Genomic DNA, 57,671 nt, shown 5'->3' on the forward strand with positions numbered 1-57,671 from the left:
CGCCCGCACCCGCAGCGCCTGGGTGCGCTGATCAGCACTGATAGCCGACGGACTCCTACGCGGCCTGGTGGAGCCAGGCTCAAGAGCCGCGGCCTCGCCCTCGGTACGAGCGCGGGCGCGGATCGCATAGAAGGTCTTACGGGAGATGGACTGCTCGGCGCAGAAGGTGGTCACCGCCCCGCGCGGGGCGTCATCCGGCCACCGGACGATCGCCAGACGCACACGCGGATCAACACGACGGTTCGTTGAGCTCATGCCCCAATCCGACCCGAAGTGTCACCACCAAACACCCCAGAACTGTCACCGATGTCCTGAGGCAGAACTGTCACCGATGTCCTGAGACATAACAGTGCGGCGTGGGCGGTCCAAAGCGACGTAAGGGGTCCGAACCGGCGCAAGGGGTCCAAGCCGGTGCAAGGGGGTCCGAACTCGTGTCGGTTCAGCGTCGATGCACGGTCGGCGTACACCTGGGAGCCCTCCTGAGCGGGCGGGGCGGGAGCGGGCGGACCGGCACCGGGCGGCGTGGCGGCCGGTGCCCGGCAGGCGGTGCGCTGGCACCGCTGGGTGCCTGCGACGTGGTGCGGCTGGACTTCTTCATCGGGGTCTGGCGGAGCGGGCAGAGCCCTTGCCCGCGGGGACCGTGTGGCCACGGCCAGTACATCTGCCCGCGGATGCCAGGCACCGTCCCGGATCAACCCCCCAGAGCACAATCACGCCGATAACCCTCAGGGTCTTGGGGAGCCCCCTGTCGCGGCCTGAGCGAGTATGAGTGCGTACACAGCACCGTGAAGGCGGTGCTGCGTACGCACTCTTGCTCAGGGCGGAGAGTCTCTTGCTACTGGCCCTGTTGTATGTGCCTCCACCTAATTGCGGTTGCGTCTAGGACTCCCACAATGGGTGCGGCGAGGAGGATCAGCGGGATGTTGTCGCCGTGTCCGAGGGCCGCGGAGATCCCGCAGACACCTGCGGCGACTATGACCGTCGCCAGGACGTGCCGTGCAAAATGGGACTTGGAACGAATCGAGCTGTCCATAAGGTCACTTCTTCCTGCGAGGAGCGTTGTAGTCCGGAAACAGGCTCAGCGCAATACCTCGACGAGACTCATTACAGGTGCCCGCGAAAGTGGTTCGGTGCCTCATCCAGGTACTGCCCGCGAGAGTCGCGGATCGTGGTGGGCATGCGGTGGTGGGTTGTCAGTGCGGGCCAGGGCGGAGATCACCAGGAAGTACGCGGGGGCGTATGCCAAGGCGTCCAAGAAGGACAAGGGGAGGATGCCGGGGCGAGGTGTGCGCGGTGACCGGCTGGAGCCGGGAGGGTGCCAGGCGGCGCCTGAGGGCGGTGGCCAAGCGTCCTGGCGGAGCTGGCAGGCCCGAGCCCAGGACCAGGGCGCGCAGAGCACTCGGTGCGACGCGTTGAAGGTCTTACAGCGAGTGTGGGCGGCCAGCGGCGGGGGAGTTGCGGCAAGTACCGACGAGTATCAATGCCTCTGCTACCGGGGCCTGCTGGAGGCCGCGGGCGAGCTCGCGGAAGGTACTGACCGCTACAGCCAGGACGTGCGGCGTGAGCCGGGTGTCGATGAGCGCGACAGGCCATCGACCGCTATCCCACCACCGGCCAAGGGGCCGGCTGCGAGGCAAGAGCGCCACCAATGGTCGGCCCGCCGGTTGCGCAGCGCCCGTCAGGATCCGCAAGGCCGGCGGGCGAGGCCCGTGCAGTCCCCGGGGTTCTTCGAGGCCCGTTACCGTCGCTCACTGTGGCCCGGTGCCCGCAGGGGCGAGTTCGCCCGGACCGGGAACATGACCAACCGTGTTCACCGGCCGGGGCCTTCACCCGGTCCATGCGTGGGCGGCGCCGAGAAGCACGCCCGGGGCAGTCCTGGACCAGGCCGTGGACGACATCCCCTTCCCCATCACGGGCATGGACTACCGAACAACGGCAGCGAGTTCACCCAGCCACGCAGGTGGCCGGGTGGGCAGCGGACCCGGCACGTCTACTCCCGCCCGGGGCCGGCCGTACGCGAAGAACGACCAGGCCACCACCCGTGTCCAAGAACAACCACCAGGTAACGGCGCTACGCCCTCGCTGCTACCGCCACCGGCACCGACGCCGAGCGGCAGGGGTTCTCAAGCCGGTTGTGGGTACTGGTGGACGCGCAGGCCAACTCCCCTAGACTCCCACCAGCAAGCCCATCGGGTGGGGGACCGACAAGGAGGGCAAGCGAGGGGCGCCTGTACGACGCTCCTCGTATCCCACCCGGCCGGCTGCCCGGCACCGACGTGTTGACCGACAGGCACAAGGCATGAGCTGATCGCCTACCGCAACCAGCTAAACCCTGCCGCCATCACCCGCCGCACCGCACGGGCTCCAGGACGTGCTCATAGCTCTGGCCAAGGACACCACCGACCAGCACCTGCCTCGCCCAGTTCCCCAGCGTCCTGCCCGACGCCCCGCAAGGGCATCCGCATCAAGAAAGCCGCCTCCTAGATCCTCACGGCTTCGCGGGCAGTCCCAAATGAGTCACCAACGAGTTTTCGCGGGCACCTTGACATGAGGCACGCCGGAACACTCCCTCGCAGATGGCGCCGGGAACCCCTCCGGCAACGGTGAACGCGCCGCAAGTCATCGCATTAGCCGCAAAACACGCCCAGGCTGCTTCCCGGCCCTTGGCGCACGTTGGTATCGCCTGAGGCGTCAAGGTCGGCGCCCGTTGCGCGAGTGCTTCCGGGTCTGTGGTCACGACTTGCACGGTTGCCCCCTCGGGAAGCGCTTGACTCAAGTCGTCCGTGTTCGTGTCGGCATGCGCTGGAGTCATGGAGAACCCAAGGCTGGGCGCAGAGACGGCGGTGGCAACGAGAGCTTTTATTCGGGACATGGCGGGACATCCTTTTACCGGGAGATTCGTGCCGATGCATTCGCAACACTGCGCAAGATATGATATCTCGCACTTTAATATGACATATGTCACTGAAATTCGTTGCTGTGTGTGATTCCCTCTGGTTCACTGGAAGCCGGGTGCAGTGCGTGTCGCGGGGTGGCCAGCGGGCTGTGGTCCGCGTTCTTGCCTGGAGGGAGGTTGCTCCAGGGGCGGTTGTGGGGTGGAGATGATGTGGGATGTGCTGCGCAACGTCATAACTCGCCCAGGACGCGGGCGCGCAGGGCCAGGGTGGCGGCGCCGCACGCCCAGTCGGCCCGGTCGTGCTCGCGCACGACGATGTCGAGCGGGGCGGCGCTAGCGCGGCGCACGGCGGCGATGCCCTCGCGCACCTCGTCCTCGAACAGGGCGGCAATGGTGGCGCGCTCTCCCGCCACCACCACAGTTTCAGGCAGTGCGAAGGCCGCTGCCATGCCTAGCAGGTGCCCCAATCTGCGGGCGAAGGAGGCGCACACGGTTACGGCGTCGGCGCTGCCCGCCTCGGCTCGGGCGACGATATCCGCGGCGGTCAGCCAGTCGTGATGGTGATCGGTCCAGAGCTGCTCCAGGGACTCGTTGGTCAGGCAGGCCATCGCCGGGGAGACGCCGGCCGGGCGGCCGCCGTCGGGCACGGGCACCATTCCCAACAGTCCCAACTCGGCGTCCGGGTTCGTCACCACCTTGCCGTCCACCACCAGCCCGTATCCGACGCCTGCCCCCACGGTGAGGACGTTGAAGCGGCTGCATTCCCGGCCGACTCCGAACCAGGCCTCCCGCAGCGTCAAGGCGGTCAGGTCGTTGCCGATGATGGTAGGCACGCCCAGACGGGCCTCGATGAAATCGGCCAGGGGTACTCGATGCCAGCCGTAGAACACCGCTTCGTCGACCGTGTGCCCATCGCGCGCCGTGCCTCCCAGGCTGACCCCCAGGCAGGAGGGCGGCGGGGACTCGGGTGCGGCGGCGGCGAGTTCGGTGAGGGCGGCGGCCAGCTCGCTGATGATGTCTGCGGGAGTGTGACCCGGGAGCGGGCGGCGTGCCGTGGCGAGGACTCCCAGGCGCAGGTCGGTCAGGACCGCTGTCAGCAGGCCCGTTGACAGGCCGACCCCCACCACCGACTCGGCGTCGGCGCGTACCTCCAACGGCGACTGGGGGCGGCCGGTGTCGGCGACCTGCTGAGTGTGCACGGTGAGCAGGCCCGCCTCCACCAGGGGAGTGGTCAACCGGGTCACGGAGCCGGGGGAGATGCCGACGATACGCATGATGTCAGGGCGCAGGAGTCGGCCGTGGCGCAGCAGGGCCAGCACGATTTCGCGCTGTGTGTCGCTGAGGTCGGCCCACGGCGAATCGGGCGAATCGACGCCGGGCGCGGCGGTTGAGACGACCATGTCCCCATCATGCCCGATCCGGGGCGGTGGGCGGCGTATGCGGGCATCCGCTCCCCGCTGGGCGTGCTGCTCGCGGGAGGCGGTTTGCCGAGGCTGTCACGGGCGCGGCGGCGGAAGAAGTTGCGGACATGTTTGTTTTGATTCAGAATATTCTCATTCGTCCGCCGACCCGGCGGCGCCCCACCCACCCCAGCAAGGACGCATGGAGGTCCCTATGAGAGCATGGAGCAGGCGCTCCTTCCTCGCCACAGCGGCGACGACGGCGGCGCTCGCGGCCACGAGCAGTACGCTCGCCGGCTGCTCATCCGGAGACGGCAAGGTCCATCTCGAACTGTTCCAGTTCAAGAGTGAGGCCATCACCCTGTTCGATCAGATCTGCGCCGACTTCAACGCCGCCAACCCGGACATCGTCGTCACCCAGAACTTCCAGGCCGACAACATCACCTCGTTGCGCGCCCGGCTGGTCAAGGGCGATACTCCGGACCTGATCACCATCAACGGTGACTACAACTACGGTGCCCTGGCGAGCACCGGCATCTTCTACGACTTCAACCAGACCAGCCTGCTGGACGGCGTGAATCCGTCGATCGCCTCCATCCTCAACACGCTCGGCACCGGCGGCGAGGGGCAGACCAACGGCGTCGCCTTCGCCGACAACGGCTCGGGCATCATCTACAACCAGGACGTCTTTGCGGATGCCGGCGTCGAGCCGCCGACCACCTGGGACGAGCTCATCGAGGTCTGCGACGAGCTCACCGCCCAGGGCATCGACCCCTTCTACTGGGCCATCAAGGACAACTGGACCGGGGCTCCCGCCTTCAACTCCCTGTCCGGCTCCTTCCTCGCCGACGGCGTCGCCGCCTGGTACGACAGGCGCCGCGACCTGAACTCCGGCACCTCCTTCGCGGAGCTGACGCCCGTGTTCGAGAAGATGCTCCAGGCGGTCAAATACGGCAACGCCGACAAGGCCGCCCTGGGCTACAACGACGGCAACCAGGGCTTCGCACAGGGCAAGGCCGCCATGTACTGGCACGGCACCTACGCCATCCCTGCCATCCGCTCCTACAACCCGGACATCAACCTGGGCACCTTCGCCGCCCCGGCGGACGATGCCGCCGACACCAAGGTCGTCTCCGGCGTCGACGTGGCCCTGACCATGGGGGAGAGCCCGGCCCACCCGGAGGAGAACCTGCGCTTCTTCCAATACCTGATGGACGAGGCGAATATGACCGCCTACTGCGACGAGCAGGTCGCCTATCCGACGCTGACGACGCTGTCCGCAAAGGACCCCGCCCTGGAGGGACTGCAGCCCTACTTCGACGCCGGGAGGGTCGCCACCTACTCCGACCACAACTTCCCGCCGGCGATCACCTTGAACGCATATGTGCAGAAGTACCTGTTCGACGGCGATCTGGACCAGCTCATCTCCACGCTGGACACCCAGTGGGACAAGGTCGTACGCCGCATCAATGAGACGGCCTGAGGCAGGAGGACCGGAGAAACATGAGTACTCGAACTGTTAAGACCGCTGCGGCTCCGGCAGACAGGGCCCGGGAGATCCGCGCCAACCAGGCCAAGAAGGTGGACCCCGCCTTCATCTGGATGGTGCTTCCGGCCGCGCTCGTCTTCACCGTGCTACTGACGATCCCGCTGCTGACGGGCGTCTTCTACACCTTCACCAATTTCAAGGGCTACGGAGACTGGCACTTCGTCGGGCTGACCAACTACAAGAACCTGTTCACCGACGACATCATCTGGGGCTCGTACCTGTTCACCTTCAAGTACGCGATCGTCGCCTCAGTACTGACCAACATCATCGCCCTGGGGCTGGCGCTCGTGCTCAACTCCAAGATGAGGGCACGTGCCCTCTTCCGCGGGGTGTTCTTCGTGCCGTACATCCTTCCGGTGCTGGTGGTGTCCTACATCTTCAGCTACCTGTTCACCAACAACCTGCCGCAGATCGGGCAGGCCCTGGGGTGGGAGTGGCTGAGCACCTCGCTGCTGGCCAATGAGGACCTGGCCTGGCTCGCGATCGTCGTCGTCGGTGTGTGGCAGTCGGTCGCCTACAACACGATCATCTACCTGGCCGGCCTGCAGACCGTGCCCGAGGAGATCTACGAGGCCTCCGCCATCGACGGCGCCGGTCCGGTGCGGCGGCTGTGGTCCATGACCCTGCCGCTGATCATCCCCTACCTGGGCATCAACATGGTGCTGTCCTTCAAGGGCTTCCTGGGAGTCTTCGACCAGATCGTGGCCCTGACCTCCGGCGGTCCCGGCACCGCCACTCAGTCCATCTCCTACCTTATTTTCAAGAACGGCTTCCAGGGCGGCGAGTACGCCTACCAGACGGCGAATGGCGTCATCTACTTCCTCATCGTGGTGCTGCTGTCCTTCGCCCAGCTGCGCTTCACCCAGAGCCAGGAAAGGGTCTGATCCGCCATGACCGCCACCACCACCAACGTCTCCAACCCCGCGGAGTCCAGCAGCGCCGTCGAGCCGAGCCGCCTGGGCGCCGGTGCGCCAGAGGTCTACCAAATCCGGCGCAGTTCCAGGGGCACCTTCGGGCGCACCAACTGGTGGACCACGCTGCTGGCAATCGTGCTCAGCCTGACCGTGCTGGTGCCGCTGTACTTCACGGTCGTCACCGCCTTCAAGACCCCCGAGGAACTGGCGACCTCCGGCTGGGCGCTGCCGCGCTCCTGGAGCCTGGACAACTTCGCCACCGCCTGGGAGATGACCTCCTACCCGCGGCGGGTGCTGACCTCCGCAATCATCACCGTCGGTGCGACCGTGTTCACCCTGCTGTCCAACTCCATGGTCGCCTACGCACTCGGCCGCAACATGCACCGCCCGTGGTTCCGCCGCCTGTACTACTACTTCGTGGCAGCGCTGTTCGTACCCTTCCCGATCATCATGCTGCCGGTGGTCAAGGAGACCGCCCTGCTGCACCTGGACAACGAGGCCGGATTGATCCTGCTGTACGTGGTCTACGGCCTGGCCTTCAACATCCTGATGTACACCTCCTTCATCAAGTCCATCCCGGAGGAGCTGGAGGAGGCGGCCGCCATGGACGGCGCCAGCCGCTGGACGATCTTCTGGCGGATCATCTTCCCGCTGCTGTCGCCCATGAACGCCACCGTCGGGATCCTGACCTGTCTGTGGGCGTGGAATGACTTCCTGCTTCCGCTGGTCATCCTCACCGACCAGACCAAGGCCACGCTGCCGCTGGCCCAGTACGTCTTCCAGGGCCAGTTCAACACCAACTACCCGGTCTCCTTCGCCTCCTACCTGATGGCTATCGCCCCAATGTTCCTGGTCTACGTGATCGCCCAGCGCTGGGTCATCTCCGGGGTCATGCGTGGCAGCCAGAAGTAAGCCATAGTCCGGCCGGGGCATATGCCCCGGCCGGACGGTTTATCGCTCCACCAGATTGGCGTACGCTTGGCGTGATGCTGTCAGGCCGGTATCAACAACCTGCCTGGTACCGGCACAAGTGACCTTTGTCCGGTGGCTCTTGGCGGGGTATGGACGTCGTCGTCTACGCCTTGCCCGGTAGCCATGTTCGCGCTCCACTCCCACCCCGGAAGGCCTCCGCCATGTACCCGCCGCTGATCGTCAGCTCCCACCACGTCGGCCAGGACGCCGACTGGTGGCGGCGCGCCGTCGTCTACCAGATCTACCCGCGCTCCTTTCAGGACACCAACGCGGACGGCTACGGCGATATCCCGGGCATCACCGCCCGCCTGGACCACCTGGACGCCCTCGGCGTCGACGTCGTCTGGCTCAGCCCCGTCTACCGCTCCCCGCAGGACGACAACGGCTACGACATCTCCGACTACGAGGACATCGATCCGCTGTTCGGCTCCCTGGCGGACATCGACGCCCTGATCGAGGGCCTGCACGCGCGCGGCATGCGCCTGGTCATGGACCTGGTGGTCAACCACACCTCCGACGAGCACCCCTGGTTCACGGCCTCCCGCAGCTCGAAGGACGGCCCCAAGCGGGACTGGTACATCTGGCGGCCCGCCCGCGAGGTTCCCGGCCTGGCGCCCGGCGCGCCCGGCACCGAGCCCACCAACTGGGGGTCCTTCTTCTCCGGGCCCGCCTGGCAGTGGGACCCGGCCACCCAGGAGTTCTACCTGCACCTGTTCTCCGTCAAGCAGCCCGACCTGAACTGGGAGAATCTGCAGGTTCGGCGCGCCGTCTACGACATGATGGGCCGCTGGCTCGACCGCGGGGTGGACGGGTTCCGCATGGACGTCATCAACCTGATCTCCAAGACCTACCCGCTCGCCGACGGCCCCCGCCCGGAAGGCGCCCTGTACGGCAACGCCGAGCGCATGGTCGCCAACGGGCCGCGCGTGCACGAGTTCCTGCACGAGATGAACCAGGAGGTCTTCGCGCCGCGGCAGCGTCACATCATCACCGTTGGCGAGACTCCCGGCGTCACCACCGCCGAGGCGACGCGCTACACCGACCCCGCCCGCAGTGAGGTGGACATGGTCTTCCAGTTCGAGCATGTGGGCCTGACCGACGGCCCCGGCGGCAAGTTCGATCCCCGGCCGCTGGACCGCGTCGCCCTCAAGCGCAATCTGGCCGGCTGGCAGGCGGCCCTCGCCCCCGCCGTCGACGCCGCCGGCCGCATCACCGGTGAGCGGGGCTGGAACTCCAACTACTGGGACAACCACGACCAGCCGCGCGCCGTCTCCCGCTTCGGCGACGACGATCCTGACTGGCGGGAGATCAGTGCCAAGACCATCGCCTCCATCCTCCACCTGCACCGGGGCACGCCCTACGTCTACCAGGGGGAGGAGCTCGGCCAGACCAACACCGTCTTCAGCGGCATCGACTCCTACCGGGACCTGGAGTCCATCAACTACTTCCGCGAGCGCACCGGCGTCGGCGACGACCCTGCCGCGCTACTGGCCGGCATGGCCGTCAACTCCCGCGACAACGCCCGCACCCCGGTGCAGTGGGACGCGACCGCGGGCGCCGGCTTCACCACCGGCACCCCGTGGATCGACGTCACCCCCAACTACGGGGAGATCAACGCCGCCGCCCAGGTGGGCGTGCCCGGCAGCGTCTTCGAGCACTACCGGGCGCTGATTGCCCTGCGGCACGATGACGACGCCGTGGCCCTGGGTACCTTCCGCCTCTTGGACGCCGATGCCGCCGACTCCTGGACGCTGCTGCGCGAATACGTGGACGCCGACGGCGCCCGTGAACAGGTCCTGCTGCTCGCCTCGTGCACGCGCGAGGGGCTGGAGACCGGGAACGGCTCCGCGCTGCGCGGCCGACTGGCCGCCGAGGGGCTCGACCTGGGGGATTGGGAGGATGCCGAGCGCGTGCTCATGGTCTCCCTGCCGGCCGATGCGGCCCTGGGCACGGGCGTGCCCGACCTGGACGGCTGGGACTCGGTGATCCTGCGCCGTCGGCTGTGAGAAGTGTCCGGATTCGGGACAAACGGGTGATTCCCGCTGATTCTCGATTTCACGATCGTTGGAATTATGCGGTTTGTGGACCGGTCCTTGGAGCCGCCGACGGCGTTTGTCCCGAATCCGGACAGTAAACCCGCCTACGGAGCGTTCTCCAGGGCGGGGCTCGGCGTCCGACTCAGCCACCATACGAGCAGCGCGCTCGCGGCCAGCTGGGCGGTGGTGATGAGCACGGTGGGCGCATCGGGCACCGCCCAGGACTGCTCCCGCGGCGCGAGCGCGTCGAGAGACACCCCGATCGCGTTCGACCCCATGTGCATGCCCAGGGCGAAGAACAGGGACCGCAGTCGTACCACCGACCAGCCGGCCACCAGACCGAAGACCAACTTGTCAGGAATCTCGACCGCGTATACCGATCCGGGAATGCCCGACTCCAACCAGGTGGGCAGGTGCCAGGCCACGAAGGCCAGGGCGGTGGCGGATACCGCCAACGGCGCGCCCCAGCGCTGGAGCAGCGGATCCAGAAGGGCGCGGCGCAGGGCCACCTCCTCGGGAATCGCGTTCAGACAGCAGCCGACGAGCACCGCCATGCCGACGGCACTCAGTAGTAGGGCGGGTGTGGCAGCGGTGACGGTTTTGACATATTCGGGGTCCTCCTGGGCGCGCAGGAGGACCCCGCCAATGGCCGGTGCGGCGGCGCCGACAGCGAGCAGCGCCCACGCTCTGCCGTCCGAGTACACGAGATCGCGCCATGGTCGGTGCTCCGCCAGACGCCAGTAGCACAGCACGCACACGTAGAAGGCCAGGAGCAGCAGCCGCCACGGGCCGCCGCTCAGCGCCAGGAGGATGGCAGTCATGGGGGCGGCGACCAGCAGGGTCAGTAGAAGGACAGTGGCTTGCGGACGAGTGGACATGGCGAGGACTCTCGGTTCAGGAGCTTGCTGGGCCTCCCCGGAGCAGAGGGCGGACGCGTCCGCCCCGGCCCAGAGATGACGTCAGCCACCAGCAGGCGGCTGAGACGACTGCCATCAGTGCCAGCACCCACAGCGGGCCGCGGGCCAGCTCCCACACGAACACCGTGCCGAACACCGGGGCCCGCTGCGTGATCGACAGCACCGCGCCGCCGCCCACGAGCGCCAACGCCGGAATGCTCACCTGCCAGCCGGCCAGGTTGGCGGCCACGGCGATGGCCGCGCCCGCGCTGCCTCCCAGGGCGAAGGAGGGCGCCAGCAGCCCGCCGGTGGCCCCCGCGCCCAGGGTCAGCCCGGTAAGCAGCGGCTTGAGCACTACGACGCCGACCAGTGCCAACAGCGCGGCGGCGCTGGTGGGAGACAGCAGCGCCGCCTCCAGGGCGTCGCGGCCGTTGCCCGGCAGCACCGGCAGCCACAGGGACGCCGAACCCGTGAGCAGACCGGCCGCTCCGATTCCCAGCGGCAGTGCCCAGGTGTCCGGCAGCCGGTGGTCCCGGAGCCTCGCCCACAGTGACCGGGCACCTGCGCCCAGCAGCGCCGCTACCGGCAGCACCAGCGTGGCGCCAACCAGGGTGGCGGGGGCGGGATCATCGATGCTCACCGTGAAAGTCGGCCTCCCGTCCGAGTGCAGCCAGGAGACGACCGTGGCCAGCAGGCTCACCGGCAGGGCCAGCCACACGCCCCGCCGGCGCATGCCGCTCAGCATGGTGATCTCGACGGCGAAGGCGGCCCCGCCCAGGGGCGCGTTGTACATGGCCGCCAGGCCCGCCCCGGCCGCCGCGGCCACCAGTATCCGGGTCGTCTTCGCCTCCAGGCCGAGACGGGATGCGAGCCCGGCGGCGACGGCTCCGGCCATGAGCCGGGGCGCGCCCTCGCGGCCCACCGAGTTGCCGGCACCCACCGTCAATACCTGCAGCACGCCGTCGCCGAAGGGACGCAGCAGGCCCATGCGGCGCGAGGCGTGAGCGGAGACATCCCCGACGGCCGCCTCCACGCCCACCACGCCACCGGTGGCCCGCTCCCACCACCACAGGGCGCCCGCGAGCAGCCCGCCGACGGCCGGCGCGAGCACCCGCCGCCACGGCGCGGCCGCCTGGACCCGCTGTGGCAGGGTGCCCTCACTCACGCCGTAGAAGAGCCACTCGAAGCCCTCCAGCAGAATGGCCATGGCAATACCGATCAGGCCCGCAGCCATCCCGGACAGCACCACGGCAGCGCCGAGCCGTAGACGGGCGCGGATGCGCGCAGCGGGCAGGGAGGGCGCGGGAGAACTGGTCACCCCGCGACCCTATCGGCCACAGGGCGTCCAGCAACCGGGCCGCCCTGGGCACGGCTCAGCCCTGTTCGCGCCTTCAGTCCCTGTCTCCGCCCGAGGCGGCCTGGGAGACGGTCTGACCGAAGTCGGGGACCTCCGCGGCGGACATGACCCCCAGGTCCTTGTTGACCAGGCCGATGGCATCGCGCAGCCCCATCCACCACTGGTGCAGTGGGCGCCGCGCCGCCAATTCGAGTTCCTCATCCATGTGCTCCAGGCGGTGGTGCGTGATCCGGCCCTCAACGAGCCCCACATAGCTGGAGTGGTGGGTGCCGGCGTCCAGCTGGTCGGACAGCAGGTCCAGCGCGTGCGCCACGAGCTTGGTGGCCATGATGCGGTCGAATGCGGTCGGGTCCCCGCCCTGCTGCAGGTGTCCGATCTGAGCCTGACGCACGTCGTACAGACCCTGGCTCTCCTCGGAGAAGATCTTCGCCAGCACGTCCAAGGTGTAGTTCTCACTGGCCCGCTCATTGCGGATGACCAGGTAGAGCTTGCGCCCGGACCGGAAGGACTCCACCATGCGGGCCGAGTCCTGCGCCAGCTTGCCCAGGGTCAGCCCCTCCTCGTTGAGGTATACGCGCTCGGCCCCCGTGGCGATGCCGCTCATGAGCGTGAGATACCCGCAGCGACGGCCCATCGCCTCTGCCACGAAGCAGCGGCGCGAGGCCGCCGCGGACTGCTTGATCGCGTCCAGCGCCGCCACCGCGCTGTTCAGGGCCGTGTCCGCGCCGATGGACAGCTCGGAGCCGGGCAGGTTGTTGTCAATGGACGCGGGCACGCAGATCAGTGGGATCTTGAAGGCGGGGTAGCGGCCGCGCTCGGTGACCAGCTTGTGCGCCGCCAGGTAGGCGTTGAAACCGCCGATGATGAGCATGGCGTCGATCTCGTGGGACTCGATGGCCCGGCCCAGCGAGTACAGCTGCTCGATGGTGGGGATGTCCCGGCGGGTACCCAGCTCGGCGCCGCCGTCACCGACCCAGCCCTCGACGTCGTCCCAGGACAGCTCGCGCACGTTGCCGTCCAGCAGGCCCGGGAAGCCGCCGTACACGCCGAGCATGGTGAAGCCGTGGTCCAGGCCCAGCCGCACCGCCGCCCGCGCCGCGGTGTTCATGCCTGGCGCCAGGCCGCCCGCGTGCACGATTGCCACCCGCCGGGAGCGGCCCGCGCCAGCGCTCAGCGCGTCCTCCGCCGCCGGGTCCAGCTCGGGCGGAGTGGACATGGTCTCGAAGATGCCGAGCATCTGCTCGAAGCTCGCCCCGCGCGCCGCCACCGCGCCCCGGTAATCGCCGGAGGCCACCAGGTCCTTGACGGCGCGGGTGGCGCGGATCTGCTCCATCATGGGCAGACGCTTGATGCGGTTCTGCCTTTCGGCAATGATCACCGGTTCGCTCTCGGGAGTGGCCAGCACGACCTCGCGGGCCGCGGTGCAGCCCAGCAGCGTGGACATCCAGCGGTCGTAGGCGCTCGGCTTGCCACCGCGCTGGACGTGTCCGAGGATCGTCACGCGGGCATCCTCCCCGAGTCGCTCGGCCATGACCCGCTTGACGTCGTCGGCGGTGATGGGGTTGCCGGAGCGGTCGGTGGCGCCCTCGGCCACGATCACCATGGACTCGCGGCGCCCGGCCTCACGGCCCTTGGCTAGCTTGCGGCACATGTCCTCCTCCCAACCGTCGGCGGGCGGCAGCTCGGGCACCAGCACGTAGTCGCAGCCCCCGGCCACCGCGGCCATCAGCGCCAGATAGCCGCAGTGCCGGCCCATGACCTCCACGATGAAGGTGCGCTGGTGGGAGGCGGCGGTGGAGGAGATGTCATCGATCGCCTCAAGAATGCGGTGCAGGGCGGAGTCGGCGCCGATGGTCATGTCCGCGCCCACCAGGTCGTTGTCAATCGAGCCGACGATCCCAGTGGTCATGAGCACCGGGTGGGCGGCGGCGGTCTCAGCGGAGATCTCGCCGCGCTCGGCCAGCTCGGCCACCAGGCCGGGCCAGTTCTTGCGGAACTCGTTGGTGCCGGTCAGAGACCCGTCGCCGCCGATGACCACCAGGCGGTCGATGCCGTGCTCGAGCAGATTGCGGCAGGCCGCCAGCTGGCCCTCGCGCTCGCGGAACTCCTTGGAACGGGCGGTACCGATAATGGTGCCGCCCCGGTGCAGGACCGAGCCGACCGAGTCCCACTCCAGCTTGCGCACGCCGTCGCCCCCGGCCACGGCGCCGGCCCAGCCCTCCATCACCGCATACGGCTGCGCACCCATGCGCAGCGCGGTGCGCACCACGGCGCGTACCGCCGCGTTCATGCCCTGCGCGTCACCGCCGGAGGTGAGCACCCCGATGCGCACGGGCTCATCGGCGAGGGAGGCGCCAGCCGCTGCGCCGACCGCCGGGTCGGCCGTGGTGTCACATTGCGCGTCGCTAGACATGGTGGGTCCTTCCGTGGGCGTCCGCTGTTCTGGTGCTGGACCTGATTCTAGTGTGGTCCTCGCCGCATGCGGTGGCCGAGGTCCGACTCGTTCACGCGCTGTTCATCGGGCGGCGGCACGTCCGCCCGCCTCGGGACCCGGGCACGTCGGCACTCCGCGGCGTAAGGGTGCATGCAGACTCCCGTGCACGCCCGTGTCCCACCGCGGCCCGTCCACCGGCCCGCGTTAGGGTCGGCGGTGGTCACCCGACGCCGTCGGGACCGACACCCCGGGACGTCCCCCGAGAGGATGGAGATGCGGGCATGAACCTTAGGGAACGGTTGCGCCGACAGCCCCCGCCGGGGCCGGGCGCCGCCTCGGCCGGGCGCGCCCTGCCGGCCGACTGGCCACTGGCCGTGCGCGCCGGGGCGGAGTCCGTGGTGCTCGGCTGGGGGCTGGTGGTGCTGCCGATCCTCGCCCTGTACTTGGCCTCGTCCTCCCGGGACGCCGCCGCGGCGCTCTCCCTGGGCGGTGTGCTGCGCACCGGTACCGGAATCTGGAGCCTCGGCTTCGGCGGTGCCATGGGCGCCGGCACCGGGGAGTACGGCACGCTGAGCCTGCCGCTGCTGGGGCTGACACTGCTGCAGGTGTGGCTGACTCGCGCATCGGTACGCCGCGCCCGGCTCAGTGGGCCCGCGGCAGGGGCGATCACCGTCGGCGCCGCCGCCGTCACGTCTCTGGTGATCGTGGCTGCGACGCATCCGGCCGCTTCACGTACCTGGACCGCCGGCATGGGCGTGACGGTCCTCACCGCGGCGGTCACGGCCTGGTCACTGCAGCGTTCAGGGCGGGGCTGGCAGGCGGCGGCCGAATGGCAGGAGCGGCGGCCGGAGTGGCTCGGGGTGGCGCTGCGCGTGACCCGGGAACTCGCCGTGGTGCTGGTCGTCCTCGCCGGGGCGACGGCGCTGCTGGGGCTGATCGTGGGGGCGGGCCGGGTCTCCCGGCTGCACGACGTCCTCGCCGGCGGTGGGCTCGCGGCGACGGCGGGCCTGACGCTGCTGCAACTCGGCTGGCTGCCCACGGCAGTGGTGTGGGCGCTGTCCTGGCTGGCGGGGCCGGGCTTCGTAATGGGCACGGGCTCGGTGTTCTCACCCACCCGCGTGCTTGCCGGGGCGGTGCCCGGGCTGCCGCTCCTGGGGGGACTGCCCACCGCGGCGCTGGGCGCGGAGGGCGCATTCCTGCCCTTCCTCATCGCGCTCGCGGCCGCAGCGGTCGCCTGGCGGTGGCGGACGGCGCTGCGTGGCCTCCCGCTGCGGCAGACCGCGGCGGTGACGGTCACGGTGGCGCTGGCCCTGGCCGGCGGGGTGCTGCTGGCATGCCTGGCCGCGTCCGGGCAGGTCGGACCGGGGCGCATGGCCGACGTCGGCCCGCGCAGCGGCTTCGTGGCGGCGATCGTAGCGCTGATGGTGCTGGTGGGTGTCGGCCTGGTCGCGGTGCTGCCCCACCCGCGCACCCGCGCGCTCACCAGTCGCGGGGTGCAGGCGACCACAGCCGCCACCAGCGCCGCCGCCGACAGCGCCCGTGAGCGCCTGAAGACGCGCACGGGAAAGCGGTAGGCTGAACCCGGCCGCGACTGGCGAGGGTGGTGCACCACCGGGGAGCGGCCGACCGGACACCGGTACCCCTCCACGGGGCGTCGCCCGCCTGGGCGTCCCGCAGACACCGGCACAAGGAGCATTCGTGACCGCCCAGACCCCGTCCTCGTCCACCAGCCCCGCCGCGCAGCCGGACGCCGGCCGGATCCCGATCCGGCGGGCCCTGGTCTCCGTCTACGACAAGACCGGACTGCCCGAGCTGGCCGCCGCTCTGGCCGCCCACGGCGTCGAGATCATCTCCACCGGCTCCACCGCCGCCGTCATCGCCGACGCCGGCCTGCCGGTGACCGCCGTCGAGGACGTCACCGGCTTCCCCGAGTGTCTGGACGGGCGTGTCAAGACCCTGCACCCGCGCATCCACGCCGGCATCCTCGCCGACCGGCGCAAGGCCGAGCACCTGACCCAGCTGGATGCGCTCGGCGTGGCCCCCATCGACCTGGTGATCGTCAACCTGTACCCCTTCACCCAGACGGTCGCCTCCGGGGCGGGCTTCGACGCCTGCGTGGAGCAGATCGACATCGGCGGCCCGGCCATGGTGCGCGCCGCCGCGAAGAATCACCCGTCGGTGGCCGTGGTGGTCGACCCGTCCCGCTACGGGGAGGTGGCCGAGGCGGTGGCGGCCGGCGGCTTCAGCGGCGCCCAGCGCCGCGCCCTGGCGGCGGCCGCCTACGCCCACACCGCCGCCTACGACGCCGCCGTAGCCACCTGGTTCGCCCGGCAGCCCGAGGCCGATGCCGGCGCCGAGGCCGACGCGGCCGCTCCTGCCATGCCCGCCTACGTCGGGGATGCCTACACGCGCCTGAGCCAGTTGCGCTACGGGGAGAACCCCCACCAGCGGGCGGCCGTCTACACCACCGTCGGCGCCGTGCCGGGGCAGGGCGTGGCCGGGGCCCGGCAGCTGTCCGGCAAGGCCATGAGCTACAACAACTACACCGACACCGACGCCGCCGTCCGCGCGGCCCACGACCACGGTACGGAAACCTGCGTGGCGATCATCAAGCACGCCAACCCCTGCGGCGTGGCCGTCTCCGCCGCGGGCGACGTGGCCGAGGCCCACCGCAAGGCCCACGCCTGCGATCCCGTGTCCGCATACGGCGGCGTCATCGCCACCAACGCCCCCGTCACCGCCGCCATGGCCCGCCAGATCAAGCCGATCTTCACCGAGGTCATCGCCGCCCCGGCTTATGATGACGAGGCCCTGGAGATCCTGACCACCAAGAAGAACCTGCGCATCCTTGTGGTAGCCCCGCCCGAGCGCGGCGGCTTGGAGGTCAAGCAGATCTCCGGCGGCGCCGTGATCCAGGAGCGCGACGCCATCGACGCCCCCGGCGACGCACCCGCCGGCTGGGAACTGGTGGCCGGCGAGGCCGCCGACCCCGAAACCCTTGCCGACCTCGCCTTCGCCTGGCGCACCGTCCGCGCCGTGCGCTCCAACGCCATCCTGCTGGCCCGGGACGGCGCCACCGTCGGCGTCGGCATGGGACAGGTCAACCGAGTGGACTCCTGCAAGCTGGCGGTCGAACGCGCCAACACCCTGGGCACGCGCGCCACCGGGGACGCCGCCGCCGACGCCGACGGCACCGCGAGCGCCGCGGCATCCGCCCCCGAGCGCGCCCGCGGTTCCGTGGCCGCCTCCGACGCCTTCTTCCCCTTCGCCGACGGGCTTCAGGTACTCATCGACGCCGGCGTGCGCGCCGTAGTCCAGCCGGGAGGCTCCATCCGCGATGAGGAAGTCATAGCCGCCGCGCGGGACGCCGGGATCACCATGTACCTGACCGGCACCCGCCACTTCGCGCACTAGTGCCGGATGGAGCTCCCGCACCGCCCTGGCCGCCTGTGAGGCAGGCGGCCAGGGGAGGGGCTAAGGTAGCGGCCGTGACCGACCAGAACGGGGCGGCCGACGGGACGTCGTCGGCCGGTGAGCAGGCAGACGCGCCCGGTGGCCAGGGTGCGGGCGGCGCCGTAGACGGATGCCCCAGGCGACAGCAGCCCTACCGCACTCTCGCTGTAGTCGCCGTCGCGGCCTGGCTGGCGGCCGTGCCGGCGCTCTCCCTGCTGGGGTACCGCCGCACTGCTGTCTTCTGGCTCGGCCTGGAGGTGCTGGTCCTGGCGGTCATCCGCATGCAGCGTCCCGACGGCACCTGGATCGCAGCGCGCGGGCGCCTGTTCGACGTCCTCTTCGGGCTGCTGCTCGCCGTCGGCCTGTTCGCCCTGTCCTACTACGCGAACCTCCCGCGCGTGCGCTGACGCCCCGGGCAGTGTCACGGGCTGGGTGCCACCCACTCCGCGGCGCAGGGCCACTGTGTGGTCCCGCGGCGCGCAGTCGGCGGCGAGTGTGGCATCCTGCCGCCCGATAAACGGTCCCCGGACCGCCCGCATCCAGCCGGAAGGCAGTACATGAGCAACCCATCCCCGCATCCCGAACGTTTCGCCGGGCAGGCGTCCCCGGGACCCGTACGCAGGTTCCTGGCCCGAGGCGGCATCCTGGTGTGGGTGCTCGCCGCCATCATCCTCGCCCTGGTGCTCGGCTCCATCCAGATCGGCGGCAGCCACCTGGTGCCGGTGCCGATCGGCCGGATCTTCGCCACCTTCTCCGACCTGTTCAGCCAGTTCCTGTCCTTCTCGATTCCGCTGATCATCATCGGTCTGGTCACGCCGGCGATCGCCGACCTGGGGCGCGGCGCCGGCCGCTGGCTCGCCATCACCGCCGCGATCGCCTACAGCTCCACCCTGTTTGCCGGCTTCGTCACCTACCTGGTGTGCGCGGCCACCCTCCCGCGCGTTCTGGGCGGGACCACGCTCAGCGACGTGGAGGAGCCCGGCAGCGCACTGGAAACCTACTTCAGCGTGGAGATGCCGGCCGCCGTCAGCGTGATGACGGCGCTGCTGCTCAGCTTCGTGGTCGGCATCGGCCTGTCCATGGTGCCGCGCGGGGTGATGCGCAAGGGCTTCATCGAGTTCCGCGCCATCATCACCGCCCTGATCGAGCGAATCATCATCCCGCTGCTGCCCCTGCACATCTTCGGCATCTTCCTGAACCTCACCTACACCGGTGAGGCCTGGGCGATCATGCGCACCCTGCTGCGCGTGGTGGTGGTCGTGCTGCTGCTGGAGGTCCTCATCCTCGGTGTCCAGTACCTCGTCGCCGGGGCCGTCGGCCGGAGGAACCCCTTCAAGGCGCTGGTGACCATGCTGCCCGCGTACCTGACCGCCCTGGGCACCTCCTCCTCGGCGGCCACCATCCCGGTGACGCTGCGGCAGACCCGCAAGAACGGCGTGGCCGACGCCGTCGCCTCCTTCACCGTGCCGCTGTGCGCAACCATCCACCTGGCCGGCTCGACCTCGAAGATCTTCGCTTTCGCCTTCGCCATCGCCCTCACCCAGGGCATCACGGTCTCCGGCGCCCAGTGGGTCGGCTTCATCTTCATGCTCGGCATCACCATGGTTGCCGCCCCGGGCGTGCCCGGCGGCGCCATCATGGCCGCCACCGGCCTGCTGTCCAGCATGCTTGGCTTCAACGACGCCCAGGTGGCCCTCATGATCGCCACCTATATCGCGCTGGACGCCTTCGGCACCGCCACCAACGTCACCGGCGACGGCGCCATTGCGATCGTCGTGGACCGGCTCGCCCACGGCCGCATCGGCTCGGAAGGCGACCCGGAGAACACCCGTGAGCTCGCCTTCGACGGCATGAAGTACCTGGACCGGGTCAGCGTCGACGGCGTCGTCAGTGCCGAGGCGCTTCAGGCCTCCGCCGCCGCGGCCGGCCCCAACGCCGTCAGCCGCTGACGCCTGAGCCCGCCGCACTCGCCCCGCGATGTAGCCCAGATCTCCCCGGCTGGTGGCGGCCGCTCCGGCTATCGTCCCAGCCGTTGGTGCGCGTTACAGCATAGGCTTGGCGGCACCGGCCCCCAGCGGCCCCAACTGACCGTCTCGAAGGAGTCCTTCATGGCCAACGCCCCCGTCAACATCACCGTTACCGGCGCCGCCGGCAACATCGGTTACGCGCTGCTGTTCCGCATCGCCTCCGGTGCTCTGCTCGGCCCCGAACAGCGCGTCAACCTGCGTCTGCTCGAGATCCCGCAGGCCGTCAAGGCTGCTGAGGGCACGGCCATGGAGCTGTTCGACTCGGCCTTCTCCACGCTCGGTTCCGTCGACATCTTCGACGACCCCAAGCAGGCCTTCGAGGGTGCCAACATCGCCTTCCTGGTCGGCTCGATGCCCCGTAAGGCCGGCATGGAGCGCTCCGACCTGCTGTCCGCCAACGGTGGCATCTTCGGCCCCCAGGGTGAGGCCCTCGGTGCCGGCGCCGCCGACGACATCAAGGTGCTCGTGGTCGGCAACCCCGCCAACACCAATGCGCTCATCGCTGCATCCCACGCTGGTGACATCCCCGCCTCCCGCTTCACCGCGATGACCCGACTGGACCACAACCGGGCCCTGGCTCAGCTCGCCGCCAAGGCCGGCTGCCACGTCTCCGAGATCGACAAGGTCACCATCTGGGGCAACCACTCCACCACCCAGTACCCTGACCTGACCCACGCCACCATCAAGGGCGAGCCGATCACCGACATCCTGGCCGACCGCGCGTGGGTGGAGGACGACTTCATCCCCACCGTTGCCAAGCGCGGTGCCGCCATCATCGAGGCCCGCGGCGCATCCTCCGCCGCCTCCGCAGCCTCTGCGGCCATCGATCACGTCCGCGACTGGTGCCTGGGCACCACCTCGGCCTGGACCTCGGCCGCGGTCATGTCCGACGGCTCCTACGGCGTGCCCGAGGGCGTCATCTCCTCCTTCCCCTGCACCGCCGAGAACGGGGAGTGGAAGATCGTCCAGGGCCTGGAGATCGACGACTTCTCCCGCGCCAAGATCGACGCCTCCGCGGCGGAGCTCGCCGAGGAGAAGAATGCCGTCGCCGCCATGGGGCTGATCTGAGTCCGGCCTTCACTAACCGAGCGACCCCGGCGCCCTCACGGCGTCGGGGTCGCTCTTTACCGGGATGCAAGCTACTATTGACTGCTTCTGCCAGGGGATTGACATACACTTTTATGGCTTCGCGCACACTGGTCGGGGCTGACGATGATGTCAGCAGGGCATCGACGCCGCCCCCGATCTTCCGATAGAAACAGCGTCGTTTCGAGGAGAACACCATGCGTAATCCCATCCTATCCCGCCGGCAGGTCCTGGTCGGCCTGTCCACCACCGCCGTCCTGGCCACGCTCGCCGCCTGCGGCACCACCGGCACCGAGGACTCGGGCGCCACCTCGGGCGGCAGCGCCGTCGCCGTCGGCGAGGGTGATGACAGCCAGGTCGACGTGGTCACCTGGTGGTCCGCCGGATCCGAGAAAGAGGGCCTGGCCGCCCTCGTGGAGGTATTCGAGAAGCAGTTCCCGCAAACCAAGTTCGAGAACAAGGCCGTCTCCGGTGGCGGCGGCTCCCAGGCGAAGCAGAAGCTCGCCGCGGACCTGGCCGCCGGCAACCCGCCCGACACGTACCAGGCGCACGCCGGTGCCGAGATCCAGGCCGATATCGAGGCCGGATACCTGCTGGACATCTCCTCCCTGTACGACGAGTTCGGCCTCAATGACGCCTTCCCGGAGACCCTCATCGACCGGCTGAAGGACTCCGAGGGGGCCATCTACTCCATCCCCTCCAACGTGCACCGCAACAACGTGGTGTGGGCCTCCATTGAGGTGCTGAAGGCGGCGGGACTGGACCCGGACAGCCCGGCCACCGACATCGACGGCTGGATCGCCGACATGGAGAAGATCAAGGCCGCCGGCTACACGCCCATCACCATGGGCATGGCCTGGACCCAGCTCGGTCTGCTGGAGACCGTGCTCATCGCCGACCTCGGCGCCGATGCCTACTCAGGCCTGTTCGACGGGAGCACCGACTGGGCGGGTGACGAGGTCGCGGCCGCGCTCAAGCACTATGAGACCATCATCGGCTTCACCGACAAGTCCCTGTACACCGAGGACTGGGAGCCGGCGATGCGGCCGATCTTCGAGAACCAGGCCGCCTACAACGTCATGGGCGACTGGGCAGTCGCCGGATTCGACGCGGCGGGTCTGACCGCGGGCACCGACTACACCTACTTCCCGGTGCCCGGGACCGACGGGGTCTTCGACTTCCTCGCCGACGCCTTCGCCCTCACCGACGGCGGTCCGCACCCCGGCGGCGGCAAGAACTGGCTCCAGTGCATCTCCACCAAGGAGGGGCAGATCGCCTTCAACAAGGTCAAGGGATCGATTCCCTCCCGCTCCGACCTGACTGACGAGGAGAAGGCCCAGTTCTCCGAGTACCAGCAGTCGGCCATGGAGTCATTCGGCCAGGACACGATCGTCTCCTCCATCGCCCACGGCGCCGCCCTGCCTACCAAGGCCTCCGACGCGATGAATGACGCCCTGACCAAGTTCTCGCAGGGGGCCTCGGACGTGGCCACCCTCCAGTCCGAACTCGCCGCGGCCTACGCCTCGGTGGCGTGATGCGCACCCCGGGGCGGGCGGGATACCGAATCCCGTCGCGCCCCGGGTAGCCGCAGCAATCGAACTGCCTCAGCGCTGCGTCCGCGCGTCTGCCGACGACGTCGATGGCGTCACCCGCCCCGCGCGCTCCCAGCCAAAGCACCAGAAGGAGCATCGTGAGCACCAAGACGACGCCGCGCCCTCGACGCAGGAAGAACTGGCGGAAGTGGGGGCCGGGACTGCTGCTGATCTCGCCGTCCCTCATCCTCGTGGGAGTTTTCGTCTACGGCATGATCGGCGTAAACATCAACACCTCCCTGCTGGACACTCACACCGCGGCGCAGGTCTCGGGCAGGAAGTCCTCGCACGCCGTCGGTCTGGCCAACTTCGTCAACCTCTTCAAGAACCCGAACTTCCAGCACTCCTTCCTCAACCTGATCCTCTTCACGATTGCCTTCCTGGCCGGGACCCTCGTCATCGGCTTCCTGTGGGCTTGGCTGCTGGACAAGCCGATCAAGGGCGAGGGCCTGTTCCGCTCCGTGTTCCTGTTCCCCATGGCCGTGTCCTTCGTGGCCTCCGGCGTGGTGTGGCGGTGGCTGCTGAACTCGGCCCAGGGGGCACGGGCCTCCGGCCTCAACCGCCTGTTCGAGATGCTGGGCCTGAGGTTTCTGGAGAACAGCTGGACCCAGAACACGACCTTCGGCATCCTCGCCATCGCCATCCCGGCGGTCTGGCAGCTGGCCGGCTACGTGATGGCCCTGTTCCTCGCGGGCTTCCGAGGGATCAACGAAGACCTGCGCGAGGCCGCGCGCGTCGACGGCGCCAATGAGTGGCAGCTGTACAAGTCGATCATCTTCCCCCAGCTGACGCCGATCGCCCTGAGCGCGGTCATCATCATCGGCCACATGTCCTTGAAGTCCTTCGACCTGATCATGTCCATCACGGACCAGCGCACCTACTCCACGAAGGTGCCCGCCATCGACATGTTCAACTTCATGACGGACAACGACTACTCCAACGCGGCGGCAGTGGGCACCATCCTCCTGGTCATCGTCGCCATCGCGGTCATCCCGTACCTCATCCACGACGCGAAGGGCAGGTCCTGACATGGCCGCCGACACCTCCGCCCTGACCGCCAAGCGCACCGTAGCTCGGACCACGGGCATCGCCTGGGGCAGGGTGGTGCGCTACATCCTGCTGCTGCTGTCCCTCGTGTTCGTGCTGATTCCCGTGTACGTCCTGTTCGTCACGTCCTTCAAGAACGGTGCCGAGGCCTCGCCGGCCACCACCTGGTACCTGCCGGACAGCTGGGACCCCACCAACTGGATCAACGCGTGGAATGAGCTCAAGGGCGGCCTGGTCCGCTCCCTGATGCTGGTGATCCCCTCCTCGCTCATCTCCGCGATGCTGGGCTCCGCCAACGGGTTCGTGCTGTCCAAGTGGCGCTTCCCGGGAGCGAACCTGGTCTTCACACTCGTCCTGTTCGGCATGTTCATCCCCTACCAGGCGGTCATGATCCCGTTGATGCGCATGGTCACCAGGGCCGGCCTGGGCTTCGGCATCTCGACCCTGATCCTCATGCACGTGGTCTACGGCATCCCGATCTGCACGCTGATCTTCCGCAACTACTACGAGACGATTCCCGATGAGCTCATCGAGGCCGCGGAGGTGGACGGTGCCGGGATGCTGCGCACCTACTTCTCCGTGGTGCTGCCCATCTCGGTCCCCAGTTTCGTCGTCGTCATAATCTGGCAGTTCACCGCCGCCTGGAACGACTTCCTGTTCGCCCTGTTCTTCGGCGGCGGGGCGCAGTCCGGCCCGGTGACACTGGCGCTGAACAACCTGGCGCACGGCTCGATCATGGCCGACTACGGGGCCTCGATGTCCGGTGCCCTCATCGCCTCCGTGCCGACGCTGCTGGTGTACATCTTCCTCGGCAAGTACTTCGTCGGTGGTCTCATGGCCGGCTCCGTGAAGGGCTGAACGTCCGCGCCCCACCCCCGCCCCACCGAGATCGGTAGAAGTTTCGTGCCGAGATCGGTAGCCGTGACGGCCGCGCTACAGTCTGCCCATGGCACCTCGAGGATCCCGCAGCTCCAAGCGTCCCTATGGGGCGGGGCACAGGCCACTCGATATGGGCCGCCTGGCCTCGTTGCCGCGCACCCAGACCGGCCCCGGGGGAGCGGAGTTCACGGTGCGGCGCGTACGCGGCGGGGACAAGACCTACATCTGTCCCGGCTGCAACCAGAAGATTCCCGCCGGTACGCCGCACATCGTGGCCTGGAGCAACGAGTCCCTGTTCGGTCCGGAGCGTGGTCTGGAGGAGCGCCGTCACTGGCACACCTCCTGCTGGGAGCGGCACCTGTGGTGAGTGGTCAGGCCAGGGGCTCGGGGGACCGGGCCTCCCAGCCGGGCAGCAGCCGATCCAGGGCGGTGCGCAGCGGCACGATGTCGCCGTCTCGGCCGCCCTCACCGATAGTCATGGGCACGGGCTCGTCCGTGGGCGTCACCCCGAACAGGCGATCGCGTAGGCCGAGCGGCCGGGTGAGGATGTAGAAGCGGCCCGCGGTGTCGATGGCCACCGACTGGTCGTGGCGCAGGTACCAGCCGGTCAGCGGGGTGCGCGCCGATCCGCCGCCATAGCCCTTGACCCGCAGGGGTGTCGCCTTCAGGCCCTCGGCACCGGCCACGGCGATGAACAGGGAGACGATCCGGGCGGCCCGTTGGTGCTCCGCCTGCTGCCGGGCCCGCAGCATGCGTGCCCGCTCCGCCGCGGCATCGCGACGGCGTTGCGCCCAGTCCGAGTCCTGCGGCCCCGGGGCCGCGCCCTCGGGGCCCGAGGCGCGCGGGCCGTCGGCGTCGGCGGATACGGGCAGGGCGGGGGAGGAGTCGGGGTCCGCGGTAGACATGCACGTAGCCTATGAGGTGCCGGCGCCCCTGTGGTGTCTGCCGCCCGGTTGCCGCACACTAGAGGCATGCACACGCCCATCCCGCCTCCGCAAAGCCCTCCGGAACCGGCCGTGCCGCCCCCCGCCAAACGCACCGCGCGGCTCGACATCCACCTGGACCCGACTTCCACAGAGCCTGTTTTCGCGCAGATATGCGCGGCGGTGAGCGGTGACATCGCCGCCGGCCGACTGCCCGCAGGAACGCGCCTGCCTCCCACGCGCACGCTCGCCACACAACTGAACATTGCCGTCAACACGGTGGCGAAGGCGTACCGAGAACTAGAGATGCAGGGCTACATCGAGGGCCGCGGTCGCCGCGGCACCTTCGTCCGCGACCAGTCCGGGGCGGCACGCGAGCGCGAGGTGATGCGCTTCGTCACCACCATGCACTCCCTGGGTATCCCGCTGGAGGAGACCCTCGACCTGGTGCGTCGCGCCTGGCCCTGACCGAGCGCCGCATTCACAGCCGGCAAAGACGCCGTCCGCGTGAGGAGCCCGCGCATTACTCACAGGCCAACGAGCGCGTCGCCATCTCAGGCGTCGTCGTCCTCCGCATCCGCCTTCCCAGATGCTTCGTCCTCCGGCGAGACCTCGGCCCGCGGCTCACTCTCCTCGTCTGCAGCGCCGTCCTCGTCATCGCTCAGCGCCTCGGTGATCACGTCCGAGAACACCGGGGCCGGGGGCAAGGCGTTGCCAAGCACTCCCCGCATCTCCTCCAGGTAGCTGGCCACGGAGTCGCGCTGACGCTCCAGTTCCTCAACGTCGCGGGCGGCTGCGGACTTCTCGGCGTCGGCGTCGGCACGGGCATCCTCAATCAGCTGCTTGGCCTCCTCGCGGGCCTGCCGCAGGATCTCCTCCGCCTGGCGGGCGGACTCCTCACGGCGAGCCTGGGCGGCCTGATCGGTCTGGGTGCGCACCGCTTCCGCGCGCTCGAGTGCCTCCTGCAAGCGGGCCTCGGCGTCCGCCGCCTGTGCCTGCGCCTGCTCATGCATCTCGGCGATGCGGGCGCGCGTCGACTCGTGGGCGGCGGCGTCTTCCTGGGCCGCGGCCTCGTGGGCGGCGGCGATGTCGAGAGTCGCCTGCTGGCGCAGCTCGGCGGCCTGCGCGTGCGCGGCCTCTGCATCGGCCTGAGCCGACCTACGTAGTTCCTCGGATTCACGGCGTGCCGTGCTGAGCAGCTCCTCCGCCTCGGCACGGGCCTTTTCGACGGCGAGCTTGGCCTCCTCCCGGGCGGAGGTGAGGGCGGCCTCGGCCTGCTCGGCGGTGTTACGACGCAGCTCCTCCGCCTCCTGGGTGGCGGCCTCACGCCGCGCAGTGGCCTCGCGCTCGGAGGAGACCGCCAGCTCAGCGGCGGACTTCTGCGCCTCGGCACGCACAACCTGCGCCTCCCGCTCCGCCGAGGCGCGCAGTTCGGTGGCGGCGGATTCGGCGTCGGCGGCGATCTGGGCGGCCCGTCGCTCGGCCGACCCGACGAGTTCATCCGCTCGTGCCTGGGCGTTGGCCAGGGTGGTCTCCGCCTCGCTCTCGCTGCGTGCGCGCAGCTCGGCGGCCTCGCGGCGTGCGTCCGACAGCAGCGTGGCCGCCTCGGAGGAACTGCGCTCAGACAGGTTTGCGGCGTTCGCGCGGGTGCGGGTAAGCAGCGCATTGGCCTCGGCATTGGCCTTGGAAAGGACGGAGGCACTCTGCTCCTCGGCGCTGCGCAGCAGCTGCTCGATGCGTGACCCCAGGCCCGCATAGGTCGGCTTGTCGGTTTCACGCAGGCGGCGCTGGGCCTCCGCGAGCTCGCCGGCCAGAGTCATGGCCCGCTGGTCGAGACTGGCGACCTCGCGGCGCGCGTCTCGCAACTGGCGATTGAGCGCTTCCAGTCGGTGGTCAACCTGCGCGCGATCGTATCCGCGCATGGTTACCGCAAACTCTTCGGTGTCCTCGGCCACGTCAATTCTCCTCCTGGGCCGGGTCGGGACGGCCCCACCGTCCCAGCGTAGTCCCTGCTCAATCCGCCCGGAATCGGCAAATTCTCAGGGCTCTGAGGTAATCCCTATGAATCCGCCCAGAGCGTGGTGGATCCGTCTCGTTCTGACTCGGAAGGGCGGGAAGAATCGGCGCGTCTCGGCGCTACGATCAGCGCGGCGAGGGACTTTGACCTAGGCTTCAGCTTATGGCGCAGCAACCTGTGATCTTCGCCGTGATCGGTGCAAGTCGGCGGCACTCATGGGATTCTGGCGTCCGGCCGCGTCTGGCGTTGTCATCACGACGCCGATGCGACTCACGCACGCCCGCCTGCCGTATCGGCGGGTCCATGTCCACGAATCCGAGGAGAACCGCGTCGTGAATCGACGGATCCTGAGCGTGATCATTGCCGTTCTCGGCCTGGTCGCCATTGTCCTGGCAGTCTGTTCCGCCACGGTGTGGCGTCCCAGCTCAACCGCGCAGGCGAGCCTCGCCCAGAACCCCGAGCAGCACTACGTCGTCACCGAACCAGGCGTGCTAAGCCTCGTCGAGTCCGACGTCAAGGTGACAGCCACCGCGGCGGAGGCCGACCAGCAGGTGCTCATCGCCGTCGGCCATGCGCAGGACGTCGACGCCTGGCTCGACTCGGACCCCTACATCTCCGTGACCGGCCTGGACGATTGGAACACTCTCACCTCCGTCGCGGTGACCACTTCCTGCCCCGAGGAGGCGACGGACGACGCCACCGCCACCGCTGTGGCCTCCGACACCGAGACCACCGCTGCGGCCTCAGCCGAGGCTACGGCGGAGGCGAGTGGGGACGGCTGCGTCGCCCTGGAGAACAGCGACGCCAATCCCGCCGACTCCGACCTGTGGATCACCACCGAGACCGGGACCGGCTCGGCCACCCTTGAACTTGACACGGCCGGCTCCGACCTGGTCGTTCTCGTGGCCACCGACGGCGCCTCGAACGCGCCCCAGCTGTCCCTGTCCTGGCCGCGGCACGTATCCACCCCCTGGCTCATCCCCGGCCTGGTCCTGGGAGGCCTACTGCTACTGGTGGGCATCTTCCTGTTCCTGATCGACATTCAGATGCGCCGGGCCGACGAGCAGCGGCGGGCACGCGCCGCTGAGCGCGCGGCCCGCATGGCGCAGGCGGACTCGGTCGCCACCGTGGGCATTCCCCAGATCGGTGATCCGAACCGCCCGCTCACTCGCCGTGAGCAGCGGGACAAGGAACGCGCCGAGCAGGCCGGCGAGGAGTGGGTCGACCCGCGTACCGGTGCCGTCTATCTCGGTGGTGTCCAGGCCCCCGCCGTCCCCCAGGCGCCGGCGTCCGAGACCGAGGAACTGCCAGCCGAGACCGACGCCCTTGAGGTCTCCGGGGCCGCCCGCGGCAGCGCCGTCGTGCCCGGCCTCGATGCCGAGACGACAGCCGCCCACCGGGCCGACCGTGAACTGGAGGACGACACTCCGCTTGCCATCGTTGAGGAGACGGAGGCTGCCGGTGTTGATGCTTCAGCCGTTCCCAGCGCCGATGAGAGCGCCGACAAGTCCAGCAATGATGAGTCCGACGAGGAGCACCACGCATGATCACCAGCCGCCGCGCCTTCTTCACCGGAGCAACCGCGACCGCGCTTGCCGCTGCGCTTGCCGCCTGCTCTCAGGACCTGCCCAAGAATCAGACCGGGACGGTCGCCCCCACCCCGCAGCCGGTGCTGGATTCTGAGCGTCTGACCACCATTTTGAAGCGCATTCAGACCGGCCTGGATGCGGCGGACGCGGATAAGAACGCGGACGCGCTCACGGGCTACCTCACCGGCCCGGCGGCCCGCATTCGCGGCGAGGAGTACACGCTGGCGTCGGCTGCCTCGGACGATTCCGTGGTACACACCTTCACCACCGACAGCCAGGCTGGGACGGTGGCACTGGCTGCCGATTTCCCGCGCACGGTGCTGACCATCACCGACTTCGCCGAGGACGAGCAGGGGTATCTGCTCGCGCTCACCCAGGACTCCGCCCGCGAGAACTACCAACTGTGGGGCTGGACTCAGCTGTTCGCCGGCGTTGAGATCCCCTCCACCTACGCGCCTGCCATCGGCACCGAGCAGATCGCGGCCGACGACGCCACCGACCTGAAGGCCAGTCCGCAAGAGGTGCTCGACGCCTACGTGGACGCCCTGAATAATCCCGACGGCGATAATGGCAAGCTCTTCGCCGACGACATCCTGCGCCAGCGCATCGCCGCCGAGCGCGGCGCAGACCTGTCCGAGATGGGCGAGGTTAGCGTGAGCGCCAAGGCCGGCGCGGACGGCTTCAAGAGCCTGCGCACGGCCGACGGCGGCGTCATCACCATGACCACGCTGAGCTTCGCGACCGAGTACAAGAAGACGGTCGCAGGCTCGACCCTGTCGCTGGACGGCAACGTGGGCGCCCTGATGGGGGAGGACCGGGAGGTGGCGGGCACTGCCACTGCGAATTACGACGTCATGATCGCCTTCCTCATCCCAGCTGCCGACGCCGAGGCCAACGCCTCTGCCCTGGGCATGGACCTGGTGCTCGCCTCCGTGTCCCGCGACGACTCCCAGGCGCCCGCCGAGGACGACGCGGACTGAAGCCCGGGGCGAACGCGTAGCAATCGGTACTCGCGGTGGGACTACGCTCCCTGGCGTAATAGAACAAGCTGCAAAGACGGACTGCGGGCTACACCCGGGAAAGGCACACCATGAGCATGTTCGGTGCCGTCGACCTGTCCTCCCTCGCCCCCAAGCAGGGGGCCTCACCCGCCGCCGGGCCGACCAATGCGGCGTCGGCCCCCGGCGGTGCGGGCAGGCTGGTGGTTGATGTGGACGCGTCGAATCTGCGCGACGTCGTCGAGGGCTCCGCCCGCGTGCCGGTGGTGGTGCTGCTGCACACCCCCCGCTCCCAGGCGTCCACCGACCTGGCAGTGCTGCTCGAGCGCCTGGCCGCGGAGTACGGGGGTCGCTTTCAGCTGGCCAGGGTTGATGTGGACGCCGCTCCCGAGGTGGCGCAGGCGCTGCAGGCCACGGCCGTGCCCACCGTCATCGCGCTGCTGGCGGGGCAGCCGGTGCCCATGTTCCAGGGCAGCGCCCCCGAGGAGCAGCTGCGTCCGCTGCTGGATCAGCTGTTGGAGGTGGCCGCACGCAACGGCGTGAACGGTCGCATCGATGTCGACGCAGCGGCGCAGGCCGACGAGCCCGCCGAGCCGGAGGAGACTGAGGTGGAGCGGGAGGCCCGCGAGGCCATCGAGCGCGGGGACTGGGCCGCCGCCGAGGCGGTCTACGACCACGCGATCGCCAACTCTCCCGCCGACGACGAGCTGAAGGCAGCTCGAGGCCAGGTGCGCATGCTCGCCCGCCTGGACGGTCAGGACCCGGCCGCCCTGCTGGCCGCGGCCGACGCTCCCGGCGCGGATCTGGACGCCCAGCTCGCCGGCGCGGACGCAGCGCTTGCCCTGGGGGACGTCAACGCCTGCCTGGGCCGCGCCCTGGAGGCCGTGCGCTCCCACTCCGGAGACGAGCGCGAGCAGGCACGGGTGCGCCTGCTGGAGCTGTTCGAGGTCATCGGCGCCACCGCCCCCGAGGTCTCCCGCGCCCGCCGCCAGCTGGCCACCATCCTGTACTGAGCGGTACTGAACTGGAGCTGTGCCTGCGCTGGTGCTGAGCGCGGGAGGCATTGCCACGGGCGGAGGCGGTTGTGTGCTGGCTGACACCGCTCACGATGGCAGAGCGTCGGCGCCCGCCCCCTGTGCCGGGGACGGGCGCCGTCGTCGTGTGCTGCGGTGCGCGGGCCGTCAGGCGACCGGCTGGGGCTCGATGCCCCACACCTTGGCGTAGTCGCTGATGGTGCGGTCGGAGGAGAAGCGGCCGGAGCGGGTGATGTTCACCCACGCCTTGCGCTGCCAGGCGCGCTGGTCGGCGTAGTCGGCGGCCATGGCGTCCTTGGCCTCCCGGTAGGCGGCGAAGTCGCCGAGCACGTAGTAGACGTCGGCGTGCTCGCCGCCCTCCAGCAGGCTGCGGCGCAGGTCCGCGAACCAGCCCGAGCCGTTGTCGTCCAGGGTGCCGTCGGTGAAGGCGTCCAGCACCCGCTTGAGCCCGGGGACGGTCTCGTAGGTGGTGCGCGGGTTGTAGGACTCGCGCAGGGCGGGCAGCTCGTCCTCGGTGGCGCCGAAGATGTAGGCGTTGTCGTCGCCGACGGCGTCCAGGATCTCTACGTTGGCGCCGTCGAGGGTGCCCAGGGTCAGCGCGCCGTTCATCATGAACTTCATGTTGGAGGTGCCGGAGGCCTCCTTACCGGCCATGGAGATCTGCTCGGAGACGTCGGCGGCCGGGATGATGTGCTCGGCGGGGGAGACGTTGTAGTTGTGGATGAACACGACCTTCAGGGTCTTAGAGACCACCGGGTCGTTGTTAACCAGGTCCGCGATGGCGTTGATGAGCTTGATGATGCCCTTGGCCCGGATGTAGCCGGGGGCGGCCTTCGCGCCGAAGATGAATACGCGCGGCGGCACCTGCAGCGACGGATTCTCCTTCATACGGAAGTACAGGTCCAGGATGTAGATCGCGTTGAGCAGCTGGCGCTTGTACTCGTGCAGGCGCTTGATCTGCACGTCGAAGATCGCGTCGGGGTCGATCTCGACGCCCTCGCGCTCGGCCACCCAGGCGGCGAAGTCCACCTTGTTGGCGTGCTTGATCTCGGCCAGGCGGTCCAGCAGCGCGTCATCGGCGGCTTCGGTGTGGGCGGCGAGTAGGGACAGGTCCTTGACCCAGGCGTCGGAGCCGGCGACCTCGTCCAGCAGCGCGGACAGGCGCGGGTTGCACTGGCGCAGCCAGCGGCGCGGGGTCACGCCGTTGGTCTTGTTGTTGAAGCGCTCGGGCCAGATGTCGTGCCACTCCTTGAGCGTGTCCCGCTTGATGATGTCGGTGTGCAGGGCGGCCACGCCGTTGATGGAGTAGGAGGCGTAGCAGGCGATCCAGGCCATGCGGACCTTGTCGCCGGCCAGGGGCGCCATGTAGTCGATCCGCGCCTGGTCCAGGCCGCGCTCGGCCATGTCCTGGCGGAAGCGGCGGTCGATCTCGCGGACGATCTCGGTGATGCGCGGGAACAGCCGCTCGAAGATGGACATCTCCCAGGTCTCCAGGGCCTCGGCCAGCACCGTGTGGTTGGTGTAGGCGAAGGTCTTGGTGACGACCTCCCAGGCCTGGTCCCAGCCCAGGTGGTGCTCGTCCATGAGCAGGCGCATCAGTTCGGGGATGGCCAGCACCGGGTGGGTGTCGTTGAGCTGGACGGAGTTGAACTCGGCGAAGCGGCTCAGGTCCTCACCGTGGTGGGTGACGTAGTTGTCGACGATCTCCTGCAGCGAGGCGGAGCAGAAGAAGTACTGCTGGCGCACCCGCAGGACCTTGCCCTCGTAGGTGGTGTCGTTGGGGTAGAGCACGCGGGAGATGTCAGCGGTGCGCTCGCGCTCGACGATGGCGTCGGTGAAGCGCTGGGAGTTGAAGGCGTCGTAGTCGAACTCCTCCATGGGCTCGGCCCGCCACAGCCTCAGCGTGACCACGTTCTTGGTGCCGTAGCCGGTGATCGGCATGTCGTAGGGGACGGCGCGCACGGTCAGGTCGTTGTAGCGGACGATGCGCTGCGCCTCCTCGCGGCGCACCACGAAGGGGTAGCCCTCCTCCATCCACGGGTCCGGGTGCTCGGTCTGGAAGCCGTCCTCGAACAGCTGCTTGAACAGCCCGTAGCGGTACAGAATGCCGTAGCCGGCCACGGGCAGGTCCAGGGTGGCGCAGGAGTCGAGGAAGCAGGCGGCCAGACGGCCGAGTCCGCCGTTGCCCAGGGCGGCGTCGGGCTCCTGCTCGAGGATGTCGGTGAGGTTCTGCCCGAAGGCGTTGACGGCCTGGGCGGCCTCCTCGACCAGCCCGAGGTTGGTCAGGTTGTTCAGTAGGGCGCGTCCCTCGAGGAACTCGGCGGAGAAGTAGTGCTCCATCCTGCCGGCGCGGTACTTCTGCTCGGTGGCGTACCAGTCGTCCGCGATGGCGTCGACGACGGCGGCGGACAGTCCCTGCCACACCTCCATCTGCGTGGAGGCGCCGGCGGGACGGCCCGAGGCGGACCGGACCTGGGATGGCACGGTCTGGGCCAGGTTCTGCGTCATTCTTCTTCCCTTGTCAGACTACGGAGACCACCGCTGCAAGAGAACCTGCAACGGCTGAAAAAGTGTACATGGGGTTGGTTCGCTACCTAGGGCGGGGACCGCACGCATGCACGCACCGGGACCATACCCGTCTCTGCAATGTTACTGGACCGCTTTGTTGCTCACAGCGGTGTGGTTGCGGCCGCGTCTGGAGCGCGGAACCCACTGAACTGCGGAAACAGGGCCGAAAGTCCGCACCTGACGGCGGTGTGAGACGCGCCGGACCGGAGAAAAACGCGCCGGGGCCGCCGCACGTGGCGACGGCCCCGGCGCGCCGGAGGGGGACAGCCGAGCGGCTATCGCCTCGGCGGCTCAGTCCCGCGACGGGCGCAGGAAGATCGCGCCCATCGGGGGGACCCGCAGCCGCACGGAGGCGGGCCGGCCGTTCCAGGGCAGTTCCTCGGCCTCCACGTGGCCGAGGTTGCCCACGCCGGAGCCGCCGTACTCGGGGGCGTCGGTGTTGATGACCTCGTCCCAGCCGCCCGCGAAGGGCAGCCCCACCCGGTAGCCCTCGTGCGGGGTGCCGGCGAAGTTGACGACCACCGCCACCAGGTCCGAGCGGCCGTCCGGCCCGGTGCCCTTGCGCAGGTAGGACAGTACGTTGTGGTCGCCGTCGCCCGCCTCGATCCACTCGAAGCCGCGGTGGGAGAAGTCATCCGACCACAGGGCGGGGGAGTCCTTGTAGAAGGCGTTCAGGTCGCTGACCAGCCGCAGCAGGCCGGTGTGCCCCGGGTCGTCCAGGATCCACCAGTCCAGGGAGTTGTCCGAGTTCCACTCGGCGCCCTGCCCGAACTCCTGCCCCATGAACAGCAGCTGCTTGCCGGGGTGCGACCACTGGTAGGCGTACAGCGCGCGCAGGCCCGCCAGCTCCTGCCAGGCATCTCCCGGCATCTTGGACAGCAGCGAGCCCTTGCCGTGCACGACCTCGTCGTGGCTCAGCGGCAGGATGAACTGCTCGGAGAAGGCGTACACCAGTGAGAAGGTCAGCTCCCCGTGGTGGTAGCGGCGGTTGATGGGCTCCTCGGCCAGGTAGCGCAGGGTGTCGTTCATCCACCCCATGTTCCACTTCAGGCCGAAGCCCAGCCCGCCGTACTCGGTGGGGGCGGTCACGCCCGGCCAGGCGGTGGACTCCTCGGCGATCATGACCGTGCCGGGGTTCTTCCGGTAGGCGGTGGCGGTGGCCTCCTGCAGGAAGCTGATCGCCTCCAGGTTCTCCCGGCCCCCGAACTGGTTGGGGTGCCACTGGCCCTCCTCGCGGGAGTAGTCCAGGTAGAGCATGGAGGCGACGGCGTCCACGCGCAGCCCGTCGACGTGGAACTCGCCCAGCCAGTACAGGGCGTTGGCCACCAGGAAGTTGCGTACCTCGTTGCGGCCGAAGTTGAACACGTAGGTGCCCCAGTCGGGGTGCTCGCCGCGCTGCGGGTCCGGGTCCTCGTACAGGGGCGTGCCGTCGAAGCGGGCCAGCGCCCACTCGTCCTTGGGGAAGTGGGCCGGCACCCAGTCCAGGATGACGCCGATGCCGGCCTGGTGCAGCTGGTCCACCAGGTAGCGGAAGTCGTCCGGAGTGCCGAAGCGCGCGGTGGGGGCGTAGTAGCCGGAGACCTGGTAGCCCCAGGAGCCGCCGAAGGGGTGCTCGGCCACGGGCATGAACTCCACGTGAGTGAAGCCGGCATCCTTTACATAGGGGACCAGCTCGTCGGCCAGGCCCCGGTAGCCCAGGCCCTGCCGCCAGGAGCCGATGTGCACCTCGTAGACGCTCATCGGCCCGGAGTGCGGGTCGGTGACGGCGCGGCGGGACATCCACTCCTCGTCGTTCCACTCGTGGAAGCGGTCGGTGACCACGGAGGCGGTGGCGGGCGGCACCTCGGTGGCACGCGCCATCGGGTCGGCCTTCTGGTGCCAGGAGCCGTCCTGGAAGCACAGCTCGAACTTGTAGCGCGCGCCCACGCCCACGCCGGGGATGAACAGCTCCCACACGCCGGAGGCGCCCAGGGAGCGCATGGCGGAGGCGGTGCCGTCCCAGTAGTTGAAGTCGCCGACCACGCGCACGGCCCGCGCGTTGGGGGCCCACACCGCGAAGGCGACGCCCTCGACGTCACCCATGGTGCCGGAGTAGCGCTTGACATGCGCGCCCAGCACCTCCCACAGCTCCTCATGACGGCCCTCTGAGATGAGGTAGGTGTCCATCTCTCCCAGGGTCGGCAGGAACCGGTAGGGATCGTCGACGGTGATGGTCTCCTCCCCGTAGGTCACCTTGATGCGGTAGTCCGGGATGGCGTCGCCGGGCACGACGGCGACCCATACGCCATCCTGCTCATGGCGGGCGGGGAAGGAGCCCTCGGGCGTCACGACGACGACGGCGTCGGCGAGGTGGCGCACGGTACGGATCGTCACGCCGTCCTCGCCCACGTGGGCGCCGAGCACCTCGTGTGGGTTGTGGTAGCGGGCGTAGGCGACATCCGCAAGGACCCAGGGGTCTACCGGGACCGGTGCGGGTCCGGCGACCTCCGGCGGCGGGGCGTCGTTGGATTCGGGGGCGGGCTCGGGGCTGGTGACGTCGGTCATGTTCTCACTCTCCCATGCGGTGACCGGCTGCGGGGGGACTTTATACCGGTGCAACCCGGCGTGGACGATGCGTCTCACGCGACCGCTGGCGGCAGCGTCAGACGCCTTGGGGTCAGGGCGTCAGGATCACCTCGATACCGTGCAGCGGGATCGAGATCCAGTCGGGACGGTTGCGGGCCTCATAGACCGCCTCGTACAGGGCCTTGTCGAGCTCGAGCGCGCCCAGCAGCGTTCTCTCCCGGCTGCCGGGCCGCACCCCTGCGGCGGGGGCGGACGCCGGGGCGGCGGACCAGTACCCATCCAGGAAGGCGCCGCGTACCGCCGGCAGCCACTCTGGGTGGGCGGCCCGGCCGACCTCGGCCGCGTAGTCGAAGGAGCGCAGCATGCCCGCCACGTCCCGCAGGGGCTGGTCCGGGCGGCTGCGCTCGGCCAGAGGCCGCAGGGGCTCGCCCTCGAAGTCCAGCACGTACCAGCGGTCCTGATCGATGGCGTGCAGCACCTGTCCCAGGTGGTAGTCGCCGTGCACGCGGGTGGCCGGCTCCAGGCGGTCCAGGGCTGCAAGCTCGGCCAGCACCGCCTCTACGCGATCGCGCAACTGCGGCAGCCGCGTCTCCAGCTCGGGTACCTCATCCAGCGCCCAGTGGGCCCGCTCACGCAGCGCCTGCGCGAGCTCGCCCGGGGAGGGCGGTGTGCTGGTGCCCAGGCAGGCGGCCAGGTGGGCGTGCATCTGGGCGGTGGTTACGCCCAGGTCCCGGGCCAGGGAGAGGGAACGTTCCCGCTGCGGTCCGTCCGAGTCGTCAGCGCCGGCCAGCGCGCAGAACAGCTCGAAGCCGTCGTCGGCGCGGGGGACGAAAGTGCAGGCCACGGCCGCATCCGCCGTCTGCTCGGCGCCGGTGGCGGGATCGGTCCAGGTCAGCGTGGTCCACGCCACCGGGGTGCGTACCCGGTCCCAACCGTCGCGGGCCAGCGCCACCGACACCTCCACGTCCGGGTTGCGGCCCGGCGCGAGCACGCGGAACAGCTTGACGATCAGGTCCCCGATGGCCGCATCCGCCTCCCCTGCCGCCGGCGCGTCACCGGGGGCGGGTATGACCACGCTGGTGTTGGACTGCTCGCCGGTGGTCACCCGCAGCCGGTCGGCGCGCTGGGCGATCGCCCGGGCCCCGGCATCGCCCAAAGCGGTGCCCGCCGCGAGGGCGGAGGTGGCCCAGGCACGCCAGAAGCGCGGGTGGTGGGCGCCGTCGACCAGCGCCACCGGATCGCCGTCGGGCCCGGGCATGGCGAAGCCCTCATTGCCCTCGGCCTCGCCGGCGACGGCGAAGCCGGCCAGCGCGGCACCGGGCTCGAGCACCAGCGGCACATGCACCAGCACCGGCGCCCCCTCGCCGCGGGGGACGGCGACCAACAGGTCGCGCACGCCGTCGGCCAGCTCCCAGCACCCCACCAGCCGCAGCGGCCCGCGGGCGGGCTCGCCCTTGAGCGGGTACCAGCGGCGCTGCCCCATCCAGTCCGCCAGCGCCGCCAGCAGGGCGGCTTCATCGGGCCAGACCGGGGCCCTCGGCGTCGTAGCGGTCGACTCGCTCATCGGTCCTCCTCACGGTTGGGCGTGACGGCCAGCCACCAGTAGCCGTGCGGCGGCAGCGCAACCGCCAGCTCTCCCCGGGCATCCACGGCGGGCGGCGGGGCCGAGGGCGCGGCGGCAAGCACGGTGCGAGTGGCCCGCCCGGCCAGCTCGGGCAGCTCCACCCTGGCCTCGCAGGGGCGGTCGGCCAGGTTGGCCAGGCACAGCAGCACCTCTCCGTCCGCGCCTCCGGCGCCGCCTGCCACGGGGGAGTCGGCGCGGGTGTGCGCCAGCAGGGCGGCGTCGGATGCCGGGCGCAGGCGGAAGTCCCCGCGCCCCAGGACGGGGTGCTCGCGCCGTACCCGCAGCACGTGGCGCAGGAAGTGCAGCAGCGAGTCGGGGTCGGCCAGTGCGTCGGCCACGCAGCGGTCGGCGTAGCCGGCGGCGTCTATCAGCGGCAGGGTGAGCGCGGCGGGGTCGGTGCAGGCGGAGAAGCCCATGTTCGCCGAGCGGTCCCACTGCATGGGGGTGCGTACGGCGTCGCGATCGGGCAGCCAGATGTTCTCGCCCATGCCGATCTCGTCGCCGTAGTACAGACAGGGCGAGCCGGGCAGGGACAGCAGCAGCACGTGGGCCAGCTCTAGCTCGGCGCGCGAGTCTCCCAGCAAGGGTGCCAGGCGCCGACGGATGCCCACGTTGGCGCGCATGCGATCCTGCGGCGCGTACCAGTGGTACATGCGCTCGCGCTCGGCGTCGGTGACCATCTCCAGGGTCAGCTCGTCGTGGTTGCGCAGGAAGGTCCCCCACTGGCCGTGGGCCGGGATAGGTGGGGTCGCCTCCAGCACCTCACGAATCGCTGTGGCCGTGCCCTGCCGCAGCGAGGAGAAGATGCGCGGCATGACGGGGAAGTGGAAGCACATGGTGCATTCGGGAGCATCCTGGCTGCCGAAGTAGGCCACCACGTCCGCCGGCCACTGGTTGGCCTCCGCGATGGTGATGGTGCCGGGGAACTCCTGGTCGAGCATCCGGCGCAGGCCGGCGATCAGGCGGTGGGTACCGGGCAGGTTCTCGCAGTTGGTGCCCTCCTCCTCCACCAGGTAGGGGATCGCGTCCAGGCGGAACCCGTCCACCCCGGTGCGGGCCCAGAACCGCACCACGTCGTGCACCGCGGCGACTACGGCGGGGTTGTCGTAGTTCAGGTCCGGCTGGTGGGAGAAGAAGCGGTGCCAGAAGTACTGGCCGCGCACCTCGTCGTAGCTCCAGTTGGACTGCTCGGTGTCCACGAAGATGATGCGGGCGTCGGCGTAGGCGGAGTCGTCGTCCGCCCACACGTAGAAGTCCCCGTAGGGGCCGTCCGGGTCGCGGCGGGAGGCCTGGAACCAGGGGTGGGCGTCGGAGGTGTGGTTGAGCACCATGTCGATCACCACGCGGATGCCCCGCTCATGCGCGGCTGCCACCAGGGCGCGGAAGTCGTCCATGGTTCCGTAGCGGGGGTCGACACCGGTGTAGTCCGCGATGTCGTAGCCTCCGTCGCGCATGGGCGAGGGATAGAAGGGCGGGATCCAGATCGCGTCCACGCCCAGCCAGGCCAGATAGTCCAGCCGGGAGGCCAAGCCGCGGAAGTCGCCTACGCCGTCGGCGTCGGAGTCCGCGAAGGAGCGCAGCAGCGCCTCGTAGAACACCTCGGTGCGGAACCAGTCCGGGTCCGGGCGCAGGCCCGGATGCGGCTGAGTGGGGAGGGCGGGAACACCGGGAACGGTCACGGGGCTCCTTCGATTGTCGTCGGGCCTGAAAACGGATGTTGGCGCGTCACAGGGGCTCGACGGAGAAGACGTGGGCGACGCGGCCGGCGAAGGGGTCCAGGCGTACGTAGTTCTGCCCGGACCAGTCGTAGGCCTCCCCGGTCAGCTCGTCGGTGACTCGCAGTACGGGCCGGGAGCCGTCCACCCAGCCGGGCAGACCCAGCTGCTCCAGGTTCAGGTAGACCTCGCCCTCGTGCGCGCCGTAGGGGTCCAGGTTGACGATCGTGAGCACCACGTCGTCCTTGCCGGTGGCGCAGTGCGCGGCGTCCACTCGCTTGGAGTATGCGATCAGGCTCTCGTCGCTGGTGGGGTGGAACCAGACGTCGCGCAGCTGCTGCAGCGCCGGGTGGGCGTGGCGCGCGGCATTCAGCCGGGTGAGCAGGTCCTCGATGCCGTTGACCCGGGCGGCGCCGAAGTCGCGCTGCTTGTACTCGTACTTCTCGTTGTCGATCTGCTCCTCATAACCGGGGCGCGGCACCGACTCGGCCAGCTCGTAGCCGGAGTAGATGCCCCAGGTCGGCGACATGGTGGCGGCCAGCACGGCCCGCAGCTTGAAGGCGGGGACCTTCCCGTTGGTCATGAACGGGGTGAGGATGTCGTGCGTGGTCGGCCAGAAGGTGGGGCGCATGATGTGCGCGGTCTCCTGGGACAGCTCCACCAGGTAGTCGGTCAGCTCCTGCTTGGTGTTGCGCCAGGCGAAGTAGGTGTAGCTCTGGTGGAAGCCGATCTTCGCCAGGGTGCGCATCATTGCCGGGCGGGTGAATGCCTCCGCCAGGAACAGCACCTCGGGGTTGTCCTCGCGCACCTGCCGGATGAGGCGCTGCCAGAAGGGCAGGGGCTTGGTGTGCGGGTTGTCCACCCGGAAGATCGTCACCCCGTGGCTGATCCAGGTGCGCACCACCTGAAGGATCGCCTGGTAGATGCCCTCGGGATCGTTGTCGAAGTTGAGGGGGTAGATGTCCTGGTACTTCTTGGGCGGGTTCTCGGCGTAGGCTATGGAGCCGTCGGCCAGGACGGTGAACCACTCGGGGTGCTCGGTCACCCAGGGGTGGTCGGGCGAGCACTGCAGGGCCAGGTCGAGGGCCACCTCCATGCCGAGCTCGCGGGCGCGCGCCACCAGGGCGTCGAAGTCGTCAAAGGTGCCCAGGTCCGGGTGAATGGCATCGTGGCCGCCGTCGGGCGAGCCGATGCCGTAGGGCGAGCCGGGGTCGTCGGGCAGCGCGTTGAGCGTGTTGTTGCGGCCCTTGCGGTTGGTGGTGCCGATGGGGGAGATCGGGGTGAGGTAGAGGACGTCGAAGCCCATGGCGGCGATGCGGTCGAGCCGCTGAGTGGCCGACTGCAGCGTGCCGGTGTGCCAGTTGCCCTGCTCATCCCGGCGTGCCCCCAGGGAGCGGGGGAAGATCTCATACCAGGAGCCCGCCAGGGCCCGACGCCGGTCCACCTGCAGCGGGTAGGTGGCGCAGGGAGAGACGTGATCACGCAGCGGCAGCCGGTCCAGGACGGCGGTGACCTCCGCAGACATTCCGGCGGCCAGGCGGTCCGCGGGGGAGGCGGACTCGTCGCGCAGGGCGACGGCGGCGGACAGCAGCACCTCGGCGTCGGCCTCGTCCCGGCCCGGGACAGCGGCCGCGCGCTCCAGGACCCGGGCGCCCTCCTCCAGCATGAGGGCGACGTCGACGCCGGCGGGCACCTTCACCCCGGCGTCGTGGGCCCAGGTGCCGTAGGGGTCCGACCAGCCCTCCACGCGGATGCCCCAGTCGCCCGGCGCGTCCGCCGCCAGACGCGCCTCATAGCGGTCCAGGCCGATGCCGACCTCGTACATGCGGGCGGACGGGCCGTCGCTGCCGTCGGGGCGGACCAGGACGGCGGTGGCGCCGAAGCGGTCGTGCCCCTCGCGGAACACGGTGGCGCGGATCGGGAAGACCTCGCCCGGAACCGCCTTGGCAGGCCAGCGCCCGTCCTCCACGACGGGGAAGACCTCCGTCACCGGGATACGGCCCACCGGTGCATACGGGGCCGGCTGTGGAACCTGGGCGGGCGCGGGTTCCGCCGTGACGGCGGGGGCTACGTGGCTGGTGGGCTTCGTCTTCGCCGTGCGCGGCGTCGTGTTAGGGGTCACAGCGCAAGCGTACCTGCCCGCGCCCGTGCGCGTGACCGCCTCGGCGTCTTAGTAGTTCATGTGCATGGCTGCGCGCACGGCGTCGAGAGTCTGCTCGGCGACCTCGTTGGCCTTGGCGTTGCCAGCGGCCAGGACCTTAAGCAGGTAGTCCTCGTTGGCGGCCAGCTCGGCGCGGCGGGCGCGGATGGGGGCGAAGAACTCGTTGACCGCCTCGGTGGTGATCCGCTTGAGCGTGCCGGCGCCGCCGTCGCCGATCTGCTCGGCCAGCGCCTGCGGCTCCCCTGCCCCGCACAGGGAGGCCAGTGTCAGCAGGTTGGCCACCTCCGGGCGGCCCTCGGGATCGTAGGTGATGTGCCGATCGGAGTCAGTCTTGGCCTTCTTGAGCAGCTTGGCGGTCTCGTCCGCGCTCATCCGCAGCTCGATGGTGTTCTGACGGGACTTGCTCATCTTCTCCCCGTCCAGGCCCAGCAGCAGCGGCGCCTGGGACAGCAGCGCCTCCGGGCGGCGGAAGACCGGGTGCTCCTTGACCGCACGGCCGTAGCGCTTGTCGAAGCGCTGGGCGATCATCCGGGCCTGCTCCAGGTGCGGCAGCTGATCCTTGCCCACCGGCACCAGGTTGGCCTGACAGAACAGGATGTCGGCGGCCTGGTGCACCGGATAGGTGAGCATGAGGCCGGTCATGGCTCGCCCATTGGTTGCCTCCAACTCGGCCTTGACCGTCGGGTTGCGGTGCAGCTCGGACTCGGTGACCAGGGACAGGAACGGCAGCATCAGCTGGTTGGCGGCCGGCACGGCCGAGTGGGCGAAGATCGTGGAGCGCTGCGGGTCCACGCCGACGGCGAGCGTATCCGCCATCAGTGACAGGACGCGCTCCCGGATCGGACCGACGCCGTCGCGGTCGGTGATGACCTGGTAATCGGCCACGAGGATCCAGGTGTCCACGCCGCGGTCCTGGATCGGCTGCCAGGAGTGCATGGTGCCGAAGTAGTGCCCCAAGTGCATGTTGCCGGTGGGACGCACACCCGTGAGCATCCGGTAGCGTCCGGGGTTCACGTCCAGGTCGGCCTCAATCTCGGCGCTGCGCGCCAGGGAGCGGGCCAGCGAGGCGGCGTCGGTGGACCGGGACAGGGCCTCGCCCGCGTCGGTGCCGTTGGCGGCATTGCTGGGGGAGGGGGAACCGGCGGTCACGTCGTGCTGCGTCATGGCGGCCATCCTAAGGGGCGGCGCCGGAATGACCGGAATCGTGGGCTCCAACGCCGAATCGTCAGCCCCTGTCGGACCCGGTATCCGCCTGGCCCCTGGCTGGGCCCCTCCCGCGGCGGACCGGGTGCACTGGTTCGCCTCGGGGACACGGGTTCTGCTCGAAGACACGAGTTTTGGAGGTGTGCATGGGTTATGCCCGTGCAGGTCGTCAGGAAGTCGTGTTGGTGGCGTGAACTCGTGTTCATGACGGCCCCGGGCACGCACACCCCCGGCCCTACCGGCGCCCGCCGCCCGTCCAACAGGGGCCGGGCACCACATCAACCGATCTGGGCACGTAACTACTACCGATCTCGGCACGTAACTTCTACCGATCTCGGCACGTGACTACTACCGATCTCGGCACGTTACTTCTACCGAACTCGGCGTTGTTGCGGGTCTCGCGGGAGAGGGGTGACAGGTGGAGCGGCCGCCGGTGCTTCCGGCCCGTCTATGCCTCGGCGAGCACTCCCAGATCCTCCTCGGGCAGACCTACCAGCTGCTCCCCGGACAGGTAGATGCGCAGGGACAGGGCATCAAGCGTGGTCGTGTCGCCGGGCCGGTCCTGCCGACAGTCGGTGGCGCCGGAACGAGAGGCGCGGGCTCGGGTGGGGTGGAGCGCGCGGGCCCGCGCCGCCGGCCCCCGGCTGACTCGGTGCGCCAGGGCGAAGGCCGAGGTGTGGGGGCGCGGCACCGCCCAGGTGGAGTCCCACATCAGGTGCCAGTCGGTGCCGTGCCCGCCGGGAAGGGTTACATCCTCCTGACTCAGCGAGCCGTTGATGACCAGCAGCAGGTCTTTGTCGCCCATGGGCGTGCCCGAGCGGAGCATCTGCACCACGCGGGTCCAGGGGTCGTGCCAGGCGGCGACGTCCATCGGATCGCCGTTGGCGCGGAACCAGGACAGGTCGGGAAGGGCGTCGCCGTTCGGAGTGGCGCCGCTGGCGAAGGCCATCGGTCGCAGCACCGGGTGCTCGTCGCGCAGGTTGATCAGGAAGTGCGTGGTGGCGATCAGATCGCGCTGCCAGGTGGTCAGATTCCAGTCGTACCAGGAGATCTCCGAGTCCTGACAGTAGGAGTTGTTGTTCCCGCCCTGGGTGCGTCCCATCTCATCCCCTCCCAGCAGCATGGGGGTGCCGGCGGAGACCAGCAGGGTGCCCAGCACATTGCGGGAGGAGCGGCGGCGCAGGATCTCGATGGGTCCGCCGCCCATGCCCTCCGGCAGCGGCCCCTCGAAGCCGTGGTTCCAGGAGCGGTTGTCGTCGGTGCCGTCGCGGTTGTCCTCGCCGTTGGCCAGGTTGTGCTTGTAGTCGTAGCAGACCAGATCGCGCAGGGTGAATCCGTCGTGGGCGGTGACGAAGTTGATCGAGGCCAGCGGCCCGCGCCCGCCCGGGTACTCGCCGTACCCGAACATGTCGGCGCTGCCGCTCAGGCGTGTGGCCAGGTCGCGCAGGTCGTTGCCGGGGCGCCCCTTGGACATCTCCGAGGCGTCGTGCAGCCAGAAGGAGCGCACCGTGCCGCGGTAGCGGTCGTTCCAGTCGTGGAAGGGCGCCGGGAACTCACCCGTGCGCCAGCCTCCCGGGCCGATGTCCCAGGGCTCGGCGATCAGCTTGGCGTTCTGCAGCACCGGGTCGGTGGCCATGGCGATCAGCAGCGGGTGTCGCGACTGGAACTCGGAGGCGTCCCGCCCCAGGGTGACCGCCAGGTCGAAGCGGAAGCCGTCGATGCCGACGTCGCCGGCCCAGTAGCGCAGCGAGTCCAGGACCAGCTGCACCGCTCGCGTCGAGCGGAAGTCCACCGTGTTGCCGGTGCCGGTGACGTCCACGTACTGGGCGGGGCGATGCGGGGCGTGCAGGTAGTACTCGAGGTTGTCCAGGCCCCGCAGTGACAGCGCGGGGCCGTCCATACCCGACTCGCAGGTGTGGTTGTAGACGACGTCCATGATGACTTCGAGGCCGGCTTCGTGCAGCAGCGAGACCATGCCGCGGAACTCGTCCAATACGGCCTGCGGGCCCGCCTCGCGGGCGGCTCGGGTCGCGTAGGACGGCTCGGGCGCGAAGTACGACAGGGTGGAGTAGCCCCAGTAGTTCGTCCGCTCGCGCTGCAGCAGGAAGGCCTCGGAGAAGGCGGCGTGGACGGGCAGCAGCTCCACCGTGGTCACGCCGAGCGAACTCAGGTGGGAGACGGCGGCCGGGTGCGCCAGGCCCGCGTAGGTGCCGCGCAGCTCCGGGGGGACGCCGGGCATGGAGTGGGTGAAGCCCTTGACGTGCGTCTCATAGATGACGGTGCGCTCCTCGGGCACCTTCGGCCCGGGGACCACGGGGAACTGCTCGCCGGTCACCACACCGAGGGCGGTGTGCCCGGCCGAGTCCAGCTCGGAGGGGATGAAGGGCACATAGGTGGGAGCCAGGTCGGCGTCGACGGCGTGGGCGTACAGCTCCGGGCCCAGGCGCGGGGTGCCGTCGACGGCGCGAGCATAGGGGTCGAGCAGTAGCTTGCGCGGGTTGAACAGCAGTCCCTCCGACGGGTTCCACTGACCGTGCACCCGGTAGGCGTAGCGCTGTCCGGCGCGCACTCCGGGCACGTGCGCACTCCAGGCGCCGCGGAAGGGGCCGTGCATGCCGATGCGTGCTTCGGAGCTGATCGCGCCGGTCGAGTCGGTCTCCAGCAGGCACAGGTCTACGGCCTCGGCGCGCGGTGCCACCACCACGAAGTCGGCACCGTCCTCGACGAGCGTGGCGCCGAGGCGAGTGCGGTCCGACGCGGCGGAGTCGGCACGGGCGGCGGGCTGCAGCTCTGGCGTGGAGGACATAGGCATAAGTCCTATTGTCAAGCAATCGGCCTCTTGATGCCACTTCGTCGGCGGCCAGGTGAGGGTGACTGAGCGCTCACCGGCGAGGGCGCCGCGATATGGCAATCTTGTGCGCATGAAAATAGTCGTCTGCATCAAGCACGTCCCGGACGTTCAGTCCGAGCGCCGTATGGAGGAGGGACACCTGGTCCGCGGTGAGGAGGACGTCCTCAACGAGCTCGACGAGAACGCCGTCGAGGCCGCCGTATCCCTGGTTGAGGACCTGGGTGGCGAGGTGATCGCCGTGTCCATGGGGCCCGAGGATGCCGAGGACGGAGTGCGCCGTGCCCTTCAGATGGGGGCGGACTCCGGCGTCGTCATCACCGACGACGCGCTGGCGGGTGCCGACGTGCCCACCACGGCTCGCACGCTGGCCGCCGCCGTGTCCAGGATCGGTGGCGCCGAGGCCGGGCCGGGCGATGTGGACCTGGTCATCACCGGCATGGCCTCCCTGGACGCCATGACCTCCATGCTCCCCGGCGCGCTCGCCGCCGCGCTGCACGTGCCCGCCCTGACGCTTGCGGGATCGCTGGAGGTGAATGCGGAGGAGGCGATCATCACCCGCTCGACCGGCACCGTCCGCGAGGTGCTGTCTGCGCCACTGCCGGCGCTGGTGTCCGTAACCGACCAGGCCAACGAGCCCCGCTACCCGAACTTCGCCGCCATGCGCGCCGCCCGGAAGAAGCCCCTGGACACCTGGGACCTGAACGACCTCGGCCTCTCCGCCGCCGAGGCGGGCATTGCCGTCGTCGACTTCACCGAGCGGCCTGCGCGTGAGGCCGGCATCATCCGCACCGATGCCGGCGAGGCCGGGCGCGATCTGGCCGCCTGGCTGGTCGAGAACGAGCTCGTGTGAGCGGATACGCCCGGAAGGAACGACGATAACCATGTCTGACAACATGCTCGATGCACCCGTCCTCGTGCTGGTCGACCGCGCCCCCGGCGGTGCCCCCACCAGCGCCGCCCTCGGCCTGGTCTCCATCGCCCGCGGACTGACCTCCGGCGACGTCGTCGCGCTCGTGGTCGGCGACGTCGACGCCGACACGATCGCGGCGCTGGCCGCCGTCGGCGCCTCCCGCCTGCTTACCGCCGACCTGGGCGGTCGCGAGACCGTGGCCGCGGTCGCCGCCGATGCCGTCGTCGCCGCGGTGAAGTCGGTGAGCCCCGCCGTCGCCCTGGTCGGCAGTGACTACCGCGGCAAGGAGATCGCCGGCCGGGCGGCGGTGCTGCTGGGTTCGGCCTGCGCCTCCGACGTCGGTGACCTGCGGGTGGTCGGCGGGGAGCTGCACGCCTCCAAGCTCGTGCTGTCCGGCACCTGGTCCACCACCATGACGGTTTCGGCGCAGGCGGACAGCACTCCGGTCATCTCTGTGCACCCCAGTGCGGCCGAGCCCGTGCCGCCAGCCACGGGTGCCGAGGAGCTGCCCGTCGAGGCCGTCGATGTGCCCCTGACCGCCGAGGCGGCCGCCGTCAAGGTCGTCTCCCGCGAGCTCGCCGACGCCGCCGCGGGCCCCGACCTGTCGGAGGCGCAGCGCGTCGTGGTGATGGGGCGCGGCACCGATGGCGACCTCGACCTGGTGCATTCGCTCGCCGATCCGCTTCAGGCCGCCATCGGCGCCACTCGTGTTGCCTGTGACGAGGGCTGGATCGAGCGCTCCGCCCAGGTGGGGCAGACCGGTGCCTCCATCGCTCCGCGCCTGTACATCGGGCTGGGCGTATCCGGCGCCGTGCACCACACCAGTGGCATCCAGGGCGCCGGCACGATCGTCGCCGTCTGCGACGACTCCGAGGCCCCTATCTTCGAGATGGCCGACTACGGCGTGGTCGGGGATGTGGCCGAGGTCGTCCCCCAACTGGTTGAGGAGTTGGAGCGCCTGCGCGGCTGAGCGCCACTCGCTGTCACCTGGACAGTTCGCCCCGTCCCGGTTCACCCCGGGGCGGGGCGCCTTCATGCGCCGAGATCGGTAGAAGTAACGTGCCGAAATCGGTTGATGTGGCGGAGTGTGTGTATTCCCGCGCAACCCGTGGTGGGCCTGGGGCTGGTCGGCGCGCCGGGGCGGAGCTTGTTGACTTCCGCAGGCTGCATGTGTCACTGTACTAGTGCAGTAATACAGATGGTCTTCCGGCCGCCTGTCCGCTGCGCTCATGAGCACACCCGCCCACCCACCAGAGGGGAGGTCTCGTGGACCTTGACGGCTCCCGGCCGATCTGGCTGCAGCTGGTCGACGACTTCCGTCTGCGAATCGTCACCGGCGCTTGGCCGATAGGCGCACGGATACCCAGCGTGCGCGAACTGGCCATGCAGTCCGGCGTCAACCCCAACACCGTCCAACGCGCACTGACCGAACTCGATCGCACCGGGCTCACCGGCGCCGAGCGGACTGCCGGCCGCTTCGTGACGGCGGACACCGCCGTCGTCGACGCCGTCCGCCGGGAGCTTGCCACCGGCGCCACCGACACCTTCATCGCCGCCCTCACCGCCGTCGGCATGGACCTGACGCAGGCCACGGCGCTCCTGCAGGAGCGCTGGATCGACTGCACCTCCGTGCCTCCGGCAGACAAAGGAGAAACCTCATGACTCGGCATCCATCGGCCCGGCCGACCCCCGCGGCGCGCTTCACCTCCGTCCCCATCCCGGACGGGGCTGAGCCGCTGATCCGAATCTCGCACCTGACCAAGGCCTACCGCGGACGCCCCGCCCTGGCGGACCTGACCCTGCACCTGCCCGCGGGCCGGATCGTCGGGCTCATGGGCTCCAACGGCTCGGGCAAGACCACCCTGCTGAAGATCCTGGCCGGACTGCTGTCCGAGTACGACGGCCGGGTACGCATAGGCGGGCATGCGCCCGGGCCGGAGTCGAAGGCGCTGGTCGCCTTCCTGCCCGACGCCGACTTCCTGGCCTCGGGGCTCAAGGCCGAGCAGGCCATCGCCATGTTCGCCCGGCTCTTCCCCGACTTCGACGCCGACCGGGCGCGCGAGCTCGTCGACTTCTTCGGCCTGCCGAAGGACCGTAGCCTGAAGGAGATGAGCAAGGGGATGGGGGAGAAACTGCGCGTCAGTCTGGTCATGGCCCGCCGCGCCCGCGTATACCTGCTGGACGAGCCCATCTCCGGGGTGGATCCGGCCGCGCGCGACGTGATCCTAAGCGGCGTTCTGCGCAACTTCGACCCCGAGGCGCTGATGGTCATCTCCACCCACCTGATCGCCGACGTGGAGCCGATCGTCGACTCCGTCGTCTTCCTCAAGGACGGACGCCTGCTGCTGGCGGGCGACGCCGATGACCTGCGCCAGGCTCACGGCATGAGCCTGGACGCCCTGTTTAGGAAGGAGTACCACTGATGCTGCGCACACTGCTGAATGAGGAGATCCGCTTTCTGGCGCCTATTCACCTGAAGATGCTCGGCATCTTCACGGTTTTCGGGCTGGTCTTCCTCGGAGTCACGTTCCTGGACCTGCCGGTTCTGAACGTCTTCGGAATGGTTGGCGCGGCAATCTCATTCATCCTGGCCATACCGGTGGTGCTCATCCACACTGCCTCTGAGTACTGGCAGTCCATGTACGGCTCGCGCGGCTACCTGACCCACGCGATCCCGGTGCGCGGGAGGCTGCTTTACGTCGCCAAGACCCTGTACGCCTTCGTGGCCGGTCTGGTGGCGGGATGCTTCACAGCGGTAGGCCTGCTGGTGACAGCCTGGGTGTCCGCGACGTCGCAAGGGCTGAGCGTAGGTGAGGTGCTCCAGCCCCTGCGTGAAATGCTGAACCTTGTGGGCACCGGCTGGGTGGTCGGATTCTTCGTTTACCTGATTGTGGAGCTCGCGTCCGTGATCGTGTGCGTGGCCGCGGTCATGAGCATCGGGGCGCAGGGGCGTTGGAACCACCTCGGCTTCGGGACGCCCGTGATCGGCTTCGTGGTGTTGTACCTGGTGGCGCAGGTCCTGTCGATGCTGCTGCTGCTGACCGTGCCGGTCAGTCTCGAACTCGCCTCCGGGAATGTCGTAAACGCGTGGATGCTGCCGGACTTCATTGAGGCGGTGCGCACGGACAGCGACCCAACCGTGCTGGGGCTGGGATTCATCGCCGTGTGGCCACTGCTGGCGGTGGTGCTCTGGGCATGGGGCGTGCGTGCGATCGAGCGCCACACCTCCCTGCGCTGAGGCGCACCGCATACTGCGGCCGGGCCGGGCGCTCGGCTCAGGCGACCGTAGCCTGGGCCAGCACCCGGTCGCCGTCGTTCCCGCCGTAGACGACGACGCTCTGCCCGGCGGCCAGGCCGCGCAGGGGCTGTCGCAGGACGGCGTGCAGCGTGGCGGCGGTGGTGTCGACGGTCACGTCCGCGGGCACCGGGCGGCCGTGGGCGCGCACCTGTACGGTCACGTCCTGCCAGCCGGCGCCGTCGGGAAGCGGATCGGGTGAGTCCAGCAGCACCAGGTCCTTGCCATCGACCACGGTGCGCTGCAGCAGTTCGGCGGGGCCGACGACGACCTCATTGGTGCTCGGGCGCGTCTCTATGACGTAGCGCGGGCGGCCATCGGCGGCGGGGCGGGTCAGCCCCAGTCCCTTGCGCTGGCCGACGGTGAAGCCGAAGTAGCCGCCGTGGGTGCCGAGCACCTCGCCGTCGGGGGAGACGAGGTTGCCCTCCTGGGTACCGAGGCTGCGCTGCAGGAAGCCGCGGGTGTCGCCGTCGGCGACGAAGCAGATGTCGTAGGAGTCGGGCTTGTCCGCCACCGGCAGGCCACGGCCCTCGGCCTCCGCCCGCACCGCCGCCTTGGAGGGGGCGTCCCCGAGCGGGAACAGGGCGCGGGACAGGCCCTCGCGCCCGGAGACGGCCAGCACGTAGGACTGGTCCTTGGCTGCATCAGCGGCCCGATGCAGCTCCAAGGTGTTCGCCTCACCTGGGCGGCCGTCACTGGCGCCGCCACGCAGGCGGGCGTAGTGGCCGGTGACTACGGCGTCGAAGCCCAGGGACAGGCCGCGCTCCAGCAGCACGTCGAACTTGACCCGCTCGTTGCAGCGCACGCACGGGTTGGGGGTGCGGCCGGCGCGGTACTCGGACAGGAAGTCGGCGACCACCCGGTCCTCGAACTCCTCGGACAGATCCCACACGTAGAAGGGGATGCCCAGGATCTCGGCGGCCCAGCGGGCGTCGCCGGCGTCCTCGATGGAGCAGCAGCCGCGGGCGCCGGAGCGTGTGGCGGCCCGGTTGCGGGTCAGCGCCATGTGCACGCCGACCACCTCGTGGCCGGCCTCGACGGCGCGCGCGGCGGCGACGGCGGAGTCGACTCCGCCGGACATGGTTGCCAGTACGCGCACGTGCGCTCCTTCCGCTTCGCTCTCCTTGGCGCCCGAGTGGGCGTAGGCAGCCTACCGCCGGGGCCTAGGCGCCGGATTGTTGGGCTGGACACTGGGCAACCGTGGGCATCAGTCTGCCCAGTCGGTTCCTATTGGCACTTACGGGTGGTTTCGGCCGGGTCGATGAGACGGGGGAGGCGGCAGGGCGTGGTCCGCGATGTTGCACTTGATGCAGACAACGTCCTGTTCCACATCTACCGATCTGGGCACGTAACTTCTACCGATCTCGGCGGTCATATCTACCGATCTGGGCACGTGACTTCTACCGATCTCGGCGAGGGGGACGGTGACGGTCTGCGGGCGGCCCGCTGCCAACCGCTGCCACCCGCTACGCGCGCAGCGTGCCGCGGCGCTGCCGCGCCCGGCGGGCGGTGCGCACGGCATCGGGCAGGGCCGCCAGCAGGCGCTCCACATCCGCGGCGCGCGTCTCCCTACCCATGGAGCAGCGCAGCGTCGCCCGCGCCGCCTCCTCCCCGTAACCCATCGCCAGCATGACGTGGCTCGGCCGGGAGACCCCCGCATGGCAGGCCGACCCGGCCGACACGTCGATGCCCGCCATGTCCAAGGCCATCAGCAGCGCCTCGGCGTCGGCGTCCTCCACCCACAGGTGGGCCGTGCCCGGCAGGTGCGCCGCCGAGTCGGGCAGGGTCGCGCGCACGCCCGCCAGCGCCGTCGCCCCCGCCAGGAGGTGCTTACGCAGCCCCTCCAGCCGGGCCGCCTCCGCCGCCTGCTCGAAGACAGCCAGCTCCACGGCCAGCGCCAGCGCCCGCGCCCCGACCACGTCCTGCGTGCCCGAGCGCAGCCCGCGCTCCTGACGTCCGCCCCCCATCGGCGCCACCAGCGTGAAGTCGCGCCGCGCAATCAGCGCGCCAACGCCCACCGGCGCCCCGAGCTTGTGCCCACTGAGCGACAGCGCATCCAGACCCCAGCCGTGAAAGTCCAGCGGCACCCGGCCCACCGCCGCCACCGCATCGGTGTGCACCGGCACGTACCCGTCCGCCCCCGGCCGCTCAGTCCCGGTCTCCGCGCGCACCGCCGCCACGATCCCGGCCAGGTCCTGCACCGCCCCGGTCTCGTTATTCGCCGCCATCACGCTCAGCAGGCAGGCCCCGCCCGCCAGCGCCGGCCCGAGGGCGGCGGCCTGAACCCGGCCCGCGCCGTCCACGGGCAACAGCGCGTGCTCGGCCCCCAGCTGCGCCGCCGCCGTGCGCGCACCGTCCAACACCGCCGGGTGCTCAACCGGGGAGGTAACTACCCGCGGACGCCCCACCCCGGCGGCACGGGCCGCCAGCACCCGCCCGGCCACGGCCAGCGCGTCGGCCTCCGTGCCGCCACCGGTGAAGATCACCTCGTGCGGGTCCACGCCCAGCGCCGCCGCCAGCCGGGAGCGCGCCTGCGCCAGCAGCGCCCCTGCCCGCCGCCCCGAGGCGTGCTGCGCCGCCGGATTCGCCCACCCGCCCAGACCCTCGGCCAGATCTCCGGCGACCTGCGCGGCCACCTCCGCCCGCACGGGCGTGGTGGCGGCGTGGTCGAGGTAGACGCGCGCGGCAGCAGTCCCGGAAATCATGGCGGCAGCGTATCCGCCCCGGCCCAGCCGACCGCGCCTAGGCTGCCCTCATGTCCTCCACACCGCCGTCCGACCCCGCAGAGGCGACCCCCGCCAATACCACGCCGACCGCCCGCTCCCTGTCGCGCACCACCACCGACCGTGACGCCGAGCGCCGGAGCCGGCCCGACCTGATCGCCACCCTCACCGCCGACCCCGCCACGCGCCTGCTGCTGGTGGACGCCCGCGGCCGCATCGCCCTGGACGCCCCGGCCACTGCCGCGGACCTGCCCGACGACGGGCTGGCCCCCGCCACCCCGCACGACCGCGACGCCGCCGTCTGGCGCCCCGGCCGCGCCGATGCCGCTGATGCCCCCGCTGCCGCCCGCCCCCGGCTCGCACCCCTGACCGCCGCCGACCTCGACGCCACCGGCCTGACCCGCTTCTACCTGGGCCGCGAACAGGGCAACGGCATCGGCGACGCCGCCGGGGCGTCCTGGCTGGCCGTCGTCGTCCCCGCCGACGACCTCGCCGCACCCACCGATGCCGAGGGCGCCGGCCACCCCCACCCCTCCCTCAGCGCGGCCCTGGAGCGCTACCCGCTGTCCGCCCTGCGGGCGGTCGGCGCCGATCTGGACGCCCACGACGCCGGCCTGGCCACCCCCGCCAGCGCCCTGGCCGCCTGGCACGCCCGCTCCGGCTTCTGCCCCCTGTGCGGCGGCCGCACCCAGATCACGCAGGCCGGCTGGGCCCGCCGCTGCACCAGCTGCGACGCCCTGAGCTTCCCGCGCACCGACCCGGCCGTCATCATGGCCGTCACCGACGACGCCGACCGCATCGTCCTGGTTCACGGCGCCTCCTGGGACCAGCACCGCTATTCCACCGTCGCCGGCTTCGTGGAGGCGGGAGAGTCCGCAGAGGCCGCCGTAGTCCGCGAGGTGGCAGAGGAGACCGGGTTGAAGGTGGCCAGCGTTGAGTTCGTCGCCAGCCAGCCCTGGCCCTTCCCCCGCTCCCTCATGCTCGGCTACCGCGCCCGCCTGGCACCCGGAGAGCACCTGGCCCGCCCCGACGGCAACGAGGTCACCGACGCCGTCGTCCTCAGCCGCGCCGAACTCGCCGCGGCCATCGCCGCCGGCACCGTCGCCCTGCCCGGCCCCACCTCCATCGCCCGGATGCTGATCGAGGACTGGTACGGCGGCCCCATCGGCTGACGGCCCACTCATGCGGCTTGGGGCGGCCGGTGCGCACGGCCCCGGTCAATCGTGTCGGATGGACGTGGCAGGCTGGACGCTGATGAACGACCACGCCCCGGCACCCGACGCCCCGCGCCCCGCGGGCACGCCCGGCACTCTGCCCAGCCCCGCCCAGCTGCTCGACGCCCTCGACCCCGACCAGCGGCAGGTGGCCGAGCACCTCGAGGGGGCCCTGTGCGTGCTGGCCGGCGCCGGCACCGGCAAGACCCGGGCGATCACCTACCGGATCGCTCACGGGGTGGCGGTGGGCGCCTACCAGCCCACCCAGGTCCTCGCCGTCACCTTCACCGCCCGCGCCGCCGGGGAGATGCGCTCGCGCCTGACCGACCTGGGGGTGCACGGCGCCCAGGCCCGCACCTTCCACTCCGCCGCCCTGCGGCAGCTGACCTACTTCTGGCCCACCGCCATCGGCGGGCGCCGCCACGAGATCGAGCGGCACAAGGGCCGCCTGGTGGGCACCGCCGCCCACCGCCTGGGCCTGGCCACCGACCGCGCCCTGATTCGCGACCTGGCCGCCGAGGTCGAATGGGCCAAGGTCACCATGACCCTGCCGGAGGACTACGCCCAGGCCGCCGCCGCCCAAGGACGCGTCGGCGTCGGTGACCTCGACCCGGCCACCGTCGCCCGGCTGCTGGCCGTCTACGAGGAGGTCAAGGCGGAGCGCGGCGTGATCGACTTCGAGGACGTGCTGCTGCTCATGGTCGGCATCCTCAAGGACCGCGAGGACATCGCCGCCCAGATCCGCGGGCAGTACAAGCACTTCGTGGTCGACGAGTACCAGGACGTCTCCCCGCTCCAGCAGCGGCTGCTGGACCTGTGGCTCGGGCGGCGCCGCCAGCTGTGCGTGGTCGGCGACGTCTCCCAGACCATCTACTCCTTCACCGGCGCCACCCCCGAATACCTCACCGGCTTCGCCTCCCGCTACGACGGCGCCCGCACCGTGCGGCTGAGCCGCGACTACCGCTCCACCCCGCAGGTGGTGTCGCTGGCCAACCGGGTGCTGTCGCGCTCGCGGCGCGGCGCCGGCGCCCCGGCCCTGCCCGCCGGGGCGGTGCAGCTGCATGCGCAGCGGCCCTCCGGCCCGGCCGTGCGCTTCGAGGCCTACGACGACGACGCCGCCGAGGCCGTCGGTGTGGTGGCCCAGGTGCAGCGGCTGCAGGCGGCGGGGGTGCCGCTGTCGGAGATCGCCGTCCTGTACCGCACCAACTCCCAGTCCGAGGTGATCGAGCAGGCGCTGGCCGACGCCGGCATCGGCTACCTCGTGCGCGGCGGCGAGCGCTTCTTCGAACGCGAGGAGGTCAAGCGCGCCATGGTGCTGCTGCGGGCCGCCGCCCGCGCCGAGCGCGCCCAGCTGACCGGTGACCCCGGCGCGGACGCCCGCATGGTGCTGGCCAGGGAGGGCTGGAGCGAGCACCCGCCCGCCGCCCGCGGCGCCATGCGCGAGCGCTGGGACTCCGTGAACGCGATCGTGGAGCTGGCCGACCAGCTCGGCGAGCGCCGCGGCACCGACCTGGAGGGGCTGGTGGCCGAACTGACCGCCCGCGCGGACGCGCAGAACGCCCCCACCGTCGACGGCGTCACCCTGTCCTCCCTGCACGCCGCCAAGGGCCTGGAATGGGATGCGGTGCTGCTGATCGGTGCCTGCGAGGGCCTGCTGCCGATCTCCCTGGCGGAGGGCCCCGCCGCGATCGAGGAGGAACGGCGTCTGCTGTATGTGGGCGTCACCCGCGCCCGCGAGCACCTGGTCATCTCCTATGCGCGTGCCCGCAACCCCGGCGGCCGCGCCGCCCGCAAGCCCTCCCGCTTCCTGGACGGCATCTGGCCCACCGACGCCGATGCCCCCGCGCGGCGCCGCGCCGGCTCCGGCAGTGGGGCGCGGGCGCGCGCCAAGCAGGCGGCCGCCGACTTCGAGGCCGAGAACGACCCGGCGACGGTGGCCCTGTTCGAGCAGCTGCGCGCCTGGCGGGCGCAGATCGCCAGGGAGGGGTCGAAGCCCGCCTACACCGTGTTCGCCGATGCCACCCTGCGCTCGATCGCCATCGTCAAACCGACCGTGCTGCCCCAGCTGTCCCTGATCCGGGGAGTCGGCGCCGTCAAGCTCAGGGATTACGGGGCCGACGTGCTGCGGATCGTGCGCGAGTTCAGTTCCGGGGATCAGTGATAGCGGCACGCCTCCGCGTCCGCGGTCTCCGTTGTCTCCTTGCCCGCTTGCCGTGGCCGGTCGCCTGGGCTATCCGGCGCAGTCAGCCGCTGGCACAGGCACTCGGGATGAGAGCGCCAGCGGCGCTCAACGCCGATGGGGTCGGGAGCCGACAGCTCCACGCTGCGCCCCTCCCACAGGTGCCCGCGGCCGGTGAGGACGTCGGTAATGGCTCGCGCCGCCAGCCCCGCCGCCTGATGCAGCAGCAGCCGCTCCACCACCGGAGCCGCCAGCAGCCGCAACTGGGTGGCCAGGGCCGGCCAGCAGGGGTCCGCATCCCGCTCCCACAGGTCCAGGCAGGTGGTGCACACCGGCGACTTCCCGGTCACCAGCGGACCCACCCGCACGCTCACCTCCCGCACCACCACCGGCAGGTGCGTGATGCCGGACCGTGCCAGGTCACGCGCACGCACCGGGTCTATGACGTGTCCGTCGAGGGTTACGGCCACGTTCGGGTACCGCCCCAGCGGCGCCCGGGTGCGCACCTGGGGGGACAGCGTCTGGGCCCACTCGGCCAGGGTGTCGTCGTCGGGCAGCAGCGTGACGACGCCAGCCTCCACCAGCAGGCAGATGATGTCGCGGGCCAATTCTCCGCCGCCCAGGACGGCGACGCTGCTCGCCCGCAGCAGCGCGGCGCGCTCCTCCGGGTCCGTGGCCAGGCGATGCCAGTAGACCGAGTCGGCGTTGTCCGGCGGCTCGGGGGAGGAGTCGATGAGGTCGGCGTCCGCCAGGCCGCGGATGATCTCGCGTGCCCGCTCCAGCGGCACCCGGCTCCAGCGCGCGGCGCGGTAGATGCTGCTGGGGCGGATCTCCTCGGGCAGCCGGTCCAGCAGCGACTGCTCGCCACTGGTCAGACCCGAAAGAATGAGCGCATGTCCCGGCTCCGCCCCGATCTGACTCTCCCCGGGCGCGCGCCACAGGACGGGGGACTGGCCGCGGATGCGCATGACTGCTCCTGTCTGTCGCCGCTCGCGCTCCGGACGGGAGCGCCGCGGCCAGCATGGCACCGCGCTCGGCGGGCCGCCAGAGTCAATCGGCGGCCTGTGGAAAACCCGTCACGGGTGTCCGGGCCGCCGGGCTCAGTCGGCGTCGAGCACCGCCTCACAGGTCATCAGGTTGGCGGTGTCGTCGGCGGCGATGGCCTCAACCGTCTGGACCGCCTCGTGCAGCGTGGAGACCGCGTACACCTCCAGTCCGTCGGGAACATTGCCCACCACCTCCTGGCAGTTGGCGCTCGGGGCGAGGAAGTAGTCTGAGCCGTCCTGCTGCGCTCCGGCCATCTTCTGCTTGATCCCGCCGATTGCGCCGACGCTGCCGTCGATGGAGATGGTGCCGGTGCCCGCGATGTCCTTGCCCCCGGTCAGATCGCCGGGGGTGATCTCGTCGATGATCCCCAGGGCGAAGATGGTGCCCGCGCTCGGACCACCCACGTCGGACAGTTCGAAGGAGGCGTCGATGTCGGAGTCGGCCTGGGCCGACAGGCTCAGACCCAGCAGCGACCCCGTGGAGTCCGGCTGCCCGTCCCCGTCGGCGTCGCGCGGGG

At 70.2% G+C, this 57,671-nt stretch carries 41 protein-coding genes, 1 pseudogene and 1 riboswitch (1 of these 43 running past the window's edge); of the genes and pseudogenes, 24 read left to right on the plus strand and 18 right to left on the minus strand.

Annotated elements, in window-relative coordinates; translation table 11 throughout:
- Positions 1–255, minus strand: a pseudogene (locus BLR49_RS10805) (IS481-like element ISAar28 family transposase); the annotation flags it as partial.
- Between the two features lie 2,871 nt (positions 256–3,126).
- Positions 3,127–4,296 (minus strand): ROK family transcriptional regulator, encoded by a 1,170-nt coding sequence (locus BLR49_RS10810; RefSeq protein WP_092537506.1) that lies wholly within the window; start codon positions 4,294–4,296, stop codon positions 3,127–3,129.
- A 214-nt stretch (positions 4,297–4,510) separates the two neighbouring features.
- Here BLR49_RS10810 and BLR49_RS10815 point away from each other — a divergent pair, with 214 nt between their 5' ends.
- The 4 genes from BLR49_RS10815 (at position 4,511) to BLR49_RS10830 (ending at position 9,737) form a co-directional block, all read left to right on the plus strand.
- Entirely contained in the window at positions 4,511–5,779 is a 1,269-nt protein-coding gene (locus tag BLR49_RS10815) for an ABC transporter substrate-binding protein (RefSeq protein ID WP_245690622.1), read from the plus strand.
- A gap of 20 nt (positions 5,780–5,799) precedes the next feature.
- The gene (locus tag BLR49_RS10820; RefSeq protein WP_176765858.1) at positions 5,800–6,729 is read left to right on the plus strand and encodes a carbohydrate ABC transporter permease; all 930 of its coding nucleotides are present in this window, start codon (positions 5,800–5,802) and stop codon (positions 6,727–6,729) included.
- A gap of 6 nt (positions 6,730–6,735) precedes the next feature.
- Positions 6,736–7,671, plus strand: a complete 936-nt coding sequence (locus tag BLR49_RS10825; RefSeq protein ID WP_245690623.1) for a carbohydrate ABC transporter permease — start codon at positions 6,736–6,738, stop codon at positions 7,669–7,671.
- A 221-nt stretch (positions 7,672–7,892) separates the two neighbouring features.
- A complete protein-coding gene (locus BLR49_RS10830; protein ID WP_092537510.1) occupies positions 7,893–9,737 on the plus strand; it encodes an alpha-glucosidase in 1,845 nt (614 codons plus the stop codon).
- Between the two features lie 134 nt (positions 9,738–9,871).
- Here the strand turns inward: BLR49_RS10830 and BLR49_RS10835 are convergent, their stop codons facing one another.
- The 3 genes from BLR49_RS10835 to BLR49_RS10845 form a co-directional block, all read right to left on the minus strand.
- Positions 9,872–10,645, minus strand: coding sequence for a CPBP family intramembrane glutamic endopeptidase (locus BLR49_RS10835; protein WP_092537511.1), 774 nt, complete (start codon positions 10,643–10,645; stop codon positions 9,872–9,874).
- A gap of 16 nt (positions 10,646–10,661) precedes the next feature.
- Entirely contained in the window at positions 10,662–11,897 is a 1,236-nt protein-coding gene (locus BLR49_RS10840; RefSeq protein WP_092537580.1) for a chloride channel protein, read from the minus strand.
- Positions 11,898–12,054: 157 nt separating this feature from the next.
- Positions 12,055–14,433 carry a 6-phosphofructokinase gene (locus BLR49_RS10845; protein ID WP_092537513.1) on the minus strand — a complete coding sequence of 793 codons (2,379 nt, stop codon included), beginning with the start codon at positions 14,431–14,433 and terminating at the stop codon, positions 12,055–12,057.
- Between the two features lie 302 nt (positions 14,434–14,735).
- Here BLR49_RS10845 and BLR49_RS10850 point away from each other — a divergent pair, with 302 nt between their 5' ends.
- From BLR49_RS10850 to BLR49_RS10890, 9 genes are all read left to right on the plus strand, one after another.
- Positions 14,736–16,028: a cell division protein PerM gene (locus tag BLR49_RS10850; protein WP_143013752.1), complete on the plus strand. Its 1,293-nt coding sequence runs from the start codon at positions 14,736–14,738 to the stop codon at positions 16,026–16,028.
- Positions 16,029–16,031: 3 nt separating this feature from the next.
- Positions 16,032–16,129: riboswitch (ZMP/ZTP riboswitch) on the plus strand.
- Positions 16,130–16,152: 23 nt separating this feature from the next.
- Positions 16,153–17,868, plus strand: a complete 1,716-nt coding sequence (gene purH / locus BLR49_RS10855; protein ID WP_092537517.1) for a bifunctional phosphoribosylaminoimidazolecarboxamide formyltransferase/IMP cyclohydrolase — start codon at positions 16,153–16,155, stop codon at positions 17,866–17,868.
- A gap of 74 nt (positions 17,869–17,942) precedes the next feature.
- The gene (locus BLR49_RS10860) at positions 17,943–18,314 is read left to right on the plus strand and encodes a hypothetical protein (protein ID WP_245690624.1); all 372 of its coding nucleotides are present in this window, start codon (positions 17,943–17,945) and stop codon (positions 18,312–18,314) included.
- 150 nt (positions 18,315–18,464) lie between these two features.
- Positions 18,465–19,856, plus strand: coding sequence for a dicarboxylate/amino acid:cation symporter (locus tag BLR49_RS10865; protein WP_092537519.1), 1,392 nt, complete (start codon positions 18,465–18,467; stop codon positions 19,854–19,856).
- A 159-nt stretch (positions 19,857–20,015) separates the two neighbouring features.
- The gene (locus BLR49_RS10870) at positions 20,016–21,002 is read left to right on the plus strand and encodes a malate dehydrogenase (protein WP_092537521.1); all 987 of its coding nucleotides are present in this window, start codon (positions 20,016–20,018) and stop codon (positions 21,000–21,002) included.
- 215 nt (positions 21,003–21,217) lie between these two features.
- Positions 21,218–22,555: an ABC transporter substrate-binding protein gene (locus BLR49_RS10875; RefSeq protein WP_092537522.1), complete on the plus strand. Its 1,338-nt coding sequence runs from the start codon at positions 21,218–21,220 to the stop codon at positions 22,553–22,555.
- A 155-nt stretch (positions 22,556–22,710) separates the two neighbouring features.
- On the plus strand, positions 22,711–23,640 hold the full coding sequence (locus BLR49_RS10880; RefSeq protein WP_218121352.1) for a carbohydrate ABC transporter permease: 930 nt from the start codon (positions 22,711–22,713) through the stop codon (positions 23,638–23,640).
- Position 23,641: 1 nt separating this feature from the next.
- Positions 23,642–24,517 (plus strand): carbohydrate ABC transporter permease, encoded by an 876-nt coding sequence (locus tag BLR49_RS10885; RefSeq protein WP_092537526.1) that lies wholly within the window; start codon positions 23,642–23,644, stop codon positions 24,515–24,517.
- 88 nt (positions 24,518–24,605) lie between these two features.
- Positions 24,606–24,905 carry a hypothetical protein gene (locus BLR49_RS10890; protein WP_425425771.1) on the plus strand — a complete coding sequence of 100 codons (300 nt, stop codon included), beginning with the start codon at positions 24,606–24,608 and terminating at the stop codon, positions 24,903–24,905.
- A 4-nt stretch (positions 24,906–24,909) separates the two neighbouring features.
- On the opposite strand, the gene BLR49_RS10895 is transcribed toward BLR49_RS10890, so the two are convergent.
- The gene (locus BLR49_RS10895; RefSeq protein WP_245690625.1) at positions 24,910–25,443 is read right to left on the minus strand and encodes a hypothetical protein; all 534 of its coding nucleotides are present in this window, start codon (positions 25,441–25,443) and stop codon (positions 24,910–24,912) included.
- 66 nt (positions 25,444–25,509) lie between these two features.
- Here BLR49_RS10895 and BLR49_RS10900 point away from each other — a divergent pair, with 66 nt between their 5' ends.
- Positions 25,510–25,929, plus strand: a complete 420-nt coding sequence (locus BLR49_RS10900) for a GntR family transcriptional regulator (RefSeq protein ID WP_092537530.1) — start codon at positions 25,510–25,512, stop codon at positions 25,927–25,929.
- Positions 25,930–26,015: 86 nt separating this feature from the next.
- Here the strand turns inward: BLR49_RS10900 and BLR49_RS10905 are convergent, their stop codons facing one another.
- A complete protein-coding gene (locus BLR49_RS10905; RefSeq protein ID WP_143013753.1) occupies positions 26,016–27,416 on the minus strand; it encodes a coiled-coil domain-containing protein in 1,401 nt (466 codons plus the stop codon).
- A 394-nt stretch (positions 27,417–27,810) separates the two neighbouring features.
- On the opposite strand from BLR49_RS10905, the gene BLR49_RS10910 reads away from it, so the two are divergent.
- From BLR49_RS10910 to BLR49_RS10920, 3 genes are all read left to right on the plus strand, one after another.
- The gene (locus tag BLR49_RS10910) at positions 27,811–29,025 is read left to right on the plus strand and encodes a hypothetical protein (RefSeq protein WP_143013754.1); all 1,215 of its coding nucleotides are present in this window, start codon (positions 27,811–27,813) and stop codon (positions 29,023–29,025) included.
- On the plus strand, positions 29,022–30,047 hold the full coding sequence (locus BLR49_RS10915) for a DUF8094 domain-containing protein (protein WP_092537534.1): 1,026 nt from the start codon (positions 29,022–29,024) through the stop codon (positions 30,045–30,047). The genes BLR49_RS10910 and BLR49_RS10915 overlap by 4 nt, the downstream gene beginning before the upstream one ends.
- A gap of 110 nt (positions 30,048–30,157) precedes the next feature.
- Complete coding sequence (locus tag BLR49_RS10920; protein WP_092537536.1) at positions 30,158–31,078, plus strand: tetratricopeptide repeat protein; 921 nt, start codon at positions 30,158–30,160, stop codon at positions 31,076–31,078.
- A 168-nt stretch (positions 31,079–31,246) separates the two neighbouring features.
- Here BLR49_RS10920 and BLR49_RS10925 read toward each other — a convergent pair whose 3' ends face one another.
- The 7 genes from BLR49_RS10925 to glgX form a co-directional block, all read right to left on the minus strand.
- Positions 31,247–33,607 (minus strand): glycogen/starch/alpha-glucan phosphorylase, encoded by a 2,361-nt coding sequence (locus BLR49_RS10925; protein ID WP_092537538.1) that lies wholly within the window; start codon positions 33,605–33,607, stop codon positions 31,247–31,249.
- Positions 33,608–33,958: 351 nt separating this feature from the next.
- Positions 33,959–36,211: a 1,4-alpha-glucan branching protein GlgB gene (glgB, locus tag BLR49_RS10930; protein ID WP_092537540.1), complete on the minus strand. Its 2,253-nt coding sequence runs from the start codon at positions 36,209–36,211 to the stop codon at positions 33,959–33,961.
- 112 nt (positions 36,212–36,323) lie between these two features.
- Positions 36,324–37,796 carry a maltokinase N-terminal cap-like domain-containing protein gene (locus tag BLR49_RS10935; RefSeq protein WP_092537542.1) on the minus strand — a complete coding sequence of 491 codons (1,473 nt, stop codon included), beginning with the start codon at positions 37,794–37,796 and terminating at the stop codon, positions 36,324–36,326.
- Positions 37,793–39,535, minus strand: a complete 1,743-nt coding sequence (gene treS, locus BLR49_RS10940; RefSeq protein WP_092537544.1) for a maltose alpha-D-glucosyltransferase — start codon at positions 39,533–39,535, stop codon at positions 37,793–37,795. The genes BLR49_RS10935 and treS overlap by 4 nt, the downstream gene beginning before the upstream one ends.
- A gap of 46 nt (positions 39,536–39,581) precedes the next feature.
- Positions 39,582–41,693, minus strand: a complete 2,112-nt coding sequence (locus BLR49_RS10945) for an alpha-1,4-glucan--maltose-1-phosphate maltosyltransferase (RefSeq protein WP_092537546.1) — start codon at positions 41,691–41,693, stop codon at positions 39,582–39,584.
- 48 nt (positions 41,694–41,741) lie between these two features.
- Complete coding sequence (gene trpS, locus BLR49_RS10950) at positions 41,742–42,896, minus strand: tryptophan--tRNA ligase (RefSeq protein WP_092537548.1); 1,155 nt, start codon at positions 42,894–42,896, stop codon at positions 41,742–41,744.
- Positions 42,897–43,383: 487 nt separating this feature from the next.
- Positions 43,384–45,741, minus strand: a complete 2,358-nt coding sequence (glgX, locus tag BLR49_RS10955; protein WP_092537550.1) for a glycogen debranching protein GlgX — start codon at positions 45,739–45,741, stop codon at positions 43,384–43,386.
- A gap of 115 nt (positions 45,742–45,856) precedes the next feature.
- On the opposite strand from glgX, the gene BLR49_RS10960 reads away from it, so the two are divergent.
- From BLR49_RS10960 to BLR49_RS10980, 5 genes are all read left to right on the plus strand, one after another.
- Positions 45,857–46,636: an electron transfer flavoprotein subunit beta/FixA family protein gene (locus BLR49_RS10960; RefSeq protein WP_092537552.1), complete on the plus strand. Its 780-nt coding sequence runs from the start codon at positions 45,857–45,859 to the stop codon at positions 46,634–46,636.
- Positions 46,637–46,667: 31 nt separating this feature from the next.
- Positions 46,668–47,666: an electron transfer flavoprotein subunit alpha/FixB family protein gene (locus BLR49_RS10965; RefSeq protein ID WP_092537554.1), complete on the plus strand. Its 999-nt coding sequence runs from the start codon at positions 46,668–46,670 to the stop codon at positions 47,664–47,666.
- A 296-nt stretch (positions 47,667–47,962) separates the two neighbouring features.
- Positions 47,963–48,358 carry a GntR family transcriptional regulator gene (locus BLR49_RS10970; RefSeq protein ID WP_092537556.1) on the plus strand — a complete coding sequence of 132 codons (396 nt, stop codon included), beginning with the start codon at positions 47,963–47,965 and terminating at the stop codon, positions 48,356–48,358.
- On the plus strand, positions 48,355–49,119 hold the full coding sequence (locus BLR49_RS10975; protein ID WP_092537558.1) for an ABC transporter ATP-binding protein: 765 nt from the start codon (positions 48,355–48,357) through the stop codon (positions 49,117–49,119). Before BLR49_RS10970 ends, BLR49_RS10975 begins: the two co-directional genes overlap by 4 nt.
- On the plus strand, positions 49,119–49,934 hold the full coding sequence (locus tag BLR49_RS10980; protein WP_092537560.1) for a hypothetical protein: 816 nt from the start codon (positions 49,119–49,121) through the stop codon (positions 49,932–49,934). The genes BLR49_RS10975 and BLR49_RS10980 overlap by 1 nt, the downstream gene beginning before the upstream one ends.
- 37 nt (positions 49,935–49,971) lie before the next feature.
- Here the strand turns inward: BLR49_RS10980 and mnmA are convergent, their stop codons facing one another.
- Together mnmA and BLR49_RS10990 are read right to left on the minus strand one after the other, a co-directional pair.
- The gene (gene mnmA / locus BLR49_RS10985; protein ID WP_092537562.1) at positions 49,972–51,090 is read right to left on the minus strand and encodes a tRNA 2-thiouridine(34) synthase MnmA; all 1,119 of its coding nucleotides are present in this window, start codon (positions 51,088–51,090) and stop codon (positions 49,972–49,974) included.
- A gap of 367 nt (positions 51,091–51,457) precedes the next feature.
- The gene (locus tag BLR49_RS10990) at positions 51,458–52,696 is read right to left on the minus strand and encodes a cysteine desulfurase family protein (RefSeq protein ID WP_092537564.1); all 1,239 of its coding nucleotides are present in this window, start codon (positions 52,694–52,696) and stop codon (positions 51,458–51,460) included.
- Positions 52,697–52,746: 50 nt separating this feature from the next.
- Between BLR49_RS10990 and nudC the strand changes: the two genes are divergently transcribed.
- Both nudC and BLR49_RS11000 read left to right on the plus strand, forming a co-directional pair.
- Positions 52,747–53,886 (plus strand): NAD(+) diphosphatase, encoded by a 1,140-nt coding sequence (nudC, locus tag BLR49_RS10995; protein WP_092537566.1) that lies wholly within the window; start codon positions 52,747–52,749, stop codon positions 53,884–53,886.
- An 82-nt stretch (positions 53,887–53,968) separates the two neighbouring features.
- Positions 53,969–56,089: an ATP-dependent helicase gene (locus BLR49_RS11000; protein ID WP_092537568.1), complete on the plus strand. Its 2,121-nt coding sequence runs from the start codon at positions 53,969–53,971 to the stop codon at positions 56,087–56,089.
- Here the strand turns inward: BLR49_RS11000 and BLR49_RS11005 are convergent.
- Both BLR49_RS11005 and BLR49_RS11010 read right to left on the minus strand, forming a co-directional pair.
- The gene (locus BLR49_RS11005; protein WP_176765859.1) at positions 56,083–57,075 is read right to left on the minus strand and encodes a thiamine biosynthesis protein ThiF; all 993 of its coding nucleotides are present in this window, start codon (positions 57,073–57,075) and stop codon (positions 56,083–56,085) included. The two genes, BLR49_RS11000 and BLR49_RS11005, sit on opposite strands and share 7 nt — an antisense overlap.
- 132 nt (positions 57,076–57,207) lie before the next feature.
- Positions 57,208–57,671 carry the 3' end of a YlbL family protein gene (locus tag BLR49_RS11010; RefSeq protein ID WP_245690627.1) on the minus strand. 805 nt of this gene lie beyond the right edge of the window, so 464 of the gene's 1,269 nt are visible here — the last part of the coding sequence; the start codon falls outside the window, past its right edge; it ends in the stop codon at positions 57,208–57,210.

This window comes from Actinomyces ruminicola (genome assembly GCF_900103885.1).
Lineage (GTDB): Bacteria > Actinomycetota > Actinomycetes > Actinomycetales > Actinomycetaceae > Actinomyces > Actinomyces ruminicola.

What these genes read in the sequence shown, in the direction of transcription:
- BLR49_RS10885 (WP_092537526.1), top strand. Translation starts at nt 23,642, where the DNA reads ATGGCCGCCGACACCTCCGCCCTGACCGCCAAGCGCACCGTAGCTCGG.
- BLR49_RS10960 (WP_092537552.1), top strand. Translation starts at nt 45,857, where the DNA reads ATGAAAATAGTCGTCTGCATCAAGCACGTCCCGGACGTTCAGTCCGAG.
- nudC (WP_092537566.1), top strand. Translation starts at nt 52,747, where the DNA reads ATGTCCTCCACACCGCCGTCCGACCCCGCAGAGGCGACCCCCGCCAAT.
- BLR49_RS10835 (WP_092537511.1), bottom strand. Translation starts at nt 10,645, where the DNA reads ATGTCCACTCGTCCGCAAGCCACTGTCCTTCTACTGACCCTGCTGGTC.
- BLR49_RS10895 (WP_245690625.1), bottom strand. Translation starts at nt 25,443, where the DNA reads ATGTCTACCGCGGACCCCGACTCCTCCCCCGCCCTGCCCGTATCCGCC.
- BLR49_RS10870 (WP_092537521.1), top strand. Translation starts at nt 20,016, where the DNA reads ATGGCCAACGCCCCCGTCAACATCACCGTTACCGGCGCCGCCGGCAAC.
- BLR49_RS10865 (WP_092537519.1), top strand. Translation starts at nt 18,465, where the DNA reads ATGAGCAACCCATCCCCGCATCCCGAACGTTTCGCCGGGCAGGCGTCC.
- BLR49_RS11005 (WP_176765859.1), bottom strand. Translation starts at nt 57,075, where the DNA reads ATGCGCATCCGCGGCCAGTCCCCCGTCCTGTGGCGCGCGCCCGGGGAG.
- BLR49_RS10825 (WP_245690623.1), top strand. Translation starts at nt 6,736, where the DNA reads ATGACCGCCACCACCACCAACGTCTCCAACCCCGCGGAGTCCAGCAGC.
- BLR49_RS10830 (WP_092537510.1), top strand. Translation starts at nt 7,893, where the DNA reads ATGTACCCGCCGCTGATCGTCAGCTCCCACCACGTCGGCCAGGACGCC.
- BLR49_RS10925 (WP_092537538.1), bottom strand. Translation starts at nt 33,607, where the DNA reads ATGACGCAGAACCTGGCCCAGACCGTGCCATCCCAGGTCCGGTCCGCC.
- BLR49_RS10890 (WP_425425771.1), top strand. Translation starts at nt 24,606, where the DNA reads ATGGCACCTCGAGGATCCCGCAGCTCCAAGCGTCCCTATGGGGCGGGG.
- BLR49_RS10990 (WP_092537564.1), bottom strand. Translation starts at nt 52,696, where the DNA reads ATGATTTCCGGGACTGCTGCCGCGCGCGTCTACCTCGACCACGCCGCC.
- BLR49_RS10920 (WP_092537536.1), top strand. Translation starts at nt 30,158, where the DNA reads ATGAGCATGTTCGGTGCCGTCGACCTGTCCTCCCTCGCCCCCAAGCAG.
- BLR49_RS10840 (WP_092537580.1), bottom strand. Translation starts at nt 11,897, where the DNA reads ATGGCTGCGGGCCTGATCGGTATTGCCATGGCCATTCTGCTGGAGGGC.
- BLR49_RS10900 (WP_092537530.1), top strand. Translation starts at nt 25,510, where the DNA reads ATGCACACGCCCATCCCGCCTCCGCAAAGCCCTCCGGAACCGGCCGTG.
- BLR49_RS10845 (WP_092537513.1), bottom strand. Translation starts at nt 14,433, where the DNA reads ATGTCTAGCGACGCGCAATGTGACACCACGGCCGACCCGGCGGTCGGC.
- BLR49_RS10980 (WP_092537560.1), top strand. Translation starts at nt 49,119, where the DNA reads ATGCTGCGCACACTGCTGAATGAGGAGATCCGCTTTCTGGCGCCTATT.
- BLR49_RS10975 (WP_092537558.1), top strand. Translation starts at nt 48,355, where the DNA reads ATGACTCGGCATCCATCGGCCCGGCCGACCCCCGCGGCGCGCTTCACC.
- BLR49_RS10935 (WP_092537542.1), bottom strand. Translation starts at nt 37,796, where the DNA reads ATGAGCGAGTCGACCGCTACGACGCCGAGGGCCCCGGTCTGGCCCGAT.
- BLR49_RS10820 (WP_176765858.1), top strand. Translation starts at nt 5,800, where the DNA reads ATGAGTACTCGAACTGTTAAGACCGCTGCGGCTCCGGCAGACAGGGCC.
- trpS (WP_092537548.1), bottom strand. Translation starts at nt 42,896, where the DNA reads ATGACGCAGCACGACGTGACCGCCGGTTCCCCCTCCCCCAGCAATGCC.
- glgB (WP_092537540.1), bottom strand. Translation starts at nt 36,211, where the DNA reads ATGACCGACGTCACCAGCCCCGAGCCCGCCCCCGAATCCAACGACGCC.
- BLR49_RS10915 (WP_092537534.1), top strand. Translation starts at nt 29,022, where the DNA reads ATGATCACCAGCCGCCGCGCCTTCTTCACCGGAGCAACCGCGACCGCG.
- BLR49_RS10965 (WP_092537554.1), top strand. Translation starts at nt 46,668, where the DNA reads ATGTCTGACAACATGCTCGATGCACCCGTCCTCGTGCTGGTCGACCGC.
- glgX (WP_092537550.1), bottom strand. Translation starts at nt 45,741, where the DNA reads ATGTCCTCCACGCCAGAGCTGCAGCCCGCCGCCCGTGCCGACTCCGCC.
- BLR49_RS10850 (WP_143013752.1), top strand. Translation starts at nt 14,736, where the DNA reads ATGAACCTTAGGGAACGGTTGCGCCGACAGCCCCCGCCGGGGCCGGGC.
- BLR49_RS10815 (WP_245690622.1), top strand. Translation starts at nt 4,511, where the DNA reads ATGAGAGCATGGAGCAGGCGCTCCTTCCTCGCCACAGCGGCGACGACG.
- BLR49_RS11000 (WP_092537568.1), top strand. Translation starts at nt 53,969, where the DNA reads ATGAACGACCACGCCCCGGCACCCGACGCCCCGCGCCCCGCGGGCACG.
- BLR49_RS10810 (WP_092537506.1), bottom strand. Translation starts at nt 4,296, where the DNA reads ATGGTCGTCTCAACCGCCGCGCCCGGCGTCGATTCGCCCGATTCGCCG.
- BLR49_RS10875 (WP_092537522.1), top strand. Translation starts at nt 21,218, where the DNA reads ATGCGTAATCCCATCCTATCCCGCCGGCAGGTCCTGGTCGGCCTGTCC.